52 protein-coding genes and 1 pseudogene (1 of these 53 cut by a window edge) are annotated in these 56628 nt (G+C 63.0%); 36 read left to right on the top strand and 17 right to left on the bottom strand.

Going from position 1 to position 56628, the window contains the following annotated elements; genetic code table 11:
* Positions 1 to 43: 43 nt before the first annotated feature.
* The 9 genes from F3H98_RS21525 (at position 44) to F3H98_RS21565 (ending at position 10845) form a co-directional block, all read left to right on the top strand.
* Positions 44 to 514, top strand: a complete 471-nt coding sequence (locus F3H98_RS21525; protein WP_149762383.1) for a YybH family protein — start codon at positions 44 to 46, stop codon at positions 512 to 514.
* 11 nt (positions 515 to 525) lie between these two features.
* Positions 526 to 711 carry a hypothetical protein gene (locus F3H98_RS21530; protein ID WP_149762384.1) on the top strand — a complete coding sequence of 62 codons (186 nt, stop codon included), beginning with the start codon at positions 526 to 528 and terminating at the stop codon, positions 709 to 711.
* Positions 708 to 1694: a zinc-binding alcohol dehydrogenase family protein gene (locus F3H98_RS21535; protein WP_244621839.1), complete on the top strand. Its 987-nt coding sequence runs from the start codon at positions 708 to 710 to the stop codon at positions 1692 to 1694. The genes F3H98_RS21530 and F3H98_RS21535 overlap by 4 nt, the downstream gene beginning before the upstream one ends.
* Positions 1695 to 1900: 206 nt before the next feature.
* On the top strand, positions 1901 to 2503 hold the full coding sequence (locus F3H98_RS21540; RefSeq protein ID WP_149762385.1) for an ANTAR domain-containing response regulator: 603 nt from the start codon (positions 1901 to 1903) through the stop codon (positions 2501 to 2503).
* Positions 2500 to 3729 (top strand): CmpA/NrtA family ABC transporter substrate-binding protein, encoded by a 1230-nt coding sequence (locus F3H98_RS21545; protein ID WP_149762386.1) that lies wholly within the window; start codon positions 2500 to 2502, stop codon positions 3727 to 3729. Before F3H98_RS21540 ends, F3H98_RS21545 begins: the two co-directional genes overlap by 4 nt.
* A 340-nt stretch (positions 3730 to 4069) precedes the next feature.
* Complete coding sequence (locus F3H98_RS21550) at positions 4070 to 5362, top strand: MFS transporter (protein ID WP_149762387.1); 1293 nt, start codon at positions 4070 to 4072, stop codon at positions 5360 to 5362.
* Between the two features lie 17 nt (positions 5363 to 5379).
* Positions 5380 to 7830 carry a nitrite reductase large subunit NirB gene (nirB, locus tag F3H98_RS21555; RefSeq protein ID WP_149762388.1) on the top strand — a complete coding sequence of 817 codons (2451 nt, stop codon included), beginning with the start codon at positions 5380 to 5382 and terminating at the stop codon, positions 7828 to 7830.
* A 4-nt stretch (positions 7831 to 7834) separates the two neighbouring features.
* Positions 7835 to 8164: a nitrite reductase small subunit NirD gene (gene nirD, locus F3H98_RS21560; RefSeq protein ID WP_149762389.1), complete on the top strand. Its 330-nt coding sequence runs from the start codon at positions 7835 to 7837 to the stop codon at positions 8162 to 8164.
* Entirely contained in the window at positions 8161 to 10845 is a 2685-nt protein-coding gene (locus F3H98_RS21565) for a nitrate reductase (protein ID WP_149762390.1), read from the top strand. Before nirD ends, F3H98_RS21565 begins: the two co-directional genes overlap by 4 nt.
* Positions 10846 to 10873: 28 nt before the next feature.
* Here the strand turns inward: F3H98_RS21565 and F3H98_RS21570 are convergent, their stop codons facing one another.
* The gene (locus F3H98_RS21570; protein ID WP_149762391.1) at positions 10874 to 11269 is read right to left on the bottom strand and encodes a winged helix-turn-helix transcriptional regulator; all 396 of its coding nucleotides are present in this window, start codon (positions 11267 to 11269) and stop codon (positions 10874 to 10876) included.
* A gap of 133 nt (positions 11270 to 11402) precedes the next feature.
* On the opposite strand from F3H98_RS21570, the gene F3H98_RS21575 reads away from it, so the two are divergent.
* Positions 11403 to 12437: a quinone oxidoreductase family protein gene (locus F3H98_RS21575; RefSeq protein WP_188130513.1), complete on the top strand. Its 1035-nt coding sequence runs from the start codon at positions 11403 to 11405 to the stop codon at positions 12435 to 12437.
* Between the two features lie 25 nt (positions 12438 to 12462).
* Positions 12463 to 12942, top strand: a complete 480-nt coding sequence (locus tag F3H98_RS21580) for a RidA family protein (protein ID WP_149762393.1) — start codon at positions 12463 to 12465, stop codon at positions 12940 to 12942.
* 27 nt (positions 12943 to 12969) lie between these two features.
* Here the strand turns inward: F3H98_RS21580 and F3H98_RS21585 are convergent, their stop codons facing one another.
* Together F3H98_RS21585 and F3H98_RS21590 are read right to left on the bottom strand one after the other, a co-directional pair.
* Complete coding sequence (locus F3H98_RS21585; protein WP_244621840.1) at positions 12970 to 13665, bottom strand: MOSC domain-containing protein; 696 nt, start codon at positions 13663 to 13665, stop codon at positions 12970 to 12972.
* The gene (locus F3H98_RS21590) at positions 13662 to 14366 is read right to left on the bottom strand and encodes a glutamine amidotransferase (protein WP_149762395.1); all 705 of its coding nucleotides are present in this window, start codon (positions 14364 to 14366) and stop codon (positions 13662 to 13664) included. Before F3H98_RS21590 ends, F3H98_RS21585 begins: the two co-directional genes overlap by 4 nt.
* Positions 14367 to 14646: 280 nt before the next feature.
* On the opposite strand from F3H98_RS21590, the gene F3H98_RS21595 reads away from it, so the two are divergent.
* The 11 genes from F3H98_RS21595 (at position 14647) to F3H98_RS21645 (ending at position 25037) form a co-directional block, all read left to right on the top strand.
* The gene (locus F3H98_RS21595; protein WP_149762396.1) at positions 14647 to 15609 is read left to right on the top strand and encodes an AraC-like ligand-binding domain-containing protein; all 963 of its coding nucleotides are present in this window, start codon (positions 14647 to 14649) and stop codon (positions 15607 to 15609) included.
* 146 nt (positions 15610 to 15755) lie between these two features.
* Positions 15756 to 16379 carry a nitronate monooxygenase gene (locus F3H98_RS21600; protein ID WP_149762397.1) on the top strand — a complete coding sequence of 208 codons (624 nt, stop codon included), beginning with the start codon at positions 15756 to 15758 and terminating at the stop codon, positions 16377 to 16379.
* 115 nt (positions 16380 to 16494) lie between these two features.
* A complete protein-coding gene (gene pcaF / locus F3H98_RS21605) occupies positions 16495 to 17700 on the top strand; it encodes a 3-oxoadipyl-CoA thiolase (protein ID WP_149762398.1) in 1206 nt (401 codons plus the stop codon).
* Between the two features lie 31 nt (positions 17701 to 17731).
* Entirely contained in the window at positions 17732 to 18736 is a 1005-nt protein-coding gene (gene paaA / locus F3H98_RS21610; RefSeq protein WP_149762399.1) for a 1,2-phenylacetyl-CoA epoxidase subunit PaaA, read from the top strand.
* A gap of 38 nt (positions 18737 to 18774) precedes the next feature.
* Complete coding sequence (paaB, locus tag F3H98_RS21615; RefSeq protein WP_149762400.1) at positions 18775 to 19059, top strand: 1,2-phenylacetyl-CoA epoxidase subunit PaaB; 285 nt, start codon at positions 18775 to 18777, stop codon at positions 19057 to 19059.
* Complete coding sequence (gene paaC / locus F3H98_RS21620) at positions 19059 to 19829, top strand: 1,2-phenylacetyl-CoA epoxidase subunit PaaC (protein WP_149762401.1); 771 nt, start codon at positions 19059 to 19061, stop codon at positions 19827 to 19829. Before paaB ends, paaC begins: the two co-directional genes overlap by 1 nt.
* A 113-nt stretch (positions 19830 to 19942) precedes the next feature.
* On the top strand, positions 19943 to 20464 hold the full coding sequence (gene paaD, locus F3H98_RS21625; RefSeq protein WP_244621843.1) for a 1,2-phenylacetyl-CoA epoxidase subunit PaaD: 522 nt from the start codon (positions 19943 to 19945) through the stop codon (positions 20462 to 20464).
* Positions 20465 to 20471: 7 nt separating this feature from the next.
* On the top strand, positions 20472 to 21545 hold the full coding sequence (gene paaE / locus F3H98_RS21630) for a 1,2-phenylacetyl-CoA epoxidase subunit PaaE (protein ID WP_149762403.1): 1074 nt from the start codon (positions 20472 to 20474) through the stop codon (positions 21543 to 21545).
* Positions 21535 to 22311, top strand: coding sequence for a Phenylacetic acid catabolic protein (locus F3H98_RS21635; protein WP_149762404.1), 777 nt, complete (start codon positions 21535 to 21537; stop codon positions 22309 to 22311). The genes paaE and F3H98_RS21635 overlap by 11 nt, the downstream gene beginning before the upstream one ends.
* A gap of 186 nt (positions 22312 to 22497) precedes the next feature.
* A complete protein-coding gene (paaZ, locus tag F3H98_RS21640) occupies positions 22498 to 24558 on the top strand; it encodes a phenylacetic acid degradation bifunctional protein PaaZ (protein ID WP_149762405.1) in 2061 nt (686 codons plus the stop codon).
* Positions 24555 to 25037 carry an acyl-CoA thioesterase gene (locus F3H98_RS21645; RefSeq protein WP_149762406.1) on the top strand — a complete coding sequence of 161 codons (483 nt, stop codon included), beginning with the start codon at positions 24555 to 24557 and terminating at the stop codon, positions 25035 to 25037. The genes paaZ and F3H98_RS21645 overlap by 4 nt, the downstream gene beginning before the upstream one ends.
* Positions 25038 to 25041: 4 nt before the next feature.
* On the opposite strand, the gene F3H98_RS21650 is transcribed toward F3H98_RS21645, so the two are convergent.
* The 3 genes from F3H98_RS21650 to paaG form a co-directional block, all read right to left on the bottom strand.
* The gene (locus F3H98_RS21650; RefSeq protein ID WP_149762407.1) at positions 25042 to 25641 is read right to left on the bottom strand and encodes a TetR/AcrR family transcriptional regulator; all 600 of its coding nucleotides are present in this window, start codon (positions 25639 to 25641) and stop codon (positions 25042 to 25044) included.
* A 312-nt stretch (positions 25642 to 25953) separates the two neighbouring features.
* Positions 25954 to 27264 (bottom strand): phenylacetate--CoA ligase PaaK, encoded by a 1311-nt coding sequence (paaK, locus tag F3H98_RS21655; RefSeq protein WP_149762408.1) that lies wholly within the window; start codon positions 27262 to 27264, stop codon positions 25954 to 25956.
* A gap of 106 nt (positions 27265 to 27370) precedes the next feature.
* Positions 27371 to 28165: a 2-(1,2-epoxy-1,2-dihydrophenyl)acetyl-CoA isomerase PaaG gene (gene paaG, locus F3H98_RS21660; RefSeq protein WP_149762409.1), complete on the bottom strand. Its 795-nt coding sequence runs from the start codon at positions 28163 to 28165 to the stop codon at positions 27371 to 27373.
* Between the two features lie 243 nt (positions 28166 to 28408).
* Between paaG and F3H98_RS21665 the strand changes: the two genes are divergently transcribed.
* Positions 28409 to 30472, top strand: a complete 2064-nt coding sequence (locus F3H98_RS21665) for a 3-hydroxyacyl-CoA dehydrogenase NAD-binding domain-containing protein (protein ID WP_149762410.1) — start codon at positions 28409 to 28411, stop codon at positions 30470 to 30472.
* A gap of 134 nt (positions 30473 to 30606) precedes the next feature.
* Here the strand turns inward: F3H98_RS21665 and F3H98_RS21670 are convergent, their stop codons facing one another.
* Entirely contained in the window at positions 30607 to 31752 is a 1146-nt protein-coding gene (locus F3H98_RS21670; RefSeq protein ID WP_149762411.1) for a helix-turn-helix domain-containing protein, read from the bottom strand.
* A gap of 381 nt (positions 31753 to 32133) precedes the next feature.
* On the opposite strand from F3H98_RS21670, the gene F3H98_RS21675 reads away from it, so the two are divergent.
* From F3H98_RS21675 to F3H98_RS21700, 6 genes are read left to right on the top strand one after another with little or no spacing between them, the layout of a single operon-like run.
* Positions 32134 to 33168: a UDP-glucuronic acid decarboxylase family protein gene (locus tag F3H98_RS21675; RefSeq protein ID WP_149762412.1), complete on the top strand. Its 1035-nt coding sequence runs from the start codon at positions 32134 to 32136 to the stop codon at positions 33166 to 33168.
* Entirely contained in the window at positions 33168 to 34148 is a 981-nt protein-coding gene (gene galE / locus F3H98_RS21680; RefSeq protein WP_149762413.1) for a UDP-glucose 4-epimerase GalE, read from the top strand. The genes F3H98_RS21675 and galE overlap by 1 nt, the downstream gene beginning before the upstream one ends.
* Positions 34145 to 35983 carry a glycosyltransferase family 2 protein gene (locus F3H98_RS21685; RefSeq protein ID WP_149762414.1) on the top strand — a complete coding sequence of 613 codons (1839 nt, stop codon included), beginning with the start codon at positions 34145 to 34147 and terminating at the stop codon, positions 35981 to 35983. The genes galE and F3H98_RS21685 overlap by 4 nt, the downstream gene beginning before the upstream one ends.
* A gap of 33 nt (positions 35984 to 36016) precedes the next feature.
* Positions 36017 to 37447 carry a UDP-glucose dehydrogenase family protein gene (locus tag F3H98_RS21690; protein ID WP_149762415.1) on the top strand — a complete coding sequence of 477 codons (1431 nt, stop codon included), beginning with the start codon at positions 36017 to 36019 and terminating at the stop codon, positions 37445 to 37447.
* Positions 37448 to 37498: 51 nt separating this feature from the next.
* On the top strand, positions 37499 to 38452 hold the full coding sequence (locus F3H98_RS21695) for a glycoside hydrolase family 26 protein (RefSeq protein ID WP_149762444.1): 954 nt from the start codon (positions 37499 to 37501) through the stop codon (positions 38450 to 38452).
* Between the two features lie 10 nt (positions 38453 to 38462).
* Entirely contained in the window at positions 38463 to 38981 is a 519-nt protein-coding gene (locus F3H98_RS21700) for a DUF995 domain-containing protein (protein ID WP_244621841.1), read from the top strand.
* Positions 38982 to 39192: 211 nt separating this feature from the next.
* On the opposite strand, the gene F3H98_RS21705 is transcribed toward F3H98_RS21700, so the two are convergent.
* On the bottom strand, positions 39193 to 39546 hold the full coding sequence (locus F3H98_RS21705) for a hypothetical protein (protein ID WP_244621842.1): 354 nt from the start codon (positions 39544 to 39546) through the stop codon (positions 39193 to 39195).
* Positions 39547 to 39795: 249 nt separating this feature from the next.
* On the opposite strand from F3H98_RS21705, the gene F3H98_RS21710 reads away from it, so the two are divergent.
* On the top strand, positions 39796 to 40044 hold the full coding sequence (locus F3H98_RS21710) for a hypothetical protein (RefSeq protein WP_149762416.1): 249 nt from the start codon (positions 39796 to 39798) through the stop codon (positions 40042 to 40044).
* Between the two features lie 41 nt (positions 40045 to 40085).
* Here the strand turns inward: F3H98_RS21710 and F3H98_RS21715 are convergent, their stop codons facing one another.
* From F3H98_RS21715 to F3H98_RS21730, 4 genes are all read right to left on the bottom strand, one after another.
* A complete protein-coding gene (locus F3H98_RS21715) occupies positions 40086 to 40511 on the bottom strand; it encodes a type II toxin-antitoxin system VapC family toxin (RefSeq protein WP_149762417.1) in 426 nt (141 codons plus the stop codon).
* Positions 40511 to 40753, bottom strand: coding sequence for a type II toxin-antitoxin system Phd/YefM family antitoxin (locus tag F3H98_RS21720; RefSeq protein WP_149762418.1), 243 nt, complete (start codon positions 40751 to 40753; stop codon positions 40511 to 40513). The genes F3H98_RS21715 and F3H98_RS21720 overlap by 1 nt, the downstream gene beginning before the upstream one ends.
* A 156-nt stretch (positions 40754 to 40909) precedes the next feature.
* Entirely contained in the window at positions 40910 to 41629 is a 720-nt protein-coding gene (locus F3H98_RS21725; protein WP_149762419.1) for a fumarylacetoacetate hydrolase family protein, read from the bottom strand.
* Positions 41630 to 41705: 76 nt separating this feature from the next.
* A complete protein-coding gene (locus tag F3H98_RS21730; RefSeq protein WP_149762420.1) occupies positions 41706 to 42143 on the bottom strand; it encodes an Lrp/AsnC family transcriptional regulator in 438 nt (145 codons plus the stop codon).
* A gap of 129 nt (positions 42144 to 42272) precedes the next feature.
* Here F3H98_RS21730 and F3H98_RS21735 point away from each other — a divergent pair.
* Positions 42273 to 45325: pseudogene (locus F3H98_RS21735) on the top strand (aminotransferase class III-fold pyridoxal phosphate-dependent enzyme).
* Between the two features lie 134 nt (positions 45326 to 45459).
* Positions 45460 to 46473 carry an amino acid ABC transporter substrate-binding protein gene (locus tag F3H98_RS21740; RefSeq protein ID WP_149762421.1) on the top strand — a complete coding sequence of 338 codons (1014 nt, stop codon included), beginning with the start codon at positions 45460 to 45462 and terminating at the stop codon, positions 46471 to 46473.
* A 50-nt stretch (positions 46474 to 46523) separates the two neighbouring features.
* On the opposite strand, the gene F3H98_RS21745 is transcribed toward F3H98_RS21740, so the two are convergent.
* A complete protein-coding gene (locus F3H98_RS21745; RefSeq protein WP_280178020.1) occupies positions 46524 to 48890 on the bottom strand; it encodes a trimethylamine N-oxide demethylase in 2367 nt (788 codons plus the stop codon).
* A 218-nt stretch (positions 48891 to 49108) separates the two neighbouring features.
* On the opposite strand from F3H98_RS21745, the gene F3H98_RS21750 reads away from it, so the two are divergent.
* Positions 49109 to 50464, top strand: a complete 1356-nt coding sequence (locus F3H98_RS21750) for an NAD(P)-binding domain-containing protein (RefSeq protein ID WP_149762423.1) — start codon at positions 49109 to 49111, stop codon at positions 50462 to 50464.
* Between the two features lie 82 nt (positions 50465 to 50546).
* On the opposite strand, the gene F3H98_RS21755 is transcribed toward F3H98_RS21750, so the two are convergent.
* The 4 genes from F3H98_RS21755 to F3H98_RS21770 are packed head-to-tail and all read right to left on the bottom strand — an operon-like array spanning position 50547 to position 54313.
* Positions 50547 to 51587 carry a heme-dependent oxidative N-demethylase family protein gene (locus F3H98_RS21755; RefSeq protein WP_149762424.1) on the bottom strand — a complete coding sequence of 347 codons (1041 nt, stop codon included), beginning with the start codon at positions 51585 to 51587 and terminating at the stop codon, positions 50547 to 50549.
* Positions 51588 to 51604: 17 nt separating this feature from the next.
* Positions 51605 to 52570 (bottom strand): PDR/VanB family oxidoreductase, encoded by a 966-nt coding sequence (locus F3H98_RS21760; protein ID WP_149762425.1) that lies wholly within the window; start codon positions 52568 to 52570, stop codon positions 51605 to 51607.
* Positions 52567 to 53166 (bottom strand): dimethylamine monooxygenase subunit DmmA family protein, encoded by a 600-nt coding sequence (locus F3H98_RS21765; RefSeq protein WP_149762426.1) that lies wholly within the window; start codon positions 53164 to 53166, stop codon positions 52567 to 52569. The genes F3H98_RS21760 and F3H98_RS21765 overlap by 4 nt, the downstream gene beginning before the upstream one ends.
* A gap of 13 nt (positions 53167 to 53179) precedes the next feature.
* Positions 53180 to 54313 carry an aminomethyl transferase family protein gene (locus tag F3H98_RS21770; RefSeq protein ID WP_149762427.1) on the bottom strand — a complete coding sequence of 378 codons (1134 nt, stop codon included), beginning with the start codon at positions 54311 to 54313 and terminating at the stop codon, positions 53180 to 53182.
* A gap of 295 nt (positions 54314 to 54608) precedes the next feature.
* Here F3H98_RS21770 and F3H98_RS21775 point away from each other — a divergent pair, with 295 nt between their 5' ends.
* The 3 genes in view from F3H98_RS21775 to F3H98_RS21785 are tightly spaced (at most 43 nt apart) and all read left to right on the top strand, a layout consistent with a single transcriptional unit that may run on beyond the window.
* Positions 54609 to 55505: a class II glutamine amidotransferase gene (locus tag F3H98_RS21775; protein WP_149762428.1), complete on the top strand. Its 897-nt coding sequence runs from the start codon at positions 54609 to 54611 to the stop codon at positions 55503 to 55505.
* 43 nt (positions 55506 to 55548) lie between these two features.
* The gene (locus tag F3H98_RS21780; protein WP_483237995.1) at positions 55549 to 56247 is read left to right on the top strand and encodes a GltB/FmdC/FwdC-like GXGXG domain-containing protein; all 699 of its coding nucleotides are present in this window, start codon (positions 55549 to 55551) and stop codon (positions 56245 to 56247) included.
* An 11-nt stretch (positions 56248 to 56258) separates the two neighbouring features.
* Positions 56259 to 56628 carry the beginning of an FMN-binding glutamate synthase family protein gene (locus tag F3H98_RS21785; RefSeq protein WP_149762429.1) on the top strand. The gene runs 959 nt beyond the window's last position, so only the first 370 of its 1329 coding nucleotides appear in the window; it begins with the start codon at positions 56259 to 56261; its stop codon lies beyond the right edge, outside the window.

The following is a 56628-nucleotide window of genomic DNA, read 5'->3' on the forward strand; positions in this document are numbered from 1 at the left end:
TGATCTACAACTCTCACGAGAACTTTACTACCGGGAGCCTGGGGTGCCGGGGATTGCGACCACAATACTGGCAGGTGCGATTTTGGCCCTGTCGAATGCGGCGGTAGCCACTGAAAGCAACGACACGGCGGCAATCGAACAGGTGCTTGAGGCCTATGAACAGGCACTGAACAGCTCCGATACGGACGCAGTCCTGCGGCTTTATGCGCCCGACGGCGTGTTCATGCCGCAGTACATCCCGTCGAGCATCGGCGCCGATGCGGTGCGGAACGCCTATTGGAACGTGTTCAGCGCCGTCAAGCTGTCGTTTCGTCTCGACATCGCCGAAATCGTCCAGGTGGCCCCCGAGTGGGCGTTCGCACGGACCAATTCGGCCGGCACAGTCACCGTCCGGACCAGCAACCATACGCTGGCCGAAGCAATTCAGCAGTTTTTTGTCCTGCAAAAGCTCGCAGCAGGCGGATGGAAGATCGCGCACTACAGCTTCGCCTCCACCACTCCGCCGCGTGAATAGGGAGGATCATCATGCTCGAGAAGCTGATTACTTTCCTAGTTTCGACCGCCGCGATCCTTCGCGGCGACTTCGGCGATTGGACGGGAATGATCGTGTTCCCAAACATGACCATGGCCGGCGGCCTCCTGTCGATCGCGGCTCGCGCCGCCACGGGGTCGAGCCTCGACCGTCCGATCGCCGCACTGAGGTCGCCGTGACCGTGCCGAAGACCATGAGGGCGGTGGTCATCCATCAGGCTGGAGGGCCCGAGACCCTTCGGATCGAGACCCGGCGCGTGCCGAAGCCCGGCGAGGGGCAGGTGCTCATCAGGGTGAAGGCGTTTGGGCTCAATCGCTCCGAGTTGTTCACGCGCCGTGGCCTTTCGCCAATCGTGGATTTTCCACGCGTCCTCGGGATCGAGGCGGTTGGGACGGTGGCGGAGGTCCCATGCGGAGCCTTTACGCAAGGCGACATCGTGGCGACGGCGATGGGCGGGATGGGACGCCAGTTCGACGGCGGGTATGCGGACTATGTCTGCGTGCCCACCGGTCAGGTGCAGAGACTGCGGACCGTGCTGCCATGGGACTTGCTGGGCGCCATGCCCGAAATGCTTCAGACAGCATGGGGATCCTTGTTCACATCGCTGCAGCTTAGGCAAGGCGATCGGCTGCTGATCCGCGGCGGCACAAGCTCGATCGGGCTTGCCGCCACCATGATCGCCAAGGCACATCGCGCCGTCGTTATCGCGACCACCCGCAACCCCGATCGAGAAAGGCTGTTGCGCGAAAGGGGTGTCGACCAGGTGCTGATCGACACAGGCGAGATCGCGAGCCAGGTTCGCGAGGTCTGTCCGAATGGCGTCGACAAGGTGCTCGAACTGGTCGGCGCCACGACGCTCAGGGATTCGCTGCGCTGCGTGCGCCCGCGCGGCATACTATGCATGACCGGCATCGTCGGCGACCAATGGTCCTTGGACGGGTTCAATCCACTGGATGACATCCCGACGGCGGTGTCGCTCACCAGCTATTCGGGTGGCGTGGAGAACTTCATGCGCACGCCGCTTCAGGCGCTCGTGGATGAGGTCGAGGACGGTGAGCTGCGGCTGCCGATCGGACGGGTTTTCAAGCTCGACGAGATCGTCGAGGCGCACCGCGTCATGGAGGCGAACGCGGCGGGCGGAAAGGTCGTTGTGCTGACATGACGCGAGATTGATCGGACGTCTATTTCAGCCATTCAACTGCGCGCGTGGGGGGATACACGCGCCCAGGCCGGGGTGGTTAATCCCTTTGGATCAACCACCCCGGTACTTTTTTCGCTTCCCAAACGGAAAACCGATATCCAGGCCGGGCCGCCCCCCGCGGCGGTTTTTTGCATTGCACAATCGAAGCCGGCAGGCAAAATGCGGGCATGAAGCCGGCTCCCCTCGATGTACTCGTCATTGACGAAAACCGCATACGCGCGGCCGTCATCGAGGAAGGATTGCGCGAGGCCGGATATACGGACGTGACGATCATCCACGATATGGCCGGCATCGCCGCGCGCATCGCCACGCTGGAGCCGGACGTCATCGTGATCGATCTCGAAAACCCCAACCGGGATATGCTGGAGAACATGTTCCAGCTGTCTCGCGCGGTGAAGCGGCCGATCGCGATGTTCGTCGACCGATCGGACACGGCCTCCATCGAGGCGGCGGTGGAGGCGGGCGTGTCGGCCTACGTCGTCGACGGGCTGCGGAAGGAACGCGTCAAGCCGATCCTCGACATGGCTATCAGCCGTTTCAACGCCTTCTCGCGCATGGCGCGCGAACTCGAAGATGCGCGCACGGAGCTGGAGAGCCGCAAGCTGGTCGACCGCGCCAAGGGCATTCTGATGAAGTCGCGCGGGCTTTCGGAGGAGGAGGCCTACACGCTGCTGCGCAAGACCGCGATGAACCAGAACCGCAAGATAAGCGAGATTGCGCAGAGCCTCGTCACGGCGGCCGGACTGCTTGGACCGGAGGATGCGTCATGAGCCACCTGGTGACGGCCGGTTTTCTGCCGCTGCTCGACAGCGCCTTGCTGGTCGCAGCACGCGAAAAGGGATTTGCCAGGGAGGAGGGCGTCGAACTGCTGCTGGTTCGCGAAAACTCCTGGGCGAGCATTCGCGACCGGTTGGCCGTCGGCCATTTCAACGTGGCGCACATGCTGGCGCCGATGCCGATTGCCTGCAACCTTGGCCTGACGCCGCTCGCCACACGCACCATCGCACCCATGGCGCTGGGTCTCGGCGGCAACGCGGTCACCGTGTCGCAAACCCTGTGGGACGAGATGCGCGGGAATGGCGCGGCCTCCGATTTCGAACCACGCTCGGCCGGCGAGGCGCTGGCGGCGATCGTGACGCAGCGCGCGACGCAAGGCTTGCCGCTTCTGCGTTTCGCGGTCGTGCACCCTCATTCCGGCCACAACTACGAACTGCGCTATTGGCTGGCGGCCTGCGGCGTCGATCCGGACAGCGATATCGAGATCGTCATCGTACCGCCGCCTTTGATGGCTGATGCGCTCGGTTCGCAGCGCATCGACGGCTATTGCGTCGGCGAGCCGTGGAACACCGCGGCCGTGGTGAAGGGGGTGGGGCGCATCGCCACGGCCAAGGCTGCGATCTGGCGATCCAGTCCCGAAAAGGTGTTGGGCGTGGCCGCCGACTGGGCCGAAGCCAATCCGGAAACGCTGACGGCGCTGTTGCGCGCGCTGCACCGTGCGGCCGTCTGGTGTGGCGACCCCGCAAACCATGGCGAGCTGGCAGCCATGCTGGCAGGCCCGGCCTATGTCGACCGTCCGGCTGACTGGCTGCTGCCGGCGTTGAGCGGGACGATCCGGACCGGCGATGGCGGCGAAGTGACGACGCGCGACTTCTTCTTGCCGCATGCGAAGGGCGCCACATTCCCCTGGAAGAGCCACGCGCTGTGGTTCTACAGCCAGATGGTGCGGTGGGGGCAGGTCGCGGCCAGCGCCCGGAATGAAGCGATCGCCCGCGACACCTACCGGCCCGATCTCTATCGGTCGGCGCTGCGTGAACTCGGCGTCGCGCTGCCGGGCGCGAACGCCAAGGTCGAGGGCGCGCTGAGCGCCGCGACGCCGGTTGGTTCGGCGGGCGCGAGCCTGGTGCTTGGTCCCGACGGCTTCTTCGACGGCGTTACCTTCGACCCGGACGAGGTTTCGGCTTACATCGAGCGGCAGAAGCGGCTGCCCAGAGTGTAGGCGGCCTTGTGCGCTGCATCATTTTTGTGCATCGCAAGACGATGCCTGCCGGAGTTTTCGCCAATCCATATCAGCGCGCCTCACGGCGAGCATGACGCTGGCTATTGATTTCCTTTCAAAATTTCGCGTGGCGGGCCAACTGGCACGCTTCCTGCTTTATAGTTGGTGAGACCCACAGACGGGTCACGAAATTTGCGTCCAACGCCGGGCGCATCAGGCAAGGCCGCCAATCAGATCTGGACGCGATCCCGGATGTACGGACGCGAACGGACCGGTTGGCGGTCTTTTTGTTTCAGCCACAGAGCGGCGCTTCTCCCACGCCGATCATGGAGCGAGGAAAATGAGCAAGAGCCTTCCATCAATGTCCAGCGGCAACGCGTCGGCGACGCGCGCGCTGTCGATGTCCACGATCGCCTTTACCGTCTGCTTCGCGGTGTGGACGATCTTTTCGATCATCGGGGTGAAGATCAAAGCCGAACTCGGGCTTTCCGAGACCCAGTTCGGGTTGTTGATCGGCATGCCGATCCTGACGGGTTCGCTCGTCCGCATCGTGCTCGGCGTGTGGACCGATCGCTTCGGCGGCCGTCTCGTCTACACGGCGACCATGCTTGCGGCGGCAGCGGCAACGTTCCTGCTCGCCTTCGCCACCACCTACGCGCAGATGCTGCTCGCCGCGCTCGGCGTCGGTCTGGCCGGCGGGTCCTTCGCGGTCGGCGTTGCTTATGTCTCGCGCTTTTATTCCGCCGACAGGCAGGGCACGGCGCTCGGCATCTTCGGCGTCGGCAATGTCGGTGCCGCTGTCACGAAGTTCCTGGCGCCGTTCGTGCTGCTGGCCGGCGGTTGGCAGGATGTCGCGCTGATCTGGGCATCCGCCCTGGGCTTCATGGCCTTGATCTTCTGGTTCGGGACGCAAGACGATCCGGTCATCCGCGACCGGCGCGTCAACGGCGCCAAGCCGAAAAACTTCTGGACCGAGTTCGCGCCGCTGAAGGACATGCGCGTCTGGCGCTTCGCCCTCTATTACTTCTTCGCCTTCGGCGCCTTCGTGGCGCTTGCGCTGTGGCTGCCGCGTTATCTGATCGGTGTCTACGGTTTCGACATCGCTACCGCCGGCATGCTCGGCGCCGCCTATTCGATCCCGGGCAGCGTCTTCCGCGCCTATGGCGGCGTGCTATCCGACAAGATCGGCGCCCGTACGGTGCTCTACTGGACGTTCGCGGTGTCGGCCGTTGCCTGCGCGGTGCTGGCGCTGCCGGCAACCGACTACACGGTTCGCGGCATCAACGGTCCGATCAGTTTCCATTTCGAGATCGGGCCGGTCGCCTTCATCGCGGTGGCGTTCGTGCTCGGCTTCTTCATGAGCCTCGGCAAGGCGGCAGTCTACAAGCACATTCCCGTTTACTATCCGCAAAACGTTGGCGCGGTCGGCGGCCTTGTCGGCATGATCGGCGGCCTCGGCGGTTTCATCCTGCCGATCGCTTTCGGGGCGCTCAACGACCTGACCGGCGTCTGGTCGAGCTGCTTCATGCTGCTTTTCCTGATTGTCGCTGCCTGCTTCGCCTGGATGCATTTCGCAATCCTGCGGATGGAGCGGGCCATCGCCGACGAGGCTGTCGCCTCGCCCGCCGAATAGATCGGAAGGATCCTGCCATGACAGAGAAACTGGTCATCATCGGCAACGGCATGGCGCCCGGGCGCATGCTGGAGCACCTGCTGGAAGCCGCTCCCGACCGCTACCAGATCACCATCTTTAACGCCGAACCGCGCGTGAATTACGACCGCATCATGCTGTCGCCGGTTCTTTCGGGCGAGAAGGCGTTCGAGGAAATCGTCATCCACGGCGACGGCTGGTACATCAAGCACGGCATCACCCTCTACAAGGGGCACAGGATCGCCGCCATCGACCGCGACGCCAAGACCGTCACCTCCGATCACGGAGTGACCGAAAGCTATGACAAGCTCGTCATCGCAACCGGCTCGGTGCCGTTCATCATTCCGGTGCCGGGCAGGGATCTGCCGGGCGTGCTGAGCTACCGCGATCTCGACGATGTCAGCGCCATGCTGCTGGCCGCGCAATCGCGCGACAGGGCCGTGGTGATCGGCGGCGGCCTGCTCGGCCTCGAAGCCGCTGCCGGTTTGAAGGAGCGCGGCATGGACGTGACCGTGCTGCATGTCATGCCGACCCTGATGGAGCGTCAGCTCGATCCCGCCGCCGGCTATCTTTTGCAGAAGGCGGTCGAGGCGCGCGGCATCAAGGTGATCACCAAGGCCAACACCAAGGCGATTGTCGGCAACGGCAAGGTGGAGGGCGTCGAGCTCGCTGACGGCGAGATCATCCCCGCCACACTGGTGGTGATGGCCGTCGGTATCCGGCCGAATATCGGACTGGCAAAGGATGCAGGACTGGAGGTCAATCGCGGCATAGTCACCGACGATCACATGGTCACCTCCGATCCGTCGATCTTCGCGCTCGGCGAGTGCGCCGAAGTCGGCGGCCACGTCTATGGGCTCGTCGCGCCGCTCTACGAGATGGCGCGCGTCACGGCAGCACGGCTCTCCGGCGGCGAGGACAAGCGTTTCGTCCACTCCGACACGCCGACCAAGCTCAAGGTCACCGGCATCGATCTCTATTCCATCGGCGATTTCGCCGATGGCGACGATCGCGAGGAGATTATCCTGCGCGACGCTTCGGCCGGCATCTACAAGCGTGTCATCCTGCAGGACAACAGGATCATCGGCACCGTGCTGTTCGGCGAAACCGGCGACGGCGCATGGTTCAACGATCTCAAGAAGAAGGCGACCGACATCTCCGAGATGCGCGACACGCTGATCTTCGGCCAGGCGTTCCAGGGGGGCGCCTCCTCGGACCCTCTGGCGGCCGTTGCGGCACTGGCGGATGATGCTGAAATCTGCGGCTGCAACGGCGTTTGCAAGGGAAAGATCACCGAAGCTATCGTCGCAAAGGGCCTGACTTCGCTGGACGATGTGCGCGCCCACACCAAGGCTTCCGCGTCCTGCGGGTCGTGCACCGGCCTGGTCGAACAATTGATGCAGCTTTCGCTCGGCGACAGCTACAACCCGGCCGCCGTGCAGCCGATGTGCTCCTGCACGACGCTCGGTCATGACGATGTGCGTCGGCTGATCAAGGCAAAGGGTCTGAAGACGATTCCCGCCGTCATGCAGGAACTGGAGTGGAAGACGTCCTGCGGCTGCGCCAAGTGCCGGCCGGCGCTCAACTACTATCTCGTCGCCGACTGGCCGGACGAATATGCCGACGACTACCAGTCGCGTTTCATCAACGAGCGCGTGCACGCCAACATCCAGAAGGACGGCACCTATTCGGTGGTGCCGCGCATGTGGGGCGGCATGACGTCGGCCAAGGAGTTGCGCGCCATCGCCGACGTGGTCGACAAGTTCGAGATACCGGCGGTGAAGGTCACCGGCGGGCAGCGCATCGACATGCTGGGGATCAGGAAGGAAGACCTGCCGGCGGTGTGGGCCGATCTCGGCAAGGCGGGTTTCGTCTCGGGCCATGCCTATGCCAAGGGATTGCGCACGGTGAAGACCTGCGTCGGCACCGACTGGTGCCGCTTCGGCACGCAGGATTCGACCGGGTTCGGCATCCGCATCGAAAAGTTCATGTGGGGTTCGTGGACGCCGGCCAAGGTCAAGATGGCTGTCTCCGGCTGCCCGCGCAACTGCGCCGAGGCGACCTGCAAAGACGTCGGCGTGGTTTGCGTGGATTCGGGCTACGAGATCCACTTCGCCGGCGCCGCCGGCCTCGACATCAAGGGCACGGAGGTGCTTGGCCTGGTGAAGACCGAGGACGAGGCGCTCGAGGTGATCGTGGCGCTGGTGCAGATGTACCGCGAGCAGGCGCGCTATCTCGAACGCATTTACAAATGGACCAGGCGCGTCGGCGTGCCGGAAATCAGGCGTCAGGTCCTCGACGATCTCGACCGGCGCAAGGCCTTTTACGACCGCTTCGTGTTCAGCCAGAAGTTCGCCCAGGTCGATCCATGGTCGGAGCGCGTCTCCGGCAAGGACAAGCACGAATTCAGGCCGATGGCGGTGGCGGAATTCGTTCAGGCTGCGGAGTGATGAGATGACCTGGTTCGACATCGGCGCCATCGAGGACATTCCGCAGCGCGGCGCGCGTTGCGTCGCAACGCCGCGAGGCAAGATCGGCGTTTTCCGCACCCATGACGACCGCATCTTCGCCATCGAAGACCACTGCCCGCATCGAGGCGGCCCCCTCAGCCAGGGCATCGTTCATGGCGCGGCGGTGACGTGCCCGCTGCACAACTGGGTCATTTCGCTGGAGACCGGGAAGGCGCTCGGCGCCGACGAGGGTTCGGTCAAGACGATCCCGGTGCGGGTCGAGGACGGCCGCATCGCGCTGGCGCTTGGCGAAGCGCTGCTGGCTGCGGAATGAACACAATCGCGAACGAGCAAGCAGCCGAGGTGAGGACGACCTGCCCCTATTGCGGGGTGGGCTGCGGCGTGCTGGCCAGGGTCGCCTCGGATGGAGAGGTTTCCGTCCGCGGCGACCCAGACCATCCCGCCAACCGCGGCAGGCTTTGCTCCAAGGGCGCGGCGCTGGGCGAAACCATGGGCCTGGAAGGCCGCGTGCTGCATCCCGAGGTTGGCGGCAAGCGCGCCGATTGGGATGCGGCGCTCGACCTCGTGGCGCGCCGGTTCTCCGAGGCGATCGCCGAACACGGCCCGGACTCTGTCGCCTTCTACATTTCCGGCCAGTTGCTGACCGAGGACTACTACGTCGCCAACAAAATGATGAAGGGTTTCATCGGCTCGGCCAACATCGATACCAACTCGCGGCTTTGCATGGCCTCCTCGGTTGCCGGCCATCGCCGCGCCTTTGGCGAGGATGTCGTTCCCGGCGTCTACGAAGATTTCGAGGAAGCCGACTTGGTCGTCCTGACAGGCTCCAACACAGCCTGGTGCCATCCGATCCTCTACCAGCGCATTCTGGCGGCGCGTCATGCACGCGGCACGAAGATCGTGGTGATCGACCCGCGCCGCACGGCCACGGCCGACGAATGCGACCTGCATCTGGCGCTCGATCCGGGGACCGACGTGCTGCTGTTCAACGGGCTGCTGGCGCATCTGGCGCGCAGCGGGGCGGTGGACGAGAGCTACGTGGCCGCGCACACCTGCGGCTTCGACAGTGCAATCCAGGTTGCGTCCGCCGATGCGCCGACCGTCGAAAAGGTTGCGGCGGGCTGCGGTTTGACGGTCGCAGACGTGCGCCTTTTCTATGAGCTGTTTACAACGCACGAACGTGCCGTCACCGTCTACAGCCAGGGCGTCAACCAGTCGGCGCATGGCACCGACAAGGTGAACGCCATCATCAATTGCCATCTGGCGACAGGCCGGATCGGCAAACCCGGCACGGGCCCGTTCTCCGTCACCGGCCAGCCCAATGCCATGGGCGGCCGCGAGGTCGGCGGGCTTGCCAATCAGCTCGCCGCGCATATGAGCTTCGAAAATCCGGCGGATATCGAGCGCGTCGCGCGCTTCTGGAATGCGCCGAAAATGGCCCGAAAAGGCGGCTTGAAGGCGGTCGACCTGTTCCAGGCGGCCGGTGACGGCCGCGTCAAGGCGCTGTGGATCATGGGCACAAATCCGGTCGTCTCGATGCCGGACGCAGGCCGCGTCCGCGCCGCGCTCAAGGCCTGCGATTTCGTTGTCGTCTCCGATGTGGCGCGCACCGACACGACACGCTACGCCGACGTTTTTCTGCCCGCCGCCGGTTGGGGCGAGAAGGACGGCATGGTGACGAACTCGGAGCGAAGGCTGTCGCGCCAGAGACCGTTCATGCCGATTGCGGGCGAGGTGCGTGCGGACTGGCGCATCATCAGCGATGTCGCACGGCGCATGGGCTTCGGCGAGGCTTTCGACTATGCCAATCCGGCTCGGATCTTCCGCGAACACGCCGCTCTCTCCGCCTTCGAAAACGCAGGTGAGCGGCTGTTCGACATCGGGGCCCTGGCGACGCTGTCCGACGCAAGTTACCAAGCTTTCGAACCCCGCCATTGGCCGATGCCGATCGGTCACGAGGCCAACGAACGCCTGCTCGGCGACGGCTGGTTTCCGACACCGGACGGACGGGCGCGCTTCGTTCCTGTCCGCCAGGAGGGTTTCGCGCAGACAACCGATGCGGCCTATCCGCTGGTGCTGAACACCGGGCGCCTGCGCGACCAGTGGCACACTATGACGCGCACCGGCGCCGTGCCGCGGCTGATGGCCAATGCGCCGGATCCGGTGATCGACCTCCACCCGCTAGACGCGGCGGCGCGCGGCTTGAGCGAAGGCGATCTTGCGCATTTGTCGACGCGTTACGGTTTTGCCCGCGCCAAGGTGCGCATCACCAACGCGCAGCGGCCGGGCCAGGCCTTCCTGCCGATGCACTGGAGCGGCCATTTCGCTGGCGCCGCCGCGGCCGGGCAGCTCGCCTCCCCGGTGACGGACCCGTATTCCGGGCAGCCCGAGCTGAAACAGGTGCCGCTGCGCGTCACGCGCGAGCAGACCGCCTGGGAGGGCGTGCTCGTCACGCGGCGCGACCTGCGGCCGACCGGCTTCGTGCACTGGAGCCGGCAGCGGGTCAGCGGCGGCTGGGTCTACCGGCTTGGCGGTACCGAGACGCCGGACCAGGGCATCCTTTTGGCGAGAAAGTTCGTGGAGGTTTTCCGTCCCGACCAGCTGCTCGAATACAGGGACCGCAAGGGCCTCACCTATCGCGCGGCTGCCGTGGATGAGGCGGGGGCGATGGCCGAAGCGCTGCTTGTCGCGCCGCTTGGCCAGTTGCCGGCATGCGATTGGCTCGTGCTTCTGCTTGGCTCGCGGCAACCGCTTGCGGCGATGGATCGCCATGCACTGCTTTCCGGCCGCTCGCCATCGCCGATGCCGTCCGTCGGGCGTATCGTCTGCTCCTGCTTCAATGTTGGCGTCAACCAGCTCGCCTCGGCGGTCGCCTCTGGGTGCGGCAGTCTGGAGGCCATCGGCAAAACGCTCAATGCCGGCACCAATTGCGGCTCCTGCCGGCCGGAGATAAGGGCGATCATCGACGCGGGGCGCGTCCAGGCAGCGGAGTAAATAAGGCGACGCGCTTCCGGGCTTGTGCTCAACGCTGGTTTTGGGCCTGGTTTCGGTCGAGTTCGTCCAGTGCGGCGGCGTTGTTTTCCGCCCAGGTGTAGAGCGCGCGCAGAGGCTCGATGAAGGTCTCGCCAAGCGCGGTGAGCGAATACTCCACTTTGGGCGGCACCACGTCGAAAACCTTGCGTTTGACCAGGCCGCTGGCTTCCACCTCACGCAGCGTTTGCGTCAGCATTTTCTTGGACACGCCCGGAAGCGTTCGCTCGAGCTGTCCTGTGCGCATCGTTCCATGGCTGAGGGCATAGAGGACCATCGACGTCCATTTGCCGCTCAAGATGTAGTGGATGCGCCGCTGCGGGCAGTTCTCCCTGAGCACGAAGTCCTGGGAGCGTGTGCGTGCGTTTTCATTCCTAATGGTTACCATATAGTCCCTATGAGACAAAAAGGTGCCTAATTCCCAAATGGGATCTACATCATATATGGATGCTGCAACTTTCACAGAGGCAATTTCGCTTCCCGGCGCCACCCATGCGCGCCGGCACCCTTGGAGACAGATAATGAAAGCAGCAGTCATCCGCGCTTTTGGCGGACCCGAGCAGATCAAGATCGAAGACATCGCGATGCCGACCCCCGGCGCCGGCGAAGTGTTGGTCAAGGTTTTGGCCGTCGGCATCAATCGCCTGGATCATTACGTGCGCCTCGGGCACATCGCACCGCAACTTGCGTTTCCGCATATCCTGGGTTCCGACGCTGTCGGCGAGGTCGTCGAGACGGGCGCAGACGCTTCCCGGTTCCAGGTTGGCGATCGCGTCATCGCCATGCCGGGCTACCCGACCAACGCGGCGGAAGCCGACATCCGGCCGGTAACCGCTGCCCAGAGCTATTGCATTCCCGGTATCCAGATTCCCGGCACCTATGCCCAGTATATCGTCGTGCCGGAGCGCTGGCTGCTGCGCGATACCACGGGCTTGCCCGTAGAACAGGTTGCGGCGCTTCCTGTGTCACTGCTGATTGCCATCCGTTCGGTGCAGATCGTCGGCGAGGTGAAAAAGGGCGACCGTGTGCTGGTGCATGCGGGTGCGTCGAGCACCGGGATGATGAGCATCCAGGTTGCGCGCGCCCTCGGCGCCTGCGTCGCCACCACTGTGCTGGACGAGCCCTCGGCAAAACTTGCCGCCAGCCTTGGCGCCGAGCTTGTGATCAACACAAGCAAGGAGGATTTTGTCGATGCGCTGAACACATGGACGGACGGGCAAGGCGTCGATGTCGCGATCGACAATCTGGGCGGCGATATCCTCCCGAAGACGATTGCGGCCGTCAAACCGCTCGGCATCATCGTCGCCATGGGCTTCATGGCCGGCACCGACGTCACACTGGACATCAGGAATTTCTTCTTCACGCAGAAGCAGTTGCGTGGCACGCTGGTCGGAGACATCGAGGATTTTGCCGCCTGGCTCGACCCGATCAATGCGGGCAAGGTCAAGCCGGTGATCGACAGCATCCTTCCGCTCTCGAAAGCAGCGGACGCGCATCGCCGCATCGCCGCGAACGAAGCACAGGGCAGCATCGTGCTTCTGCCCTGGGCAGCCTGAACGACAGCGATCCACAGGAGGGGACATGATGCTTGACGATGTCACGAAACGGCTGGAAGCGCTGGGTTTCGCGCTTCCGGCGCCGCCCCGGCCGCTCGGTGCCTATCGCGCGGTGGTCGAGGCGGGGCCGATGCTCCACGTATCGATGCAGGGGCCGCTGAAGGACGGACGCTTCGCCTATACGGGCCTGCTGGGGCGCGACCTGAACGTGGATGAGGGCCGCAAGGCGGCCGAACTTTCAGTCGTCAACGCGCTGGCTCAGGTCCATGCACATCTCGGCGGTTTCGACAGGATCAAGCAGATTGTGAGGCTGGAAGGCCATATCGCGTGCACGGATGACTTTTTCAGCCACCCGCCCGTGCTGGATGGTGCGTCCGAGCTGCTGGCCGCGGTGTTCGGGGAACGGGCGGGCCATGTCCGATCCGTGGTTGGGGTGCGCAATCTGCCGGGCAATGTACCGGTCGCGGTTACCCTTACAGCTGAACTCGTTCCGGCCAGGGCATGAAGGTCGGGAAGGCTAGTGGAGCCGCACTCAGCTTTCGCTGGTCGACGCCCACAGGCGCTTCGACCAGTCTTCGACTTGTCGGGTTTCAAGGCGGCGTTGCGCATAACGCCGCCATCTTTCGGGCAGGTGTGCGAGCGCGAGCATAGCCGACAGTTCCTCGATATTGAAGGTGTCGACGTAGAGGATTCGCCAAAGCCGCTGCAGCGTCCAGTCCGGCGACCGGCGGTCGATCAGGTGAATCGCCTCGCCGGGAGCGACGAAACCTTCCTGACGCACCCGGTAGTACCAGCCCGTCCATCCGGTTTTTTGCACGCGCAGCGCCATATCGGCCACGCCGAAGCGGGCGTTCAGCTTGTGGCATGGCTGCCGCCCCTGCGAAACTTCGATGATGGCATCACCAACCCGAAAGACATCGCCGATCGCGACCGTCCTTTCGTCGAGACCGCGCGTGGAGAAGTTTTCCCCGAACGCACCCGGCCGGGTGAGCATGTCCAGCCCGCCGAGTTCGCCACGCCACGCGTCATAGTGTTCGCGGGGATAATGGTGGACCGCCTTTTCCACGCCGCCGTGAATTTTAAGGTCGGCCTGCGCATCGCCTTCAAGACCTTCCCGGCTCAACCACAGGCGACGAGCGACCGGGCGCTTGTTGATGCCGCTCAGCAAACCGCTGTTCCCGAGCGGCGCAACCTGGCCGACAAGCAGGTCGGCGAGGGCCAGGGTCAATACTGTAGCCCTTCCACCCATTCGAAAAACATCGCGCTGGCGGCGAGCCGCAGGGCCTCGCCGTTTCGGGCGGCGTGCTCGCGAAGGGCGCGAGGGTCGATTCCGGCGCCGGCAAGCTCCACCGCGTGACCGATCAGCCATGGCTCGATAGGCTGCGATGCATCGATCTCGGCATGAAACTGAAGCCCCAGAATGTTCGGCCCGACGGCAAAGGCCTGATTGTGGCAGACGGCCGTTTCCGCAAGATGGTCGGCGCCGTGCGGAATGGTAAAGGTGTCGCCATGCCAGTGCAGTACTGGCACGTCCAATAGATGCCGCAGCGGGCCGGCGTTGCCGGCCGGCGTCAAGCCAAGACTGGAAAAGCCTATTTCCTTGATGCCTGTCGGGGTGACCCTGGCGCCGAGCGCGTCAGCCATCAGCTGCGCGCCCAGGCAGATGCCCAGCGTTGGGCGGTTCGCGGCCAATCTGGTCTTCAGCAGGGCGCGCTCCTTGACCAGGAAAGGATAGGTCCCGTCTTCATAGACGCCGATCGGTCCGCCCAGCACAACGATCAGATCGGACGCCAATGGATCGAGGTGATCGAGATTTTGAACGCCGGCGTCCCAGTATTGAACCGTGTAGCCCGCATTCTGCAGAACGGTGTCGAACACGCCGAGGTCTTCGAAGTGTACGTGGCGAATGGCAGCCGCGCTTCTAGCCATGGATCACTCGTCCTTTCCCGACAGTTTGCCCGATAAAGGGGTTGTGTACAGCCGCGATATACACCTTAGTTCCGCCAGGGGTCGCCCATCTAGGGGCACATGACAAAATATTATTGACCAATCGGTCGGTTAATTATAAGATACGCGATCGGAAGCTGTCAACCTCTGGTTGGGAGATCGTGCGTGGCCAAGGGAGGACGGTCATGGAGGAGCCGGTCAGCCGGCTAACGACCGTAGTTTGGTGGCATGCAACCTGGGAGCAAGGGAGGGCATCGCATCCATGCTGAATATCTATGACACATGCGCCCAGTCGCCCGGCAGGCAGTTCGACTACTGGCGCGAGGAACTTTGCCACAACTTCGTCGAGCTGGCTGCGGAGAGACCCCGGTCGGGTATCTTCGATGGGCGTATCAAGCACTTTCCCCTGCACTCCATCGGAATATTGCGCGTAACCACCGACGCGCACCGCGTTGCGCGGACCAGGCTCGGCATCGACCGGTCGAACGACGACTGCTACTTCATCAACCTGCAACTTGACGGGGTTGCCCTGACAAGCCAGCGCAGCGCGGACGTGTCCGTTCACGCTGGAGACATGGTGTTGGTCGATACGCGCGAACCCTTCTCGGTGCTGCATGAAGAGCCATTCGATCTGATCTGCTTCAAGGTGCCTCGCGACGCACTGCGCGCCGAACTCAGGCAGCGAAATCTCGGGCCTCTGCCAAACGTTCGCGCCGCGAGCGGTTGCGGCCGGGTGTTGCGCAGCTACGCCAATGCGCTGATCGAGGAGTCCGAAAGCGATCTTGCCGATAGCGCCTCCGTTCTGGCTGATAACCTGATCAGCCTGATCGCGGGAGCGATCAACACGGCGACCGACGGCTTGCAGCCGACAGGCCAGCTCGGAACGCAGCAACTGGCTCGCTTGCACGCCGTGCAGGGCTACATCGACGAGCGTCTCGCGGACCCGGACCTGTCGCTCCAGAGCGCGGTCGACCGTTTCAATCTTTCGCCGCGCTACCTGCAGAAACTGTTCGCGGCAACCGGATCGACTTTCTCGCAGACATTGATGATGCGCCGGCTCGACAAGGCAGCGACCTGCCTGCGCCGCCGGGAGCTGCGCGGCCGGACGATTGCCGAAACTGCCTTCCTCTGCGGCTTCAACGATTTCTCCTACTTCAACCGCAGCTTCAAGAAGCGCTTCGGCAGGAGCCCACGCGATTATCGGTCGGCATACCTGGATCGGTAGTGCCGGGACGGACGCGTTTCGCCAGATATTTCGGCGCAATCGTCCAAGTTTCCTGGCGCCGGTCCGGGCATAATCGGCGACGCGTTCAGCCCGAGGGCCGCCGTGGAAGTGGTCTCGTCGCAGCGCGCCAAAGGGAGGAATTCACGGTGCAGGATAAAGGCTCAACCACGCGCTATTTCACGACGCGTTTCTCGAAAAGATACGGCATCGTGCATCCGTTCGCGGGCGCCGGGCTGGCTTTCGCCGCTCAAACCCCGGACCTGGCGATTGCGGTTTCCAGGGCAGGTGGCCTCGGCGCCCTTGGTGTCGGTTTCATGCCTCCGGATCAATTGCGCGCCAACATCGCAGCCATTCGCGCGGCCACCGGCAAGCCGTTCAACATCAACTTCATCACCTGCTTTCCCAACGACGCGCAGATCCGTGTTTGCGCGGAGGAGAAGGTGCCGGTCGTCTCCTTCCACTGGGGGCACCCCGCAACGGAACACCTGAAGCTGCTGAAGGACGCCGGCGTGTCCGTGTGGGAGCAGGTCGGCACAGTGGAGGACGGGCGAAAGGCGGCTGGCGACGGCGTCGAGGTGGTGATCGCGCAGGGCTGGGAGGCCGGCCGCCACAATTATGGCGGGCTGGGCACCGTCGCTTTCGTTCCGGCCATGGTCGATGCCATCGGGGAGCAGGCGCTGGTGTTGGCTTCGGGCGGCATATCGGATGCACGCGGCGTGGCGGCCGCGCTGTCGCTGGGCGCCGACGGCAGGTTCCACTTTCAGGGATGATGCCTGGCGCGAATTCACGAAAACATGCGGTTGACTCGCGCGGCAAAACATGCGATTAACTGACTGACCGGTCGGTGAATTATCGAGGCAGGCCAACCGACCGAGGAGGAACCCGATGCAAGAAGCCTTCATCTGCGATGCAGTCCGCACACCGGTCGGCCGTTACGGCGGCGCCCTGTCAGGCCTCAGAGCAGACGATCTCGCAGCGCTTCCGCTGGCTGCACTGATGCAGCGCAACAGCACGGTCGACTGGTCAGGGGTGGAAGATGTCATCCTTGGCTGCGCCAACCAGGCCGGCGAGGACAATCGCAATGTCGCTCGAATGGCCGTATTGCTGTCGGGCCTGCCGGTCAATGTTCCAGGCACAACGGTCAACCGGTTATGCGGCTCGGGCCTCGATGCTGTCGGTCTTGCGGCGCGCTCCATCCGGGCGGGCGATTGCGACCTGATGATCGCCGGCGGCGTCGAAAGCATGTCGCGGGCGCCGTTTGTCATGCCGAAGGCGGAGACGGCGTTCTCGCGCTCCAACGCTGTCTACGACACCACGATCGGATGGCGCTTTGTCAATCCGAAGATGAAGAAGGCCTACGGCATCGACTCGATGCCCGAGACCGCCGATAATGTTGCTGCCGATTTCGCTGTCTCGCGCGAGGATCAGGACGCCTTTGCGCTGCGCAGCCAGCAGCGCTGGGCGGCGGCGCAGGCCGAAGGCCGCTTTGCCGACGAATTGATCTCCGTGTCGGTGCCGCAGAAGAAGGGCGAGCCGATGATGGTGGAGAGCGACGAACATCCGCGCCCAGACGCTTCGCTGGGGCAACTGGCCAAGCTGAAAGGCGTCAACGGTCCCGATCTCACGGTCACCGCAGGCAATGCCTCCGGCGTCAACGACGGCGCCGCCGCGCTGGTCGTCGCAAACGAGAAGGCCGCAACGGCAAACTGCCTGACGCCCCGCGCCCGCATCGTCGCGATGGCTGCGGCTGGCGTGGAACCCCGCATCATGGGCATCGGCCCGGTGCCGGCGGTGCGCAGGGTGCTGGAGCGCGCGGGCCTGTCGCTTGGCCAGATGGACCTGATCGAACTCAACGAGGCTTTCGCCGCGCAGGCGCTTGCCGTGCTGCGCCAGCTCGGCCTGCCCGACGATGCCGCGAATGTGAACCCCAACGGCGGGGCCATCGCCATCGGTCATCCGCTCGGTGCCAGCGGCGCGCGCATGGCCACCGCCGCGACATGGCACCTGCAGCGCACCGGCGGCCGCTATGCGCTGTGCACGATGTGTGTCGGCGTCGGGCAAGGAATTGCATTGATCCTCGAGCGCGTTTGACGCGCGGGCAGCGATAGAAGGAGACGGCGCAATGTACGCACAGATGGTCAAGACAGACGCAGCGCGGGTCCGTTCACTTGATGAGATGGAGCCCGTCGAGCGGGCATTCCAGGAACGCATCGACGCCGGCCAGAAGATCGAGCCGAAGGAGTGGATGCCGGAGGGCTACCGCAAGACGCTGATCCGCCAGGTGAGCCAGCACGCGCATTCCGAGATCGTCGGGCAATTGCCTGAAGGAAACTGGATCGGCCGCGCACCGACATTGGAGCGCAAGGCTATCCTGCTGGCCAAGGTGCAGGACGAGGCGGGCCACGGACTTTATCTCTACTCCGCCGCCGAAACGCTCGGCATCAGCCGCGACGAGATGTACGAGCAGCTTCATTCCGGCAAGGCGAAGTATTCGTCGATCTTCAACTATCCGACGCTGACCTGGGCCGACATCGGCGCAATCGGCTGGCTGGTCGATGGCGCCGCGATCATGAACCAGGTTCCGCTGCAGCGCTGCTCCTACGGGCCTTACGCGCGGGCGATGGTGCGCATCTGCAAGGAAGAGAGCTTTCACCAGCGCCAGGGCTTCGACATCCTGACCGTGTTGTGCAACGGCACGCCGGAGCAGAAGGCGATGGCGCAGGACGCGCTGGACCGCTGGTGGTGGCCGTCGCTGATGATGTTCGGTCCGTCCGACGATGCGTCGGTGCATTCCGCCCAGTCGATGGCCTGGAAGATCAAGCAGAACTCGAACGACGAGCTGCGCCAGAAATTCGTCGACCAGACCGTGCCGCAGGCGAAGTTCTTGGGGCTTACCGTTCCGGATCCAGAACTGAAGTGGAATGAAGAGAAGGGCGGCTATGACTTCGGCGAGCCGGATTGGGCCGAATTCTTCGAGGTGATCGCCGGCAACGGCCCGTGCAACCGAGAGCGGCTCGAGGCCCGCCGCAAGGCCTGGCACGACGGCGCCTGGTTCCGCGACGGGCTGGCGGCCCATGCTCAAAAACGACAGGCACGCAAAGCGCCCTATGCCGTCGCGGCTGAATAGCCTCCTCCAACCCAGCCAAGCCAAGCGAGGAAACGCTCATGTCCAGTGAATGGCCTTTGTGGGAAGTCTTCATCCGCGGCCAGCATGGTCTGAACCACCGGCACGTCGGCAGTCTCCATGCTCCGGATGCCGAGATGGCGATCCATAACGCGCGCGATGTCTATACGCGCCGCAACGAGGGCGTCAGCATCTGGGTGGTCCGCTCTTCCGATATCGTCGCCAGTGCGCCGTCGGAGAAGGGGCCGCTGTTCGACCCGGCCAACTCGAAAGTCTACCGGCACCCGACCTTCTTCGACGTGCCGGAAGAAGTGGGGCATATGTGATGAAAACGGCCGCCGTTGCATCGCCTGATGTCGCCGAATTTGCGCTGAGGATGGGCGACACCTGCCTGATCCTCGGCCATCGGAACGCTGAATGGTGCGGTCACGCGCCGGCGCTGGAGGAAGACATCGCGCTGGCGAATACGGCGCTCGACCTGATCGGGCAGACGCAGCTCTGGCTGGGGCTGACCGCCGAAGCCGAAGGCAAGGGCCGCACGGCCGACGATCTCGCATATCTGCGCGACAGTTCGGGCTACCGGAACCTGCTCATGGTCGAGCAGCCGAACGGCGATTTCGGCCGCACTGTCATGCGGCAGTTTCTGTTCGATGCCTGGCATCTGCCGATGCTGAAGGCGCTGGCGGGGTCAAAGGACCGGCGGATCGCGGAGATCGCCGAGAAGGCGTCGAAGGAAGTGACGTATCATCTCGAGCGCAGCTCCGACCTGGTGGTGCGCCTCGGCGACGGAAACGGCGAAAGCCACGCCAGGATGCAGGCGGCCCTCGATTTCCTGTGGCCCTATACCGGCGAGATGTTTCTGAGCGATGCCGTGGACGAGGCACTGGCTTTGGCCGGGATCGCGCCTGCGCCCGGCTCCTTGAGACCGGCCTGGAACGAGAAGGTCGCTCGTACGCTTGCCGACGCGACGCTGAAAGCGCCGGAGAGTTCCTACGCGCAGAAGGGCGGCAGGTCAGGCGTACATTCCGAGCATCTCGGGCTCATTCTTGCCGAGATGCAATTCCTGCAGCGCGCCTATCCAGGCGCGAACTGGTGAGACCGGCCATGGCGCCCGAACCGCTTCCCGCCCCTGTCACACCCACGCGCTATTCCCCACAAAAGGGGGAAGGGCAGGGAATATCGACGCGGCTCGCCTCCTTCGCGGATGGCCTGGGCACTGACGAGCGCCCGGCGCGCTCGGGTGACGCGCTCCCATCGGTCGCGGAAATCTGGTCGTGGCTCGCCGAGGTACCCGATCCCGAAATACCGGTGATCTCGCTGGTCGATCTCGGCATCATTCGCGACGTGGCCTGGGACGGAGATGTGCTGGAGGTGACGGTAACCCCGACATATTCGGGCTGCCCGGCGACCACGGTCATCAACTTCGACATCGATCGGCATCTGCGGGAGCGCGGCATCGGAAAGTTGCGGCTGAAACGCCAGCTCTCACCGGCCTGGACCACCGCCTGGATCAGCGCGGAAGGCCGCGACAAGCTGAGCGCCTATGGCATCGCTCCCCCAAACGAGGCGACGGTGGCCTGTGCGGGCGCCCTGCAGCCGCGCGACGTGGCTTGTCCGCGCTGCGGCTCGGCGAAGACGGAGCGGATAAGTCAATTCGGTTCGACGCCTTGCAAGGCGCATTTCCGCTGCACCGAATGCCTCGAGCCTTTCGACTACTTCAAAAGCATCTGAGGAACCAATGGCCCGCTTCTTCCCGCTTGAAGTTGCCGATATTCGCCATGAAACGCGCGACGCCGTGGTCGTCACGCTGATGCCGCGCGAGGAGGATCGCGCCGCGTTCGATTTCACGCAAGGGCAATACCTGACCTTTCGCCGCTCGTTCGACGGCGAGGAGCTACGCCGCTCCTACTCGATCTGCGCCGGCAAGGACGAAGGCGTGCTGAAGGTCGGGATCAAGCGTGTCGACGGTGGCGCATTCTCATCGTGGGCCAATGAGGCGCTGAGGCTGGGCGACATCGTCGAGGCAATGCCGCCGATGGGAGCCTTCCACGTGCCGATCGAGCCGGAGCGGAAACGCGACTATCTCGGCTTTGCCGGCGGAAGCGGGATCACGCCGGTGCTTTCGCTCATCAAGACAACGTTGTCGCGCGAGCCCAAGTCCCGATTTACCCTGATCTACGGCAACCGCTCGATCAACTCGATCATGTTCCGCGAGGAACTCGAGGACATAAAGAACACCTATCTCGGCCGCTTCAACGTCATCCATGTGCTCGAAAGCGAGGCGCAGGACATCGACCTTTTCTCCGGCCGCATCGATGCGGAGAAATGCGCCGGGCTGTTCAAGAGCTGGATCAACATCGCCGCTGTCGACATGGTCTTCATTTGCGGACCCGAGCCGATGATGCTGGCGATCGCCGCCTCACTGCGCGAACACGGCCTGCGGGACGATCAGATCAAGTTCGAACTGTTTGCTTCCGCCCCGCGGCGGGCCAACCACGTCGCCAAGTCTATCGCCAATGGCGACAAGGCCGAAATTTGCGCGGCGACAATTACGCTCGATGGCACCACACGCGTGATCGACATGCCGAAGAAGGGCCAGACGATCCTGGATGCAGCGCTCGGTGCAAGCCTCGATGCGCCTTACGCCTGCAAGGCGGGCGTGTGCTCGACCTGCCGTGCGATGGTCTTGGAAGGCGACGTGGAAATGGAGACCAACCACGCGCTCGAGGACTACGAAGTGCGGCGAGGCTATGTGCTGACCTGCCAGTGCTATCCGCTCTCAGACAAGGTGGTGGTGAGCTATGACCAGTGAGCCGACCGACACTTCCGAGACCATGCCGCTGGTCGACTATCTGGCGCAGGGTGGGATGCTGACCACGCCGGAGAATGCGCCGCCGCGCTATCGCGGCGAACTGCTGAGACTGATGGCGACGTTCGTCGACAGCGAATTGGCCGGCGCTGCCGGCTTTGCCGACATCATCAACCAGGGGCCCGGCATCAAGGAGCGCATCTCCGCCGCGCGGATTGTTCTGGAGAAGTTCGACCATGCCGAACGGGTGTTGGCGGTGATGGGCGAATTCGGAGCCGATATCTCGCGCTATGCCAACCATCATCCATGGGCGGCCCGCGTGGAGCGGGACAGCGACTTGGGGGCGGCGCGGCATGGTTCCGACATGCGGCTGGCCGTCCTGCATTACCCGCTACAGGACTGGACCGACGCGGTGGTCATGAACGTGCTCATGGGGCACGCCGTGGTCATTCAGCTCAGCGAGTTCTCGCGGCTTTCCTATCAGCCGCTCGGTGAAATCTTCCGCGCCATCCTGCCGCGCGAGCGCCGACACAAGGAACTTGGCATAGAGGGCCTGCGCAAGATTCTGAACGACAAGGCCAACCGTCCGGCCGTCGAGACATCTCTCGCCTACTGGCGTCCGCGCGTGGCCGTGAGTTTCGGCAGCGGCGCATCCTCGAATTTCGAAGTCCAGAAGAAGTTCGGCCTGCGCCGCACCGGCAATGTCGAACTTGCGGCCGAATGGCAACGGCAGGTGGATGTGCTGCTGGATGAACTGAGCCTGCGGTAGGATGTGTTGGTATTCAGGTGATACCGGCCTGAAAATGGCGGCTTTCTACGCTTCCGGTGCTCACGTACCTGAATGAACGCTGCGCTCCGGTTCTCGAAATCCACCATCCTCGGCTCGGCCTGACCTGAATCTCAACACACCCTATCCAAATCGCCGCCCACACAACCAACCAACAGGAACGCCAGCATGAACGTCCCTCTCAAAAATGTCCGCCAGCTTGAGTCCTACGTCGCCGGCCAGTGGGTGCGCGGCGCGGGCAAGGCCGTGCCGCTGCTCGATGCGGCAACCGGCGAGGCCGTGGCGCTGATCGACGCAAGCGGCATCGACTTCAAGGCGGCGCTGACGCATGGTCGCACGGCCGGTTCGCCGGCGCTTCGAAAGATGAGCTTCCACGAACGGGCGCTGATGCTGAAGGCGCTCGGCCAGGCGCTGATGGAAGCGAAGGAGGAATTCTACGCGCTGTCCACGGCCACCGGCGCCACCCGGACCGATAGCTGGATCGATGTGGAGGGCGGTATCGGAACGCTGCTGTCCTACGCTTCCAAGGGCCGCCGCGAACTGCCTAACACGCGGATATTGGTCGATGGCGACGTCGAGCCGGCGTCGCGCGACAACAGCTTCTCCGGCCAGCACATCCTGTCGCCGCTGGAAGGCGTGGCAATTCACATCAATGCCTTCAACTTTCCCTGCTGGGGCATGCTTGAAAAGCTCGCGCCGACGCTGCTGGCCGGCATGCCGGCCATCGTCAAACCGGCCAGCCAGACCGCCTATCTGACCGAACTGATGGTCAGGCGCATCATCGACACCGGGATCCTGCCGAGGGGTGCCTTGCAACTGATCAGCGGCTCGGTTGGCGACCTTCTCGACCATGTCGACTGCCAGGACGTGGTGACCTTCACCGGTTCTGCCGCCACCGGCAGGAAGCTGCGCACCCATCGATCCATCGTCGAGAACTCCGTGCGCTTCACAATGGAAGCCGACAGCCTGAACGCCACGATTCTCGGGCCCGACGCCGTCCCCGGGACCGAAGAATTCGACCTCTTCATCAAGGAGGTGGCGCGCGAGATGACCGCCAAGGCCGGTCAGAAATGTACGGCGATCCGCCGGGTCATCGCGCCGCGCCGCAGCACGGAGGCCTTGATCGAGGCGCTCGACGAACGGCTGTCGAAAACCGTGGTCGGCAACCCCGCCGACGAAGCCACCAGGATGGGTCCGCTGGCAAGTCTGGCGCAGCGCGAAGAAGTGCGCGCGCGCATCAAGGACCTGCAGCGCGATGCCGAAATTGTCGTAGGCGATCCCGACCGGCCGGTGATCGCTTCGGGCGATGCCGTCGCCGGGGCGTTCCTCAACCCCGTCCTTTTGTATTGCGACATGCCGGGCGCGGCCGAAGCCGTGCATGATGTCGAGGCGTTCGGCCCGGTCAGCACGATCCTTCCCTACGAGACGACGGACGAAGCGGCAGCCCTGGCCAGACGCGGCAAGGGCAGCCTCGTCGCGTCCGTCTTCACCAATGATGCGAAATTTGCCCGCGACGCGGTGCAGGCGCTCGGGCCGTGGCACGGCCGCATCATGATCGGCAACCGGGCCAGCGCCAAGTCAGCCACCGGCCACGGCTCGCCGCTGCCTGTGCTGGTGCATGGCGGACCGGGACGCGCGGGCGGGGGCGAGGAGCTCGGCGGCATCCGTTCGGTCAAGCACTACATGCAGCGCACGGCGGTGCAGGCCGCACCCTGGCTGCTCTCCGAGGTGACGGGGCGCTGGATGCATGGGGCGAAGGCGCGGCACGACGGCATGCACCCGTTCCGCAAGTCGCTCGCGGAACTGGAGATCGGCGATCAGCTGGTCACCGCAAGCCGTACGGTGACCCTCGAGGATATCGAACATTTCGCTGAGTTCACCGGCGACACCTTCTACGCCCACATGGACGAGGAGGCCGCCAAGGCCAACCCGTTCTTCGAGGGGCGAGTGGCGCATGGCTATCTTATCGTGTCCTTCGCGGCCGGCCTGTTTGTCGATCCGGCGCCAGGCCCGGTGCTGGCAAACTATGGCGTCGATTCGCTGCGGTTCCTCACGCCGGTCAACCCTGGAGATTCGTTGCAGGTGACGCTCACCTGCAAACAGATCAATCCGCGCGAGACCGAAGACTATGGCGAGGTGCGCTGGGATTGCACGGTCGTCAACCAGAACGCCCAGGTGGTCGCGCAATACGACGTGCTGACGATGGTCGCGAAAACCCGCGCGTCATGACGATGGACTCGACCCGCCTTGAAATGGTCGTGCTGATGACGCCGGAAATGGCGAACTTCAGCGGCAAGGTTCACGGCGGCGCGCTGCTGGCCGAACTGGATCGGGTCGCATATTGCTGCGCGTCCCGGTTCTCGAAGCAATATGCGGTGACCCTTTCGGTCGACCAGGTGATCTTTCGCGAGCCGATCAATGTCGGCGAACTGGTCACGTTTCGCGCGTCGGTGAACTATGCCGGCCGTACATCCATGGAAATCGGCATTCGCGTCGAGGCGGAGGAGGTTCGCAGCGGTGCCAGGCGCCACACGAACTCCTGCTACTTCACGATGGTCGCAGTCGATGCCGAAGGCCGCCCGACAGCCGTACCGCAGTATCGGCCGCGAACCGATATCGAGGTCCGCCGGCACCGTGCGGCCGAGATGCGTCGGGAACTTCGCCGCGAATTCGAGGCGCGGTTCGAAGCGGTTGCGGACGGGAAATAGCTGCTCAGCGGTCGAGCGACGTCATCCCGTCGAGAAACAGCGCCGTCACCATGTCGGCGTAGCCATCGCGGCTGAGCGCGCCGCTTGGCTTGAACCAGGTGTAGACCCAGTTGAGTATGCCGAAGAGCGACATCGTGATCGGCGTAACTCCGGGGCGTCCCTTGGCCAATGCCGGATTGATGTCCACCAACACATCCGAGAATGCCTTCACGATGCGGCGTTCCATCTGCTGAAGTTCGGCCTTTTGCGCATCAGAGAGCGAGCCGGTGCCGTTGAGAAGCACCAGATGGAAGTCAGCCGCGGTCCGGTAGTTTTCCAGAACCCCGCCGATCAGACGGCGCAATCTCACCCGTGGCTCGAGATCGGGGCGGTCTGTCTCCTGAATGGCGGCTTCGAGTTCAACGAGATGCGTGCGGCCGATGTCGAAGATGAGCAATTCCTTGCTCGGATAGTAGTGATAGAGCAGCGCCTTGGAGACGTTGTTCTCCTGAGCGATCTGGGCCATCGAGGCGTGTTCCATGCCGCGTTTGGCGAATACGGCTGCAGCGCTTTCGAGAATGCCGCGCCGCTTGTCGTCGAAATCAGCTGCCCTCGTCCTTGCCATGCCCAATCCATCCTTTCGGCCCGCTGTCGGCGACCGGCCCGATCCGGCGCCGAGCGCCCGAATCATGACCGGCGGTTCCAACTTGCGAGCTGAAACCCATCACGCTTTTGACCCGGTGCGCAAGTTCCGTCCTGGCGGCGCGTAGCGGCTTGGTTCGCTGTTGAAGCGAGGAACCCGTTCGTGAAATCCCAAGCATTACAATTACATAAGCTGACCGACCGGTCAATCGTAGTGGTTCTTGAAAGCTGACGGGAAGGGGCTGTTTCTTCTATTGAAAAAGTCTCCGAATCTGCCGCTTGGAGGCAGGGACGGCTATCCCTTCGGCCTGTTGTCGACGATGCGTTTTGCCTTGCCGGCGGATCGCTCGATCGAATCCGGATCGCAGACCTTAATTTTCGTGCTGACGCCCACCACGCTTTTGATGTGATGAGCAAGCTCCTTGGCGGACACGGCGCGGGCGGAAGCATCGGCGGTCTGAGGCATGGCCTCGACATGCACAATCATGTCGTCCATGCGTCCGGAGCGCGTCAACTCGATCTGGAAATGCGGCGCCAAGCCTGAGCATTTCAGGATCTGCTCCTCGATCTGGGTCGGGAAGACATTGACGCCGCGCAGGATCATCATGTCGTCGGAACGGCCGGTGATTTTCTCGATGCGGCGCATCGACCGTGCGGTGCCGGGCAAAAGGCGTGTCAGATCGCGGGTGCGATAGCGGATGATTGGAAGCGCTTCCTTGGTGAGCGACGTAAACACCAGTTCGCCCAGTTGGCCATCGGGCAGGACCTGGCCGGTATCCGGGTCGATGATCTCAGGGTAGAAATGATCCTCCCAGACGTGGAGGCCGTCCTTGGTTTCGACGCATTCGTTGGCGACGCCCGGACCCATCACCTCGGAAAGGCCGTAGATGTCGACGGCGTGCATGTCAAAATCCCGCTGGATTTCCTCGCGCATCGCGTTGGTCCACGGTTCGGCGCCGAATATGCCGACGGCCAAAGACGTGGAGCGCGGGTCTATGCCGAGCCTGCGGAACTCGTCGAGGATCGAAAGCATGTAGGATGGCGTCACCATGATGATGCGCGGTTTGAAGTCCTGGATCAGCGTGACCTGGCGCTCCGTCATTCCGCCGGAGATCGGCACTACCGTGCAGCCAAGCTTTTCTGCGCCGTAATGTGCGCCCAGCCCGCCGGTGAAGAGGCCATATCCGTAGGCGATGTGACAGATGTCGCCGGCGCGTCCGCCGGCGGCGCGGATGGAGCGCGCGACCACGGTAGCCCAGGTGTCGATGTCGTTCCTGGTATAGCCGACGACCGTCGGCTTGCCTGTGGTTCCGGAGGAGGCGTGAATGCGCGCCAGCTTTTCGCGGGGCACGGCAAACATCCCGAATGGATAGGTATCGCGCAGATCCTTCTTCACCGTGAAGGGGAATTTGGAAAGGTCGGCCAATGTCTTCAGGTCGTCCGGATGGACGCCAGCCGCGTCGAACTTGGCCTTATAGTGAGGGGAATTTCGATATGCGTGATCGAGCGTGGCCTTCAGCCTCTTGAACTGAAGCGCCGAAATCTCATCCCGCGACGCCGTTTCGATCGGTTCCAGATCGCCAGGGCGGGGAGATAGGTCCTGCATTCTGATCCTCCATTTGCCTGCCTGACCGGCTATTGCCGGGATTAGTGGGTACGCATGGCCTTCGAAGCGGTCCTGAGGACCGCCACAAGGTCGCCGGCCACGATTTTCATTCGCCCTTGAACTGCGCCGCGCGCTTGTCGAGGAACGCCGCCACGCCTTCGGCGTAGTCGGCGCTGCGTCCGGCGCGGCGCTGAAGGTCACGCTCGAGGTCAAGCTGCTGGTCAAGCGTATTCGAGGCGGCGGACTGGATGGCCTGCTTGGTCAGGCCGAGGCCGAAAGTCGGGCCGGCGGCGAGCCGCTTGGCAAGCGCACTGGCCTCCGCCATCAACTGGTCATCGTCGACCGCCTTCCAGATCATCCCCCAGGCTGCCGCTGTCTCGGCGGGCAGTGGCTCGGCGGTCAGTGCCAGCCCCTTGGCTCGTGCTTCGCCAAGCAGGCGAGGCAGGCTCCAGGTGCCGCCGGAATCCGGGATCAGGCCGATCTTGGAAAAGGCCTGAATGAATTTCGCGGATCTGGCCGCCAATACGATGTCGCAGGCCAGCGCGATGTTGGCGCCGGCGCCTGCGGCGACGCCATTGACGGCGCACAACATCGGCTTGTTGATAGAGCGGATCAGCCGTAGCAGTGGATTGTAGAAGGTCTCGATCGTGTAGCCCAGGTCGGGCGTTTCCGCGGACTTGCGGGGATCGCGATCGCCAAGATCCTGCCCGGCGCAGAAAGCGCGGCCTGCCCCAGTCAGAAGCACCGCGCGCACCGAATTGTCGTCGCGTGCCCGCTCCATCCCGGCGCGCAGGGCGCGATGCATCTCCTCGTTGAAGGCGTTCAGCTTGTCGGGGCGGTTGAGGGTCAATGTCAGGACGCCGTCCGACGCCGCCACGATCAACGTATCAGAATTGAGCAATCGACTTCCTCCCAGATTGCCGACGGGAGAACCGTCGCCAGATCACTCAAAAACAGTTGCATAATCCGACCGGTCGGTCAATAATAAATTTGCGAGAGGGAATGGCGACCTGCGCCGACGAATTTTTGCCGGTGTGAAGACCGGCCGGCAGTCAGGCGATGGCGGCAGCACAAACCGGCACGGTCGGCCTTTCGCGGGCACATGACAGCCGACAAACAGAAACCGCTTCTGGGGATGGGTAGGATGGCAGTTCGCATCGAAACGCAAAGCGACGGCATTGCCGTCGTGACGGTCGACAACCCGCCGGTAAACGCGCTCAGCCAGGCGATACGGCAGGGCTTGCTGGATGCCGCCGTTGCGCTGGATGCCGATCCCCGCGTGCGTGGCGTCGTACTGCTTTGCGCGGGGCGCACGTTCATTGCAGGCGCCGACATCTCGGAATTCGGCAAGCCGCCGCAGGCGCCGCGCCTCCCGGACGTCATTGCGCGCATCGAACGGGCGGCCAAGCCATGGCTGGCGGCGATCCACGGAGCAGCACTCGGCGGCGGATTGGAAGTGGCGCTCGGATGCCGCTGGCGCGTGGCCGAGGAGACCGCAAGGTTCGGCCTGCCGGAAGTGACGCTCGGCATCATTCCGGGTGCAGGCGGCACGGTACGCCTGCCGCGACTTGTGGATGCGAAGGAAGCGATCGAACTGGCCGCCGCCGGCCGGCAGATCGGCGCCGCCGCGGCCAGGGATATTGGCTTGATCGACGCCATGCTGGGTCAAAATCTCCGCGAGAAAGCTGTCGCGTTTCTGATCGATGCGCTCAGCAAGCCGTGGCCAACCATCCTTTGTGATCGCCCCGCATCCGAAGCGCCGGCCGATTTCTGGGATGAACAGAAGGCAAGGATCGGCAAGCGTGCGCGTGGCGAAATTGCGCCACTGAGGGCACTCGAAAGCCTGCGCAGGGCGACGGAGCAGGGGTTCGACGAGGCCATGGCCTTCGAAAGGCGGACCTTTCTGGATTTGCGCGACAGCGAGCAGGCGCGTGCATTGCGTTATGTCTTCTTCGCCGAGCGCTCTGCACACAAGCCGCCGGAATATGACGATGCCGCACCGCGCCAGATAGAGACCTCGGCGGTGATCGGAGGCGGCACGATGGGCGCGGGTATTGCCGCGGCGCTGAGGAATGCCGGTCTGCCCGTCATCCTTGTGGAGCGGGACCAGGCGGCGCTGGAACGCGGGCTCGCCAATGTCGGCGCCATCTTCGAGGCGGCGACGAAACGCGGCGGCCTGACGCCGGAGGCGGCGCAAGCCCGCATGGCGGGTGTTTCAGGCACGACCGACTATGCCAGGCTTGTGGATGTCGATCTCGTCATCGAAGCGGTCTTTGAGGATATCGAGGTCAAGCGCGCCGTCTTCAGGTCGCTTTCCGGGGCTTGCCGGCCGGATGCGGTGCTGGCCACCAACACTTCATATCTCGATCCAAACGCGATTGCCGAGGCGGTGACGAACCCTGAGCGCATGATAGGGCTGCATTTCTTCAGCCCGGCCAACGTCATGAAGCTTCTTGAGATCGTTCCAGCCGCCGAAACGGCTGACGAAATCGTGGCGACCGGGCTCGCTTTGGCGCGCCGCCTCGCCAAGATCCCGGTTGTCGCGGGCATTTGCGACGGGTTCATCGGCAATCGCATCCTGAAGGTGACGCGCGCCCAGGCGGAGCGTCTCATTCTGTCCGGCGCAACGCCGCGCGAAGTCGATGGCGCAATGCGTTCGTTTGGCATGCCGATGGGACCGTTCGAGGCGCAGGACCTGGGTGGCCTCGACATTGCCGCATTCCAGCGCAAGGCGGCGCGTGCGAGAGGCGAAACGCCGTTCGCTCCGGTAGCGGATCGTCTCGTGGACATGGGTCGCCTCGGCCAGAAGTCCGGGGGCGGATGGTATGACTATTCTCCCGGCGACCGCACGCCGCAGCCTTCGCCGGCGGTCGCGGCCATCGTCGCCGATGCGGCTGCATTGTCCTTGTCGCGACAATGGAGCGCTGCCGAGATCGCGGACGCCATTGTGCTGCCGATGATCAACGAGGCGTCGAAGATTCTGGGGGAGGGTATCGCCAAGCGGGCTGCCGACATCGACCTCGTCAAGATCCACGGTTACGGTTTTCCACGCTGGCGCGGCGGACCGATGCATTATGCCGAAGCGCGCGGGCTGGAAGAGGTGGCCGCGATCCTGGAGCGCTTGTCCGCGGATGGCCTCGCGGAGCCGCCGGGCGCGTTCCTGCGAGCCGCCGCCAAACGCGGCGGTTTTGACCTGTCTCAACAATAGGCAGGTAGCGGGCGTTCTGGAAGGCTGGCCGTTCGTTCGCCGGCGTTTATTTTTTGGCCTTGCTTCGCTTTGCAGGAGCGCTTGGCTCGACGCGTTGATAGCCGCGTCGCCGCGTAAGCCGAAACCGGCGATTTTCACGCGCCGAGCGTTTTGAGCCAATTTTCGAAGGAAGAGGTCTTGCCTTGCGGCGCTCGCGGTCTGGCCTCGGCCAGGCGACGGGACGCCAGGGCGTTGCGCGCCTCGCGCGGGCTGTAGCCGAACTCCTTGGTGAATGCGCGGCTGAAATTCGCCGCCGATTTAAAGCCGCACGATTCCGCAATGTCGATGATGCGCCGGCTGTCCGTCGAATCGCCCAGCGCCTCGTGCGCGGCTATCAGCCGCCGCTTCTGGATGTAATGGAGAACGCCACCGCTCGGCTCGAACATCTGGTAGAGGCGCGTGCGTGAAATGCCAAGCCCCCGCGCCAGATCGTCTGGCGCCAGATCGGCGACGTTGAGATTGCTGTGAATATATTGCCGGGCGCGTTCCATAAGCGCCAGGTTTGTCATCTGGACGGGAACTCCGCCGCCGTCCCCAGACGGAGCAAGGCCGGCGATGAGCAGATCGCTGATCGCCTGAACGATGCGCGGCAGATCTTCCGCGGCGAGGGTTTGCTGCCTTTCCATGATGCCGGCGACGAAGTCGGTCAGCAGATCAGCGAAATTGCCCGACAACACCGTGTTGTTGCGCGCGTCGAGGGCCGCGGCAAAACGGGCAAAGCGCTCCCGGGGAAGATAGAGGTTGATGCTTTCGGATTCGGTGGCCCGCCCGCGAAAGGGGTGGCCGAGAGACCTGAATTCGACCAGGCCCGGACCCCCTTCCGCGACGCGTCCTTCGACCTCGGTCCATGTGCGCCCGCTGCGGGGCAGGACCAGGCACCAATGGTCGATCGCGCTGGCGCGCAGCCGTTCGGCTGACCGCATGTAGCTGTGGGCAGGAACGCTTTGCTGGACGAGCAGCATGCCACCGAAATTCCAGGCGGTGTGGTCGGCGGGAAAACCATCGGTCGGGGTCTTATCGTCCGGCAGCCTGACCGAAACAAGCAGGTCCACCAAGGTCTGCCAACTCGAAAGCTGTTGCTCGGCCGGCAACTGACGCGTGGAGAAAACAATCGGCTCAAGCCCCGGTGGAGACGGGGGCTTCGAAGCTTCATCGCGCAGGTCAGAACGTGGCCACCGCCGCCGCTCGACGTCCTTCTGCGGCTTCGGTTCGTCCGCATCATCCGACTGCCTGGGTGCCATCGATGCTCCGACACGGCACCCCCCACGATCGCCGATAGTGTTGCTTGCCGCGCATAATAGCAAGTCATCCGCCGATGAGTACGGTTGGCCTTCGCACGGTTAAATCGCCGAAAAAATCGACGAAATCACCCATCGTGACGTAAAGATATGTATCGCGAGACAAGTTTCCGGACGCGATGATAACGACAACCCGCGGGATCGGCGTTTATACAAAGCCCAACCTCGAAGAGATTATTTGAAGACATAAACGTGAATGTCTCTTCGTATCTAGCAGGGTTGTAATGAAATAGAAAATACACCCTCGGGTGTGGATTTCATTACTTTGAATAAATGAAACATCGAGCAAGGTTTCATGACTTTGCCTGAAGATTGGTCACGTCCATGAACAACGCGCCTTCGACCCAACGTTCCATTTCATCTTCGAGCGATGTCCGTGTGTTGCGCCGGCCGTCTCGCCGCATCCTGGTAACCGGTGGCGCCGGGTTCCTCGGCTCGCACTTGTGCGAAAGGCTGCTCGCAGAAGGCCATCAGGTGCTGTGCCTCGACAGCTTCGCGACGGGTCACACCCGCAACATCAGTCATCTGCTGCGCAACCCGGCGTTCACGCTGGTTCGCCATGACGTGGTCGAGCCCTTCGCAGCCGAGGTGGACGAGATCTACAACCTTGCCTGCCCGGCGTCGCCGCCGGATTACCAGGCAGACCCGGTCCACACCACGAAGACCAACGTGCTCGGCGCGCTGAACCTGCTCGAGCTGGCAAAGCAGCGCAACATCAAGATTTTCCAGGCCTCCACATCGGAAGTCTATGGCGACCCGCATGTCCATCCGCAGCCAGAATCCTATTGGGGCAACGTCAATCCGATCGGCCCGCGTTCCTGCTATGACGAGGGCAAGCGTTGCGCCGAAACGCTGTTCTTCGATTACCATCGCCGCTACGGCGTCGAGATCAAGGTCGTCCGCATCTTCAACACCTACGGACCGCGCATGCGGCCCGAGGATGGGCGCGTCGTGTCCAACTTCATCGTCCAGGCGCTGAAGGGCGACGACATCACCATCTATGGTGACGGATCGCAGACCCGCTCGTTCTGCTTCGTCGACGATCTGATCGATGGCTTCGTGCGGCTGATGAACGCGCCGAAGTCGGTCACTGGCCCGGTTAATCTCGGCAATCCCGGTGAATTCACCATCGGCGAACTGGCACGGCAGGTGATCGATCTCACCGGCTCGCGCTCGAAGATAGTGAACCTGGCCTTGCCCATCGACGATCCGCGTCAGCGCCGCCCCGACATCGCGATAGCGGCTCGCGACCTCGACTGGCAGCCCAAAGTACCCCTCGCGGAGGGCCTGAAGGAAACCATTCGCTACTTCGATCGTCTGTTGACGCTCGAGTGCCAGGATCTGGCGGAGACGGCCTGATGTCCACGGTCCTCGTGACGGGCGGCGCCGGTTATATCGGCAGCCACACCGCAAAATTGCTTAGCCGCGAAGGCATCGAACCGATTGTCTACGACAATCTGGTCACCGGTCATCGAACGTCTGTTCGCTGGGGGCCCTTCGTGGAAGGCGACATTCTAGACACCGCGCATCTGACTGCGACGCTTGCGCAGTATCGGCCCGATGCGGTGATCCATTTCGCCGCCTCGGCCTATGTCGGGGAATCGGTGGAAGATCCGGCGAAATATTACAGGAACAATGTCACCGGCACCCTCTCGGTTCTGGACGCCTGCCGCACCGCCAACGTCGGCAAGATCATCTTCTCGTCGAGCTGCGCGACCTATGGCGTGCCCGGCACCCTGCCGATCGATGAGGCGACGCCGCAGCAGCCAATCAATCCCTATGGACGCACCAAGCTCATCGCCGAACATATGCTGAGCGACTACGCGGCGGCCTATGGCCTGCGCTACGTTGCACTGCGCTATTTCAACGCTTGCGGCGCCGATCCGGAAGGCGAGCTTGGAGAATGGCACGATCCGGAGACGCACCTCATTCCGAGAGCCCTTCAGGCGGCGGGGGGCACTATCCCGCATCTGCAGGTCTTCGGCAGCGACTACGAGACGGCTGACGGAACCTGCGTGCGCGACTACGTGCACGTTTCGGATCTGGCCAGCGCGCACGTGCTCGCATTCCGCCACCTTGCCGAGGGCGGCAAGAATATGGCGATCAATCTCGGAACCGGGGCGGGGGCCTCGATACGGGACGTGCTGCAAGCCATAGCCCGGGTCACCGGACGCGAAGTGCCGGTGCAGTCTCACCGGCGGCGGCCGGGCGATCCGGCGGCGCTCTACGCCGATGCTGGCCTCGCGAAAACCGTGCTCGGCTTCTCACCCCGATATTCCGACCTGGACACCATCGTGCGCACCGCAGCTCCGTTCTTCGGACTGGAGGCCGTGGCATGACCTACGTGGCCGCCACCACAGCCGATGCTTTCGGCCCGGAGATACCGGAACCGACAACCGTCACGTTGCTGACACGTGCCCAGCGCGCCGAATACCTGGTGGCAGCGGCCGTCTGGGTTGCGGCGCTCGCCTATTTCTGGGCCTGGTGGCTGCAGCCAGCGCATGTCGTCGGCATGTTCGGTTATGTCACCGTCAGCCTCACCCTGGTCTGGATCACCTTCCTGCCCGGCTATTTCCTGACGATCTTCCTGCGCGCTCGCAAGCCGGCCGGCCCATTGCGCCTGCCGCGCAAAAGCCGTGTGGCGATGGTCGTCACCAAGGCGCCGTCGGAACCCTTTTCCATCGTCGCCGAGACCCTGACTGCCATGCTTGCGCAGGACGTGCCGCACGACACCTGGCTTGCCGACGAGGATCCCGATGCCGCGACCGTGGAATGGTGCCGCAGAAACGGCGTGTTCCTTTCCACCCGCAAGGGCAACGCCGCCTATCACCAGGCGACCTGGCCGCGCCGTACGCGCTGCAAGGAAGGCAACCTTGCCTATTTCTACGATCACTATGGTTACGAAGGCTACGATTTCGTCGTCCAGCTGGATGCCGATCACGTTCCGCAGAAAGACTATCTCCTTAACATGCTGCTGCCTTTCGCCGATCCGGCGGTCGGCTATGTGTCGGCGCCCAGCATCTGCGACCGCAATGCCGCCGAAAGCTGGTCGGCGCGCGGACGGCTCTATGCCGAGGCCAGCATGCATGGCTCGCTTCAGGCAGGCTATAACGGCGGGCTGGCCCCGCTCTGCATCGGCTCCCATTATGCAGTTCGCACCGAGGCGCTGAAGCAGATCGGCGGCCTGGGGCCTGAACTGGCCGAAGATCACTCGACCACCCTGATGATGAATTCGTTCGGCTGGCGCGGCGTCCATGCCGTGGATGCGATTGCCTCCGGCGACGGCCCGCGCACCTTCACCGATCTCGTCACCCAGGAATTCCAGTGGTCGCGCAGCCTGGTGATGCTGCTTCTGCAGTATTCGCCGAAATACGTTCCGAGCCTGCCTGGGAGGCTGAAGTTCCAGTTCCTTTTCTCGCAGCTCTGGTATCCGCTGTTCTCCTTCTTCATGGCGCTGATGTTCGTGATGCCTGTCATCGCGCTGGTGCGCGGGGAGAGCTTCGCCAACGTCACCTATGCCGACTTCCTCGTGCATTTCGTGCCGCTGTCGACGATCCTGATCGTGATGGCATATCGTTGGCGGGCGAGTGGCTCGTTCCGGCCGTTCGATGCGAAGATCCTGAGCTGGGAAGCCACGCTCTTTCTCTTCGCGCGCTGGCCCTGGGCGCTGGCCGGAACGGCTGCCGCCATCCGCGACTGGCTGACCGGGTCGTTCGTCGATTTCCGCATCACGCCGAAAGGCAGTTCGCAGGTCGATCCGCTCCCGGCGAGGGTGCTGGCTCCCTATGGCCTGTTGTCGCTGGGTTCGATTCTGCCCGTGCTGCTGATCGGCGAGGCGGGCGAGGCGGGTGGCTTCTACGTCTTCGCCATCGTGAATGCCTTGCTCTACGCGATCCTGATGCTGGTGATCGTGGTCCAGCATGCTCGCGAAAACACCGTCAGGGCGGCGCGCCGCTCCTACCGGTCGGCGATGGCCGCAAGCCTGCTTGGTCTCATCGTGCTGCCGGGTGTCGCGACCGCCGAGCGCGGCATCGACGGCATAGAATCACTCGGATGGGGAGCCGGCCGCCTAAGCCTCATCGAATACCGCTATTCCGCGGCTGGAGCCGGACTTGGACGCGACGAGCTTCGCAAGGCCAGGTTCAACCCCCGCTGGATACCGGAAAGTCTTTAACCAACGAACCGTGGGCGCAGGAGCGCTAAGAATATGAAAATTGCAGTGATTGGAACAGGTTACGTCGGCCTCGTGAGCGGAACATGCTTTGCCGAGTGGGGCAACGAGGTGATCTGCGTCGACAAAAACGTGGAAAAGATCATGCAGCTGTCAAAAGGCAGGATACCGATCTACGAACCCGGGCTTGAGACGCTGGTCGCCCGCAACCAGAAAGCTGGCCGGCTGTCCTTCACCACCAACCTCTCCGAGGCGGTGAGGAACGTCGATGTCGTCCTTATCGCGGTTGGCACACCGCCGCGCGCCGGGCACGGAGACGCCGATCTTTCCTTCGTTCACATGGCGGCGAAGGAAATCGCCCATGCCCTCTCCGGCCCGGCTGTCGTCGTCGTGAAATCGACCGTACCGGTTGGCACCTGCGACGCCGTTCAGAAGATCATCGATGCCGTCCGCCCGGCGGGCGACGTGTCAGTGGCCTCGAACCCTGAATTTCTCCGTGAGGGCTCTGCAATCGACGATTTCCTGTTTCCCGATCGCGTTGTGATCGGCGTCGAGGACGAGCGCACCGAGGCGGTGATGGCCGCGCTTTATGAGCCGTTCTCCGACGGCAGCACCCCGGTGGTGATGACCAAGAGGCGGTCGGCCGAGCTCATCAAATATGCCTCGAATGCCTTTCTCGCCACCAAGATCATGTTCATCAACGAACTGGCCGATCTCTGCGAGCGTGTGGGCACCGATGTGAGCGAACTGGCGCTCGGCGTGGGGCTCGATCACCGGATCGGCAGGGCCTTTCTGAATGCCGGGCCGGGATATGGCGGCTCGTGCTTTCCCAAGGACACGCTTGCGCTGCTTCGAACGGCCCAGGACTTTGGCGTTACCCTGCGCATCGTCGAGGAGACCGTGTCGTCCAACGAGGCGCGCAAGAGGAAAATGGCGCTCAAGGTTGTCGATGCGATTGGAGGCGATGTCGATGGCCTGACGATTGCGGTGCTCGGCCTGACGTTCAAGCCCGATACCGACGACATGCGCGATGCTCCTTCGGTTTCGCTCATCGAGACGCTGCAGCGCTTCGGCGCAACGGTGCGGGCGCATGATCCCGTGGGAATGAGCAACGCTTCTCGGATCCTGGAGAATGTCGCGTTTTTCGAGGATCCCTATGAATGCGTGCGGGATGCTGATGCGATCGTGGTCGTCACCGAGTGGGAGAGCATCCGCCAGCTCGACCTCGTTCGCCTGAAGAGCCTGGTGCGATCCAGCAATCTGATCGACCTGCGCAACGCGTTCGCGCGCGGCGCGGCGCGGGCAGCGGGCTTTAGCGTGTCGAGCATCGGACGGCCGAGCGAGCCCGAGCTTCGAACGGGAAAATCGCTGTCTGAGGCGGATCCGCGTTTTGCGTCGCCGGTTCGAAGCCTCGTCGATGCCAGAGCCGACCGTGGCAAACTGCTGCCTTCCGAACCCAGACAATAATTCCTGTTCTCTCCGCTTTGAGCCTCAAGAGGAGCTGTAAACATGCCTGTGATGAGTAAAATTTCAAAAGCCGCCGTCTTTTCGACCGCAGTTTTGGCGTTGTCGGGAGCCGTCCTTGCCGCCAGCCTGCCCCGTGGCCTGCCGGCCGCGAACCCGGATACGTCAAGCCAGATCGACGACAAGCGTCCAGTTGTCACCCCCGCGTCGATAGACGTTGGGGCCTATGATCCGCATGGCGACTACACCAACGACACCACCGTCAAATACGAACATCTCTTCCTGCCCTGGGAAGACGTCGACCTGTCCTCGCTGGCGCTGGCCGATGAATATGCCCTGCAGCGCGGCCGCACTCTGCTGATCACGGTCGAGCCGTGGTCATGGTCGGTCGACTGGCGGCTGACGGCGGATCAGCTTCTGCAGGGCATCTATGCGGGCAAGTACGACGCCAACATGGACGCCATCTGCACCGCCGCGGCAGGCCTCAAGAGCCCGGTCATCATCCGCTGGGCGCAGGAGATGGACGAAACAGACAACCAGTTTACCTGGGCAAAATGGTCGCCGGAAGGCTACATCCATGCCTACCAGCGGGCGGTTACGGAGTGCCGCAAGCACAACACCACCGCAAAATACATGTGGTCGCCGAAAGGCAATCCGTCCCTTGTCGACTTCTATCCCGGTGACGGTTTCGTCGACATCGTCGGCCTGTCGCTCTTCGGTCTCCAGCAGTATGACAGGGACAAATTCGGCAAGGATCAAACCTTCGTCGAGACCCTCGAACCTCGCTATCGCCTGGCCGAAAAGTTCGGCAAGCCGGTTATGGTCGCCGAGCTCGGCTACGAAGGCGACCAGAACTACGTGAAGAACTGGGCTGAGACCGCAGCCCAGCCGCACCCTCAATTCCCGAAACTCACCGCCGTCGTCTACTTCAACGACCGCGAAGTCTATCCGTGGCCGGACAACTACGGTCTTCCGGACTGGCGCGTGAAATCTGTTGCTACAAACTAAGGAGAAGAAAATGTCGAAGATTTTTCTGTCACTGCTCGCCGGTTCCGTGATGGTCGGCTGCATTGCCGCAACAGGCGCCGGAGCCGCCACCGCGAAAAACAAGGACGTCACCGCGCAGTTCGGCGTGCCGCTCCCGGCGAACGAACTGTTCCAGCTCTATCAGGGCAGGTCCTGGCTCTGGAGCGACGGCGCCGGCTACTTTTCCCCGAAGCAGCGCCAGTTCAGATCCTGGACCGGCAGCGGCAAGACGGCCTCCTACGGCGAGGGCCGGTGGTTTATTCCCAATGCAGGCAAGCTCTGCTTCAAAGCTACCTGGACAGCCCAAAGCGGCAGCGCCCCGGCCGTTACCTGCTTCAGTCATCGCGTGAAGGGCGGCAACGTCTACCAGAAGCGCGAGCCAGATGGCGAGTGGTACCTGTTCAAGCACGCTGCGGTGAAGCAGGGCGACGAATACGCCAAGCTTCGCAAGGGTGACTATGTCGGCAAGCGCTTCGGGATGGTCAAAGCACGCCTTTCGGAAAAGAGCTGAACATGGATCGCCGGTCGAGCAGCACGGGCATGGGGTTGCTGCGCGCCGGTGCGCCGCCGGTCTTCGCGCGGGGGGCGACCGAACGGCTAGCGCATTGGCCCGAAGATCGGGAAAGGTTTTCGGGCCAATGCCTAAATTTGCAATGCGAAAGCAGCGTTGCCTGGTCAGCGCCGCCCTATGTCAAAGGCCTGCAGCGCGGACCTCTCGGCTGTTACCCTCTCAGGAAACAGCCGGATTTTTGCCCGAAGCCGCTTGGCGTGCAGATGTAGGGCGCCCTGCCCAGGTAGGTGGCTTTCACCGTCCGGGCCGGTGGCTCGGCTTTAAGGGCTCGATTTACAACCGGGACGGCTCGATTGACCGTCGGCTTGAGCGGACGATTTATCGTCAGGGAGTAGGTCGAGGCGAACGTTGTCAACGCCGCCGTCTTGATGGTCTGGGGCTGCGCGGTGCACCCGGCAACCAGCATCGCAAGAGCCGTCAATGAAAGGGGAAGAGCTGCCCGAAAAACACCGGCCGATCTGACCTCGACGTTGCCCGGATTTGCACTGGAACGTTTTTTTGTCATTTGAAACCCCCACTTTTTTCCTTGTTCGTGGAAGTAACATGCAGGACTGCACTATCCCTTTAAGCCGATTGCGAAAATTTGAAGCAATATTTAGCTCTGTTCGATCCGGAGGCGGGTTTTTCCAACTAATTCGCTACAACTTTTCCGATTGCCTCAATTCGGCCTTTACGCGAGCTTGTTAGAGAATATCCTACGGTTTGGGGAAACAGGATCGCGCCCGCTCTGTCAGGGTGCAAAGAGGGGGCCACGTTGGGGGACGACTATCTGATCTGGTCGAACGAGCACCGCGCCTGGCGGGGGCCACGCCGCTGGGGTTATGTTTGGCGCATCGAAAACGCTGGCCGATACAGCCGCGATGAAGCGCTGGAAATTTGCACCGCCACCGCGGCAAGCGGGGATGCCCCCGAACCGTTACGCGAAATCCCGGTGCGTCGGGTCGATGTCGAATTCTTGCTGGATCGGGAAGCCCAAGCCGAAATTCGGAAAGCCGCGGGCTGAACGCCGCGATGCGTGTTGGCCGAAGGGCGCGGCAAGCGTCGTCAAGCCAGCAACTGTGTGGGTATGCCGAGCATGGGACCGGCTTCGGCCAGCCGCAGGTCGAGTGTGTGGACTGTGGCGCCATGCTCCGCTGCAACGGCTAGGTGTAACGCATCACCCGCGCGAAGCCCAAGCCTGTGTTGATCGACAAATGTCGCTGCCGATCGAAAATGCCTTCCGGTCACGGGCAGAACAGTGAAACTCTCGGCAACCAGCTTGTTGAACATCGCGAGCGATGCCGCGCGCTGCTCCAGCGTGATCTGCCCGGCCCGCAGCTTGATCGCCATGGCCGAGGATATTTCGGTGATGGTCCAGTCACTGACCAGAAGCTGTTCCGGGTCCTGCGCCGCCAGCCAGCTTTGCGCTCGCGCTGTTGCGATTTCATTGGAAAGCGCCGCAACGATCAACGACGTGTCCAGGTAGAGCATCAGAAGCGGTCGCCGTCCCGCATTGATCTCACCAGATCGGCGGCATCCTGCGGCTGTAGCGGCATGGTCGCGGTGAGAGACTGAAGCTGCATCGCATCGATCGGTTTGCGCGGCCGGGCGACGGTTGTGAGTCGGGCAACCGGTTTGCCGCGACGGGTGATATCGATCGAATCGCCCGCCTCGACCCGGTCAACGAGTTCGCTCAGATGTGCCTTGGCGTCTGCCAGATTGACCGCGCTCATGCCATGTTCCTGACCATGTAGATGGTCATATAACGCATGCCGGTGCGGAATTCTAGTCGAACCGGCTTGCGGGAGCGATATCGCAGGATGCAATTCCGCATCGTGCGGGCGAGGTGATCGGCTGCAAATCGGGATCGTCTTGCACCCGCGCAATGTTCAGACGACTCGCACCGTCAGCTCGGCCACGCCCTCGATGGAGGCCTGCATGACCTCGCCCCGTTCGATTGCGCCGACACCCGAAGGCGTGCCCGAGAAGATCAGATCGCCCGGCGCCAGGGTGAACAGCCCCGACAGATAGGCAATGATTTCCGGCGTCTTCCAGATCATCTGGTTGAGGTCGCCGGTCTGGCGGCGCTTGCCGCCCACCGAAAGCTGGATTTCGCCGCTCGATGGATGGCCAATGCGCGATGCCGGAACGATGCCGCTGCACGGCGCTGATTTCTCGAACGCCTTGCCGATTTCCCAGGGACGCCGGAGCTCCTTCGCCTCGGCCTGCAGGTCGCGGCGTGTCATGTCCAGGCCAACGCCATAGCCGAAAACGTGGTCCAACGCTTCGCCGACGGGAATTTCCGAGCCGCCCTTGCCGACGGCAATCACCAACTCCACCTCGAAATGCACGTCACTGGATTTGGACGGGTAGGGAAAATCCGAACCAGCGGGCAGGATGTTGTCGGGATTCTTCTGGAAGAAGAACGGCGGCTCCAGCGACGGGTCGTGACCCATTTCGACGGCGTGCGCTTCGTAATTCCGGCCCACGCAATACACCCGGCGCACAGGAAAAAGCTGTGTGCTTCCGGTCACCGGGACGGTGGTCAAAGGAGGCGCGGCCACGACGAAATCGCCGGGAGCGCCCTCGTGAGGGGGGAATGCGGTCATCTGAATCTCCTTGATGGTATCTGGATTTGACCGATCTGCCATTTGCAGCGGCGCGACGCCAGCCGTCCTGTGGAAGTCAGTCGATGCGTTCGATGTCTCGCCGCAGCACGATCACCGTCGTCAGATCCTGCACGCTCGGCTGCGTCGCGATGAGGTCGCGCAGCGTGTTCAGCCGATCGATGGACGGAACCTCCACCTCGACGATCAAATCCAGCTGGCCGCTCACCGATGATACCCGCCTGACTTCCGGATAGCGCGCAAGCTGGTCAAGCACGCCGATAGATGGCGTTCGTTCCAGCGTCACGAGCAGGAAGGCCACGACAAGTCCCTTGTCCATCTGGCCGATATCGGCGCGGTAGCCGCGGATGACGCCGCTCTTTTCCAGCGCAGCGACCCGCTCGCTGGTGGCGCTGCGCGACAAACCGATGCGACCGGCAAGCGTCTTTAGCGGGATGCGTGCCTCCTTCGACAGGATGCCGAGGATGTCCCGGTCCTTGGCGTCGAGCTCCTTCATGGCCGGTCTCTTTCCCGCTCCGTTAAAATGCCGGTCAATGCAGTCAAAGTGGCGGTGTAACCGGCGCTTTGCCGGATGCCCGATTTTTCGCCCCGTGCCAAGCTTCCAGACAGCAAATTCGGAATGCCTATGACCGACGTGACCCATCCCGCGCCCCAATTTTCCCCGGCTGAGGCAAAAGCGCTTGCCGTGAACCATTTTGGCGTCGCGGGAGAAGTCAGTCCGCTCGACAGCGAGCGCGACCAGAACTTCAGGCTGTCGACGGACAAGGACGAGTGGATCCTGAAGATCGTCAACGCCAGCGAGCCTGCGGGCGAAAGCGAATTCCAGACCGCGCTGCTGGAGCACCTGGCGCGCATCGCGCCTGGTCTCACCGTGCCCCGGCTGCAGAAAACGCTCCGCGATATGCCGCTTGCCCATGCCACGGGTGCCGCCGGCGAAGACCATGCACTGCGTCTCGTCTCGTGGTTGCCCGGTCAGCCTTTGGCGGAAACGCAGCGTACACTGGAGCAGGCTGAAAGCCTCGGCGCCGCCCTTGGCCGGCTCGACCGCGCGCTGCAGGGTTTTATCCATCCCGGCGCACTGCGCAGCTTTGATTGGGACATCCGGCGTGGCGGCGATGCGCGTGCCAGGCTCCACCATATCCATGACGCCGACGACCGTGCGCTGCTGGTGCGTATGCTCGATCATTTCGACGCCGCCGTCGCGCCTCGCCTCTCTGGCTTGCGCGCGCAGGTCATCCACAACGATGCCAACGATTGGAACGTTCTGGTCGATCCGGATGATGAACAACGCGTCACCGGCCTGATCGATTTCGGCGATGCGCTCTATTCGCCGCTGATTGCGGAGGTGGCTGTGGCTTGCGCCTATGCGACCCTCGATGCCGAGGATCCGATCGGTGCGGCTGCCCGCCTTGCCGCCGGCTTCCATGCCGAATATCCGCTGCGTGAGGAAGAGGTCGATCTCCTTTTTGACCTGATCGCCATGCGTCTGGTCATCAGCGTGTCCCTGTCGGCCGTGCGCAAGGAAAAGACCAGCGACAATCCCTATCTCGCCATCAGCGAGGCGCCGGCGTGGCGGCTGTTGCGCCGCCTGGACAGGATGAACCGGCGCTTCGCCACCGCGATCCTGCGCCATGCCTGCGGCTTCGATGCCGTGCCGGGAGCAAGCGCCATTGCCGGCTGGATCGGGGACAATCGCAAGGAATTCGCGCCCATCCTCGACCGCCATCCGGCAACGCTTGCCAAAGCCATAGTGCCCTATGGCGATCCCACCCATCCGATGACAGTGTCATCGGCAGGCCAGCAGCCGGAGAAGGCTACGGCCTGGTGGGATGCGCATTGTGCGCAGCACGGCATCGCGCTCGGCATCGGACCCTGGGGTGAGGAGCGCACGGTCTATACCTCAGACATCTTCTGGTCGCGCTTCGTCGAGGGTGCGCGTCGCGTCCATCATCTTGGCCTCGACCTGTTCATGCCGGCCGGCACGAAACTCTACACGCCGCTCGACGCCACCGTGAAAAGTGTCGAGATCGAGGAGGATCCACTGGGTTACGGCTGCCTGGTAGCGCTTGACCATGCTCCGGAGGGCTGCCCGCCCTTCGTGACTCTATGGGGCCATTTGGCGCACGAGGCGGCGGCGCGGCTGAAACCGGGTGAGCGCCTGGCAGCCGGCGCGCTTGTCGGCGAAATGGGCGTGCCCGCCGAGAATGGCGGCTGGGCGCCACATCTGCATTTCCAGATTTCCGCCGACCCGCAGCTTGCGGCCCGCGATATTCTCGGCGTCGGCGAAGCGCGCTACCTCGATGTCTGGCGCGCGCTGTTTCCGGACGCTGCCGACCTGGCCGGAATCCCGCCGGAAACCTTTGTCCAGACCGGCCGCACGCGTCCGAGATCGTCGCCGCGCGCAAGGCGTTGCTGCTGCCCAACCTGTCGATCTCCTATTCGGAGCCGATCAAGTTCGTGCGCGGCGAGGGCGCCTGGCTGATCGACGACCGCGGCCGCGCCTATCTCGATTGTTTCAACAATGTCTGCCATCTCGGCCATGCCCATCCGGACGTGGTCGAGGCAATCGCCTGCCAGGCTGCAAAGCTCAACACCAACACGCGTTATCTGCACGACGCCATCGTCACCTATGCCGAGCGGCTGACGGCGACGCTGCCGGACGGCCTGTCGGTGGCATCCTTTGCCTGCTCGGGCAGCGAGGCCAATTCGCTGATGCTGCGCATGGCCCGCACCCATACCGGGCGCAGCGAAGCCATCGTGCTCGACTGGGGTTATCACGGCACGACGCAGGAACTGATCGACCTCAGCCCCTACAAGTACAAGCGCAAGGGCGGAAAAGGCCGGCCCGACCATGTGTTCGAGGCGACCATTCCGAACAGCTACCGGGCGCCAGCCGAATGGCCGGCCGAAGAACATGCCAAACGTTTTGCGGCGAGCGTCGCCGAGCAGATCGCGGCGATGGCGAAAGCGGGCCGTGCGCCCGGCTTGTTCCTCGCCGAATCCATTCCGAGCGTCGCCGGCCAGGTCTTTTTGCCCGACGGCTACATGAAAGAAGTCTACGCCATGGTGCGAGCCGCCGGTGGCATCTGCGCCGCCGACGAGGTGCAGGTCGGTTTCGGTCGCGTCGGCAGCCATTGGTGGGCGTTCGAAACGCAAGATGTGACCCCTGATATCGTCACAATGGGCAAGCCGATCGGCAACGGCCATCCGATGGCCGCCCTGGTGACAACGCGCGAGATCGCGGCGTCGTTCGACAACGGCATGGAATATTTCAACACCTTCGGCGGCAATCCGGTGTCCTGTGCCGCGGGGCTGGCGGTGCTCGACGTCATCGAGCGCGACCGCTTGCGGGAGAACGCAGCCGAGATCGGCGCCTACCTGGTCCAGCGCTTCCGGCAACTGCAGGCGCGTTATGACGTGATCGGCGACGTGCGTGGCCAAGGCCTGTTCCTCGGCATCGAACTGGTCGAGGACCGCAAGACCAAAGCGCCGGCGACCGCTTTCGCGCGCCGCGTCAACGATGGTGCGCGGGCGCGTGGTGTGCTGATCGGCACCGAAGGGCCGCACGACAATGTGCTCAAGATGCGCCCGCCGATGATCTTCAGCCGGGCCAATGCCGATCATCTGGTCGGCGTTCTCGACGAAACCTTTGCGGCGGTGCTGGCGGAAGAGGCTTGAAGCAGGCCTGCACGCCGCTCGGCGCGGTGTGCGGCAGGAATTGAAAAATGAAAGATTTCAATGGCTTCCGGCGCAGTGGCGCCGGCGGCAGGGAGAAGCTTTGCTCTAAGAGGAAACATCAAGGGAGGAATGATATGAAACATATGTTTGCATCGACACTTCTGCTCGCCGGCATGATCATGGCCGCGCCGGCTGCGGCCGACACGCTCGATATCGTCAAGCAGCGCGGCACCGTGACCTGCGGCGTCAGCCAGGGCGTCGCCGGCTTCTCAGCCCCCGATGACCAGGGCAGGTGGAAGGGCTTCGACATCGACATCTGCCGCGCCGTGGCGGCCGCCGTATTCGGCGACCCGGAAAGGGTGAGCTACGTGCCGCTTTCCACCAAGGACCGGTTCACCGCGCTGCAGACAGGCACCGTCGACCTTTTGTCGCGCCAGACGACCTGGACCTTGTCGCGTGACAGCGGCCTCGGCATCCATTTCGTCGGAACGGCCTATTATGACGGCCAGGGTTTCATGGTGCGCAAGGATCTCGGCGTCGACAGCGCGCTCAAGCTTTCGGGCGCCACGGTCTGCGCCGAGCAGGGCACGACAACCGAGCAGAACGTTGCCGACTATTTCGGCGCCAACAACCTCAAATACGAGACGGTGGTCATCGATTCCGCCGAAGGCATCGTGAAGGCTTTCGACAGCGGCCGTTGCGACGTCTACACCACTGATGCCTCGGCGCTTTACGCACAACGCTTGCGGCTCGCCGAACCGGCCGCTTACACCGTGCTGCCGGAGATCATCTCCAAGGAACCGCTTGGACCTGCCGTCCGCCAGGGCGACGACAAATGGTTCAACATCGTGCGCTGGACGCTGTTTGCGCTGCTCGAGGCCGAAGAACTCGGGGTTACGCAGGCGACGGCGGAAGCCGGGCTAACCTCGGCCAATCCGGTTGTCCGGCGCTTCCTCGGCGCGGAGGGCGACAACGGCCAACAACTCGGTCTCGATCCGCGCTTCGCCTACAACATTGTCTCGAAGGTCGGCAATTTCGGTGAGGTTTTCGACCGCAACCTCGGCCAGTCGAGCGAACTGAAGATCGACCGCGGCATCAATGCGCTGTGGAACGCCGGTGGACTAATGTACGCGCCGCCGCTGCGCTGAGAACGACAGGGATGGTCGCCACGGTCGGCGACCATCCCTTTACAAGTGCGTCAGGATCTCGGCCGTTCCTTTTTCGGATCGTAGTGGGCGAAGGGAACCACGCGGGCGGGCAGCCGCTTCTGGTGGCCGTCGAGCTTGCCGATCTCGACCTCGGTGCCGACCGCGGCATGGGCGACATCGAGCCGCGCCAAGGCAATGTTCTTGTTCAGCACCGGCGAGCGCATGCTCGATGTGACCTCGCCGATCTGGGCGCGACCGACATGCACGCAATCGCCATGGCCGACCGCCACGTTGGCGTCGATGTCGAGGCCGACGAGCTTGCGCAGCGGATTGTCCTTGCGCCGGATCAGCGCTTCGCGCCCGATGAAATCGTCGGTCTTGGTTTTCAGCGGCACGGTGAAGCCGATGCCGGCCTCGAACGGGTCGGTCTGGTCGGAGAATTCGTAGCCAGCGAAGATCAGCCCGGCCTCGATGCGGACCATGTCGAGCGCGGCCATTCCCATCGGCTTCAGCCCGTGCGGCTGGCCGGCTTCCCAGACCGCGTCGAAGACCTTTTCGGCATCGCGCGGATGGCACCAGATTTCGTAGCCGAGTTCGCCGGTATAGCCGGTTCGCGAAACCACGATCGGCACGCCTTGCGCATCGCCGATGCGGGCGACGGCGAAACGGAACCATTCGAGTTCGGCGATGGACGGCTGGACCGGCGAGGTCCAGATTATTTCCGTGAGGATGTCCCGGCTCTTCGGACCTTGCACGGCGATGTTGTGCATCTGGTCGGTCGAGGAGCGCACCAGCACCTTCAGCCCGAGTTTTTCGGCCGTCTCGCGCAGCCACACGCCGGAGTAATCGTCGCCGCCGATCCAGCGGAAATTGTCCTTGCCGAGGCGCAGCAAGGTGCCATCGTCGATCATGCCGCCATGCTCGTAGCACATCGCCGTGTAGACGACCTGGCCGACGCCCAGCTTCTTGACGTCGCGCGTCAGCGTGTATTGTAGCAGCGCCTCGGAATCCGGGCCGGTAACCTCGAATTTGCGCAGCGCCGAAAGGTCCATCACCACCGCTGCCTCGCGGCAGGCCCAGTATTCCTGCAGTGGCCCTTCCTTGGCAAAGGAATTGGCCAGCCAATAGCCCTTGTATTCGATGAAGTCGCGGGTGTGTTTGGCGAAGCTTGAGTGGAAGGCGGTCTCGCGGGTCATTTTTGGCTCTGCATCCGGTGTCGTTCTTCTGGCGATGGCACGCGAAAACTTGTGCTGCCCGGAATAGGTCCGGACGTGAATGTCTGTGAGGTTCCAGCCGTTGGCTGGCGTGGTGTCGTCCGGGCAGGCGGACGACACGCAGACGATGTCGGTCAGCGCGCGCAAAAGCACATAGTCTCCCGGTCGTGACCACGGTTCATCGGAGTACATGACGCCATGGGCGTCGATGCCGGTGTTGAAGAAGAAGTTGACTGCCATCCAGCCGCCACGTGGATTGACGCCACGGTCGGCCAGCGCGGCGTTGAAATTCTCCGAGCAGTTGACGTGGCCGGGATAGCCGATGTCGTCGTAGTATTTGGCGTAGCAGGCAAGTGCGAAGGCGTCGTGGCGCCCGCAGGTGTCCTGCACCACCTCGACCAGCGGCTCGAAATCCTGGTCATAATACTTGGAATGCAGGCCGGGCATCGGGTAGCTGGCGCCCATCAGTGATCGCGTCGCGGTGACGTCGAGTGGCAGGTCGCGGCCCTTGTCGAGCTTGCGCGCGGAGAAGCACTGGAAGTCGGTGCACTGGCGACCGTCGACGTCTATGATCTGGATATAGTCGCCAGCCTTGACGAAATAGGCCTCCGCCGTCCGCGAATGAACGCGCACGTCAAGCACCGGGTCGGCAAGCGGGTCGGGAAGATCGGATTTTTGCCCAAGACGGATCGTCGCCCGCTTGACTGTCAGCACCAGCGGCGTTGTCGTGTCCTGCCCGTCGACCTGCATCGGTGCGCCGGGGGCGGCAACGACCAGCACCCCGTCGCGTGTTACTGCAAAACTCTCCTCCGTACCGGTCGGTGTGGAACCGTCGAAGAAGCGTATGCCCTGAGCTTTGGCGAGTGAAAGCTTGCGCCGCTCCATGCCGGCGCGAAAGCTGCGCAGGCTGGCATCGCCATCGAGCAGCAACGCCTTCAGGCCGGCGGCATCGCTGTTACCGTTTGTACCCAGAATGCCGGGGTCACTTTTTCCCGATCTGTCGAAAGCCACCAGTTCGCAAGGCTGGCCGCCTTCAAGATTGCCAATGGCGAGCCTGTCGCCGGCCTCGATCTCCACAAGCACGGCGCCTCCACCCGCCACCTGGTAGCGCTCGATGCCCGCCGACGCCGCCAGCGGTTTTGGCCGCAGGATCACGCTTGGCCGCGGCGGTCCCAAGGCGATGTCGGGATAGGCTGGCTGCATCATGAACCTCGCCAACAGTAATGTTTGCCTGTGGTAAAATTATTTCACCCTTATGATATTCAAATGCGAGGCGGAAAACAAGTCTCGGTCGGCTGACGGCGCTCGCATTACGGGTAAGACGTGCTCACCGTTCAACAAGCTGTTGACAGTTTCGTACTGCCGTACCTATCATTGCAGTGAAATTATTTTCGTAGGGGACAACTAAAAAGGAGGAGCACATGAAATCCCGCGTCGCCGTGATCGGGGCCGGACCATCTGGCCTTGCGCAGCTTAGGGCTTTTCAATCCGCGGCTCAGAAGGGAGCCGACATCCCCGAAATCGTCTGCTTCGAAAAACAGGCCGACTGGGGTGGCCTCTGGAACTACACCTGGCGCACGGGTGTTGACGAACATGGCGATCCCGTCCACGGCAGCATGTATCGGTATCTCTGGTCGAACGGCCCGAAGGAATGCCTCGAATTCGCCGACTACACCTTCGAGGAGCATTTCGGCCGGCCAATTGCGTCCTACCCGCCGCGCGAAGTTCTGTGGGACTATATCAAAGGGCGTGTCGAGAAGGCCGATGTGCGCAAGTGGGTGCGCTTCAACAGCCCGGTCCGCTGGGTAAGCTATTCCGAAGACACCGGTAAATTCACCGTGACGGTCCATGACCGCTCCAACGACGTGGTCTATTCCGAGGAATTCGACAATGTGGTGGTGGCGTCCGGCCACTTCTCGACGCCCAACGTTCCCTATTTCGAAGGCATCGCCAAATTCAACGGCCGCGTCATGCATTCGCATGACTTCCGCGACGCCCTAGAGTTCAAGGGCAAGGACATCCTGATCATCGGCCGCAGCTACTCCGCCGAGGACATCGGCTCGCAGTGCTACAAATACGGCGCGCGCTCGATCACCACGAGCTATCGCAGCAAGCCGATGGGCTTCAAGTGGCCGGAAAACTGGAAGGAAGTGCCGCTTCTCCAGCGCGTCGAAAACAAGACCTGCTACTTCAAGGATGGCACGTCGCGGGAGGTCGATGCCATCATCATGTGCACAGGCTATCTCCACCACTTCCCGTTCCTGACCGAGGACCTGCGGCTGAAGACGGCGAACCGCCTGTGGCCGCTCGATCTCTACAAGGGGGTCGTGTGGGAGAACAATCCGAAGCTGTTCTTTATCGGCATGCAGGATCAGTTCTACACCTTCAACATGTTCGACGCGCAGGCCTGGTTCGCCCGCGACGTCATGTTGGGCCGCATCAAGCTTCCGTCGAAGGAGGCGATGCGCGCCGACAGCCAGAAATGGCGCGAGCGCGAGGAGACGCTGGAGGACGCCGAGCAGATGATCTGGTTCCAGGGCGACTACACCAGGGAACTGATCGAGGCGACCGACTACCCGAGCTTCGACATCGAGCGGGTCAACAAGACCTTCATGGAGTGGGAGCACCACAAGATGGAAAACATCATGGGTTTCCGCGACCACGGCTATGCGTCGATCATGACTGGAACGATGGCGCCCAAACACCACACGCCCTGGCTGCAGGCGCTCGACGATTCGCTCGATGCCTACCTCAACCGTCCCGAGCTTGTGGCCTGATCCTCCCGGCCTACCGCAATAGCCAAGAAACGGGCGCCATTCGGCGCCCGTTTCTTTGTGCGGCTGAGAGCGTGTCGCCGGTTCAGTCCGGCCCAAATCCCGCCGAGGTCGGGGCGCCGTCGTCATGCTTCGACAGCCATTCGACGACTGTCGGGCGATAGCGGGTCAGGCCCTTGTAGTCGGCAAGCTCCTGGGGCAAGTCGCGCAGCACGCGATGCAGACGCCGCGCCCATTTCGGCGAGGTCACCAGCTCATCCATCTTGATCAGATAGCAGCGGATCGGGAAGACCAGTGCGTTGGATCGCGGCAGCCGCCAGAAGCTCTGCAATTCGACCCGCAGGTGGACCTTGTCGCCGACGTTCTCGGGCGTCACCGTCATGCGGTCGGTGCCCCATTTGTGATAATTCTCCGGGCTGGTGTCGAGCCGGGGATTGATCGTCATCGTCCAGTTCAGCCGCCGCGCCGGCTTGCCCTGCTGGATATTGGTCAGGAATTTCAGCGCGCGGGTGAAGATGCCTTTCTCGTGCGCAAGCGGCACCGGCGCATGCCACTCGAAGAAGTTCATGCCGATGTCGAAATCGAGCGACCAGTCGGCCTGGGTGGTTACCATGCCGGCATCCATCCACAGATTGCCGTCGCGCTGGTCGAGGATGCAGAAATCGCCCTGGCTCTGCCTTGTGATATATTCCATCGGTCCGTAGGGCAGGGTGGAAACGTCGCCGAAGGTGAAGGTGTCGTCGATGCCGAGCGGGCGGTTGATCCACCGCCAGCGGTCGCCGTCGCGACTGAGCGAGAAGTGTTCGGGATACCCGTTGGCCTGCTCGGTCATCAGGAGTTCGAGCAGGTCCCAGCCGGCCAGCGTCATGTGCGGCAGCGACTGGCAGCGCAGCGGATCCTCCGCCAGCACCAGCGCCCGGTCTTCCATCTCCGCGACATAGTGTTCGTCGACGTCGATCAGATTTTCCAGAACGCTGCCTTCAGGGCCGGGAACATGCGGCTCGATGTTGACCGCGTACATGTAGGCGTCTTCATGGAAGGGGAAGGGAAAGCGCCGGACGAATTCAGGGCTGTTCCTGAAGGTGAAATCGTCGCGGAACGTTTCTTTCCTGAAATTGATACCCATGGTTCCTCCCTCCATACCTAGCGTTCGAGAACCAGCGACGAGCCCTCGAAGCGCGAGACGCACGGCATGATCTTCTTGCCGGAGCAGTGATCTTCCTCGGAAAGCCAGTGGTCGTTGTGCCGGAACACGCCGTCATGTGAGATGACGTTGGTCTCGCACTGACCGCAGACGCCGCCGCGGCAGAGATAGGGCGGGTCGACGCCCGCCGCCTCGATCGCTTTCAGAAGGCTCTGCTGTTCTCCGACGCGGATCTGGTTGCCGCTGACCGCAAGCGTGACATCGAAAGGTGCGCCCGGCTGCGGGGCCGCGAAATGCTCGTAATGAACCGTTTCGTCGGGCCATCCCTGTGCCGCCGCTGTCTCCCGCACCCAGCGGATCATGCCGGCAGGTCCGCAGATGTAGAGATGCGTGCCCAGCGGCTGCGAGGCGAGCAACCGTTCCAGCGGCAGCTTTTCGTTGCGGTCATCATAATAAAGCTGGACGCGGCGTCCGTAGCGCTGCGCCAGCACATCCGTATATGTGCCGAGCGCCGGCGTCCTGCATGTATAGTGGAGCTCGAAATTGCCGCCCTCGGCGGCAAGCTGCGAGGTTTGCGCCATGAACGGGGTGATGCCGATGCCGCCAGCGATCATCAGATGTTTTTTCGCGCGAAGATCCAGCGAGAACAGGTTCACCGGATAGCTGATCACCATTTCCGTGCCGCGCCTGACGCGGTTGTGCATGAACAGCGAGCCGCCACGCCCGACATCGTCGCGGCGCACGCTGATCGTGTAGTCGCGCGTGTTGAGTGGCGAACTCATCAGCGAATAGGGGTTCAGGCGGGTCCGGCCATCGTCGCGCATTTCGACGACGACATGGGCGCCGCCCGAGAAAGTTGGAAGATCGCCGCCGTCGGTGCGTTCGAAATGGAACCGCTTGACCAGTTCATTGACCGCCACCACTTCGGTCACGGTGACATTGAGTTTCGTCGTGCCCGTGCTCACCGGAACATCTCCTCTTTCTGAGGGATTTCGGTCGGATCCTCGGCGTTGATGCATACCCCCTGGAAGGCGGCGATGCGCCGCGAATAATGATCGCGCACCAACAACAGCAGCCCGCAATGCGCGCAGGTCGCCGGTTGTGTGGTCACGTCCTCGGTGATCCCCTTGCAATGAACGCATTGGACGCGGCGCGCCAGCGAGCCGCGATGTTCGGTCTGGATCGAGGTGTGGTCGATGCCGGATTCCAGCGCCGCCTGCATGGCTTGTCCGATCAGGCCCTCGGTGCCGGAAAGATAGATGCGCAGGCCCATATGCGCGGTGGCGAGCGTCTGCTTCAGCCGCGGAATTGCAGCCGCTATCGACGGGCCTTCGTAATATTGCGCGGGTTTCAGTGCCTTGAGCGCGGCCAGAAGGCTATCCCCTGTGCGGCCGGGGATAAACATGATGTGGGCGGCGCCGAAAAACCCTTCCGGCGCCTGGCGGGCGAGATCGAGTATCGCGGATCCGCCTTCTGCATCCGCAACGAAGAGGTGGCTCTTGCCGGCCTGCGGTGACAGTGTTCCGTAGACCGGGCGACTTTTGATCGTCTGTGCCGGCATTCCGTCCAACGCCTCAGCCCTTCGCCGTGCGCTTCAGTTTCTTCGGATCGTCGAACGGCAGCGGCTGTGCGGTCGCCTTGACCGCGCCGCCGGCGTTGCGGATTTCGAGCGGCGTTCCCGCCACGGCGCTATCGATGTCGAGACGGGCGATGCCCATCGATTTTTTCACCAGCGGCGAATACATGGCGCAAGTCACCACGCCTACCTTCTTGCCGTCGCGGTAGACAGGAGCGCCTTCGTCGGCGGGCTTGTCGCCCTCCAGCAGCACGCCGAAAATCTTGAAGCGTTCCTTGCCTTTTAGGCGATAGTGCTCTTCCGCGCCGCGGAAGCCGGTCTTGCCGGGGCTGACCGTGAAATCGAGACCAAGCTCCCATAGCGTGTCGCCGGGGCCTTCGTTCTCGAACGGATATTTCTGCGAGTTGTCGTAGGGATAAAACAGCAGGTAGCTCTCGACGCGCAGCATGTCGAGCGTGGTGAAGCGGCAGGGAATGATGCCGTCCCTCTTTCCTTCTTCGAGAATCGTGTCCCAGATCGTACCGGCGTCCTGGCCGCGGCAGAAAATCTCGTAGCCACGCTCGCCGGTGTAGCCGGTGCGCGAGATCATCACCGGCAGTCCGAACAGCCGCGTGTGCATGTGATGGAAATAGTTGAGGTCGCGGATGCCTGGCACATGCTTTGCGAGATAGTCGACCGCAGTTGGCCCCTGCAGCGACAGGTCGTGCAGATTGTCGTCGAAGCGGATGGAGACATCGCGGCCAACGGCGGCTCGCTGCAGCTCTTCATGGCCGGTGCCCGACCCATGCACGACCATCCATGAGTTGGGTGCTATGCGATAGAGAATGCAGTCGTCGGTGAACTTGCCGGCGTCGTTCAGCATGCAGGCGTAGGCCGATTTGCCGGGATAGATCTTTTCAACGTCGCGGGTGGTGGCAAGGTCGAGCAGATGCGAGGCGTGCGGGCCGTTGACGTGAACCTTCTTCAGACCCGAAACGTCCATCAACCCGGCTTTGGTGCGGATCGCGACATATTCCTCGTCGGCATCCTTGTCGTAGGACCACGCTGTTCCCATCCCGCTCCAGTCTTCCAACTTGGAGCCAAGGGCGCGATGGCGGTCGGCCAACGTCGAGAAACGCCAGGAAGCTGTCATCGATAAAATCCTCCGTAGATCGACTGGTTCCCCTGCGATCGTCGCCTTTGCCGGGGCGCGACCTGTTGAGACATATTGACTCGAAATCGATCCACAGGGCAACATCAGTGTGCAAGAAATTTTACTGCTAGGCAACTTGCCTTGTGCAGGCGAATGTCGCGCGGGCTCTCGCGGCTTATTCGTGCGGACATCCAGCGACTTCTCTCAAAGGAAAAAAAAATTCATAGGAGTTGAGTTCCGGTTTTGAAGCTGCTAATTTTTCATCATCAGGTTCCAACCATCGTGAGGTGACGCCATGTGCGGAATTGTCGGGCTCTTTTTAAAGGACAAGTCGCTGGAGCCGGAACTCGGATCCATGCTGTCGGAAATGCTGGTCCTGCTCACCGATCGCGGCCCCGACAGCGCCGGCATCGCCATCTATGGCGCCGCCGAAAAAGGACGCGCCAAGATCACCATCCAGTCGCCCGCGCCATCCAGCGATTTCCCGAAGCTCGAAGCCGATCTGTCGAAAGAGATCGGCGCCAAGGCCAAGGTCACCGTTAAGTCGACCCACGCGGTGATCGACGTGCCAACTCGAAACGCCGAAGAGGCGCGTGCGGCGGTTCTTCGGCTTCGCCCGAATGTTCGCATCATGGGATCGGGCGATGTCGTCGAGATCTACAAGGAGGTCGGACTGCCGGAAGCCGTCGTGAAGCGCTTCGATGTGCAGGCGATGAGCGGCACGCATGGCATCGGCCACACCCGCATGGCGACCGAATCCGCCGTCACCACGATGGGAGCGCACCCGTTTTCGACCGGGCCGGACCAGTGCCTTGTCCACAACGGTTCGCTATCGAACCACAACAATCTGCGGCGCGAGCTGATCCGCGACGGCATGAGCTTTGAAACGGAGAACGATACGGAGGTTGCCGCCGCTTACCTCTCCTCGAAGATCGCGCATGGCATGAATCTCGGCGAGGCGCTGGAGAGCGGGCTGAACGATCTCGACGGCTTCTATACCTTCGTGGTCGGCACCAAGAACGGCTTTGGCGTGGTGCGTGATCCGATCGCCTGCAAGCCGGCCGTTCTTGCCGAGACCGACCGTTACGTTGCTTTCGGTTCGGAATACCGCGCGCTGGCCAACCTGCCTGGCATCGCAGACGCCAAAGTGTGGGAGCCCGAGCCGTCCACCGTCTACTTCTGGGAGCACTGAAGCCGTGAATGTGACCAATGTTGCCACGACGCCGGCGCGCGAAGTGAACTATGCACCGCGGGTATTCGATCTCGCTACGACGCCGCTGCGCGACCTCAACCAGGCGCTCCATCAGATCGCCGATGGCGCCGACGAACCGGCCTGGGAAGTCTTGAACCCCAAGGGAAGCCACGCCGTGGCGGCCGGTGTCGACCAGCCTATCACCATCGAGGTGCGCGGCAGCGTCGGCTACTATTGCGGCGGCATGAACAGCAAGGGCAACATCACCGTTCACGGCTCCGCCGGTCCCGGTGTCGGCGAAAACATGATGTCCGGGTCAATCGTGGTGAAGGGCGACGCCAGCCAGTATGCCGGCGCCACGGGCAGGGGCGGTCTTCTGGTGATCGAAGGCAATGCGTCGTCGCGCTGCGGCATCTCGATGAAGGGCATCGACATCGTCGTCTGCGGCAATGTCGGGCACATGTCCGCCTTCATGGCGCAGTCGGGCAATCTCGTCGTGCTGGGCGATGCCGGCGATGCGCTGGGCGATTCCATCTACGAAGCGCGACTGTTCGTGCGCGGCAACGTCAAGAGCCTTGGCGCCGATTGCATCAAGAAGGAGATGCGCCCCGAACATCTCGCCAAGTTACGGGAACTGCTGGACCGCGCCGGGGTCAAAGGCGTCAAGCCCGAGGAGTTCACGCGCTACGGTTCGGCGCGCACGCTCTACAATTTCAACATCGACAACGCCGACGCGTACTGAGGGATGCCAGCATGACCTATCACAATCCTCCGACGACGCCGCGCAGATCGGCGACGTTCGACGAGTACACGATGTCGGAAATCCGCCGCGCCGCAGCCACCGGGATTTATGATATCCGAGGCGCGGGCGCCAAACGCAAGCTGCCGCATTTCGACGACCTCCTGTTTCTCGGCGCCTCGATCTCGCGTTACCCCCTCGAAGGCTACCGCGAGAAATGCGAGACGAGCGTTACGCTCGGCGCGCGCCATGCCACCAAGCCCATCGAACTGAAAATCCCGATCACCATCGCCGGCATGAGCTTCGGCTCGCTGTCGGGTCCCGCCAAGGAGGCGCTGGGTCGCGGCGCCACTATTGCCGGTACATCCACCACCACCGGCGACG

This window comes from Neomesorhizobium albiziae (genome assembly GCF_900114255.1).
In the GTDB taxonomy this organism is placed as follows: domain Bacteria; phylum Pseudomonadota; class Alphaproteobacteria; order Rhizobiales; family Rhizobiaceae; genus Neomesorhizobium; species Neomesorhizobium albiziae.

Bases quoted from the DNA above. Each gene is read 5' to 3' on its own strand.
- F3H98_RS21750 (WP_149762423.1), top strand. From the start codon at position 49,109: ATGAAATCCCGCGTCGCCGTGATCGGGGCCGGACCATCTGGCCTTGCG.
- F3H98_RS21550 (WP_149762387.1), top strand. From the start codon at position 4,070: ATGAGCAAGAGCCTTCCATCAATGTCCAGCGGCAACGCGTCGGCGACG.
- F3H98_RS21690 (WP_149762415.1), top strand. From the start codon at position 36,017: ATGAAAATTGCAGTGATTGGAACAGGTTACGTCGGCCTCGTGAGCGGA.
- paaK (WP_149762408.1), bottom strand. From the start codon at position 27,264: ATGCAGGACCTATCTCCCCGCCCTGGCGATCTGGAACCGATCGAAACG.
- F3H98_RS21595 (WP_149762396.1), top strand. From the start codon at position 14,647: ATGCTGAATATCTATGACACATGCGCCCAGTCGCCCGGCAGGCAGTTC.
- F3H98_RS21770 (WP_149762427.1), bottom strand. From the start codon at position 54,313: ATGACAGCTTCCTGGCGTTTCTCGACGTTGGCCGACCGCCATCGCGCC.
- F3H98_RS21705 (WP_244621842.1), bottom strand. From the start codon at position 39,546: ATGACAAAAAAACGTTCCAGTGCAAATCCGGGCAACGTCGAGGTCAGA.
- F3H98_RS21745 (WP_280178020.1), bottom strand. From the start codon at position 48,890: ATGCAGCCAGCCTATCCCGACATCGCCTTGGGACCGCCGCGGCCAAGC.
- nirD (WP_149762389.1), top strand. From the start codon at position 7,835: ATGACCTGGTTCGACATCGGCGCCATCGAGGACATTCCGCAGCGCGGC.
- F3H98_RS21530 (WP_149762384.1), top strand. From the start codon at position 526: ATGCTCGAGAAGCTGATTACTTTCCTAGTTTCGACCGCCGCGATCCTT.
- F3H98_RS21685 (WP_149762414.1), top strand. From the start codon at position 34,145: ATGACCTACGTGGCCGCCACCACAGCCGATGCTTTCGGCCCGGAGATA.
- F3H98_RS21775 (WP_149762428.1), top strand. From the start codon at position 54,609: ATGTGCGGAATTGTCGGGCTCTTTTTAAAGGACAAGTCGCTGGAGCCG.
- F3H98_RS21570 (WP_149762391.1), bottom strand. From the start codon at position 11,269: ATGGTAACCATTAGGAATGAAAACGCACGCACACGCTCCCAGGACTTC.
- F3H98_RS21755 (WP_149762424.1), bottom strand. From the start codon at position 51,587: ATGGGTATCAATTTCAGGAAAGAAACGTTCCGCGACGATTTCACCTTC.
- F3H98_RS21635 (WP_149762404.1), top strand. From the start codon at position 21,535: ATGACCAGTGAGCCGACCGACACTTCCGAGACCATGCCGCTGGTCGAC.
- F3H98_RS21650 (WP_149762407.1), bottom strand. From the start codon at position 25,641: ATGGCAAGGACGAGGGCAGCTGATTTCGACGACAAGCGGCGCGGCATT.
- F3H98_RS21565 (WP_149762390.1), top strand. From the start codon at position 8,161: ATGAACACAATCGCGAACGAGCAAGCAGCCGAGGTGAGGACGACCTGC.
- F3H98_RS21740 (WP_149762421.1), top strand. From the start codon at position 45,460: ATGAAACATATGTTTGCATCGACACTTCTGCTCGCCGGCATGATCATG.
- F3H98_RS21765 (WP_149762426.1), bottom strand. From the start codon at position 53,166: ATGCCGGCACAGACGATCAAAAGTCGCCCGGTCTACGGAACACTGTCA.
- F3H98_RS21720 (WP_149762418.1), bottom strand. From the start codon at position 40,753: ATGAGCGCGGTCAATCTGGCAGACGCCAAGGCACATCTGAGCGAACTC.
- F3H98_RS21725 (WP_149762419.1), bottom strand. From the start codon at position 41,629: ATGACCGCATTCCCCCCTCACGAGGGCGCTCCCGGCGATTTCGTCGTG.
- F3H98_RS21575 (WP_188130513.1), top strand. From the start codon at position 11,403: ATGAAAGCAGCAGTCATCCGCGCTTTTGGCGGACCCGAGCAGATCAAG.
- paaZ (WP_149762405.1), top strand. From the start codon at position 22,498: ATGAACGTCCCTCTCAAAAATGTCCGCCAGCTTGAGTCCTACGTCGCC.
- F3H98_RS21580 (WP_149762393.1), top strand. From the start codon at position 12,463: ATGATGCTTGACGATGTCACGAAACGGCTGGAAGCGCTGGGTTTCGCG.
- F3H98_RS21540 (WP_149762385.1), top strand. From the start codon at position 1,901: ATGAAGCCGGCTCCCCTCGATGTACTCGTCATTGACGAAAACCGCATA.
- F3H98_RS21715 (WP_149762417.1), bottom strand. From the start codon at position 40,511: ATGCTCTACCTGGACACGTCGTTGATCGTTGCGGCGCTTTCCAATGAA.
- paaE (WP_149762403.1), top strand. From the start codon at position 20,472: ATGGCCCGCTTCTTCCCGCTTGAAGTTGCCGATATTCGCCATGAAACG.
- F3H98_RS21670 (WP_149762411.1), bottom strand. From the start codon at position 31,752: ATGGCACCCAGGCAGTCGGATGATGCGGACGAACCGAAGCCGCAGAAG.
- paaB (WP_149762400.1), top strand. From the start codon at position 18,775: ATGTCCAGTGAATGGCCTTTGTGGGAAGTCTTCATCCGCGGCCAGCAT.
- paaC (WP_149762401.1), top strand. From the start codon at position 19,059: ATGAAAACGGCCGCCGTTGCATCGCCTGATGTCGCCGAATTTGCGCTG.
- F3H98_RS21675 (WP_149762412.1), top strand. From the start codon at position 32,134: ATGAACAACGCGCCTTCGACCCAACGTTCCATTTCATCTTCGAGCGAT.
- galE (WP_149762413.1), top strand. From the start codon at position 33,168: ATGTCCACGGTCCTCGTGACGGGCGGCGCCGGTTATATCGGCAGCCAC.
- nirB (WP_149762388.1), top strand. From the start codon at position 5,380: ATGACAGAGAAACTGGTCATCATCGGCAACGGCATGGCGCCCGGGCGC.
- pcaF (WP_149762398.1), top strand. From the start codon at position 16,495: ATGCAAGAAGCCTTCATCTGCGATGCAGTCCGCACACCGGTCGGCCGT.
- F3H98_RS21665 (WP_149762410.1), top strand. From the start codon at position 28,409: ATGGCAGTTCGCATCGAAACGCAAAGCGACGGCATTGCCGTCGTGACG.
- F3H98_RS21695 (WP_149762444.1), top strand. From the start codon at position 37,499: ATGAGTAAAATTTCAAAAGCCGCCGTCTTTTCGACCGCAGTTTTGGCG.
- F3H98_RS21645 (WP_149762406.1), top strand. From the start codon at position 24,555: ATGACGATGGACTCGACCCGCCTTGAAATGGTCGTGCTGATGACGCCG.
- F3H98_RS21545 (WP_149762386.1), top strand. From the start codon at position 2,500: ATGAGCCACCTGGTGACGGCCGGTTTTCTGCCGCTGCTCGACAGCGCC.
- F3H98_RS21700 (WP_244621841.1), top strand. From the start codon at position 38,463: ATGTCGAAGATTTTTCTGTCACTGCTCGCCGGTTCCGTGATGGTCGGC.
- paaA (WP_149762399.1), top strand. From the start codon at position 17,732: ATGTACGCACAGATGGTCAAGACAGACGCAGCGCGGGTCCGTTCACTT.
- F3H98_RS21730 (WP_149762420.1), bottom strand. From the start codon at position 42,143: ATGAAGGAGCTCGACGCCAAGGACCGGGACATCCTCGGCATCCTGTCG.
- F3H98_RS21590 (WP_149762395.1), bottom strand. From the start codon at position 14,366: ATGGCTAGAAGCGCGGCTGCCATTCGCCACGTACACTTCGAAGACCTC.